Below are 41,587 nucleotides of genomic sequence, written 5' to 3' on the forward strand. Positions count from 1 at the left end.
GAGCGCAAAAAGCTTGAAAAAGGGGCAGAAAAAAATGCGGAGTAAAAAAAATAGAAGAAGTAAAAAGAAAAAACACGAAGAACATATCGATGAAACTTGGCTAATCCCTTATTCTGATATGTTAACGTTGTTGTTTGCATTGTTCATCGTTTTATTCGCAATGAGCAGTATAGATGCTGCTAAGTTTAAACAGATGGCTGTTGCTTTTCGAAGTGAATTAGCTGGTGGAACAGGTAACAAAGAATTTTTAAGTGATCAGAAGCCAAATGATGAAAAGGAATTATCAGCAAGTAGTTTAGAGTCTGAGAAGATTAAAAAGAATGCTGAAGCTGAAGTAAAGCAACAAGAAATGAACGAATTAAAAGCGGTACAAAAAGGTATTGATAAGTATATTGAGGAAAATCGATTATCTTCTTCTTTTAAAACTGATTTAACAGAAAAGGGATTGAAGGTAACGATATTAGAAAATGTACTATTTGATTCTGGGAAAGCGGACGTAAAATTAGAATCGTTAAGTATTGCGAAAGAAATGTCTAATTTACTTGTTTCAGCATCACCTCGTGAAATCACAGTATCTGGACATACAGATAATGTTCCTATTGCAAATGCGCAATTTGCATCGAACTGGGAATTAAGTACGCAGCGGGCAGTTAATTTTATGCAAGTATTACTGCAAAATAAAGAATTACAACCAGGAAAATTTAGTGCAGTTGGTTACGGAGAATACCGGTCAATTGCTCCAAATGATACGCAAGAAGGAAAAGCGAAAAATAGACGTGTAGAAGTGTTTATTTTACCTTTAACGAGAAATTTGCAATAAAAGAGGATGGCACATGCCATCCTCTTTTATTTTGCATCAAATGATTTTAAGTTGTCATGGCGGATTTTATCTTTTTCTGCATCTGATTTTTTGAAATCATAATCATATAAAGCGCCTTCCCAATCGCCATACATTGGATTTGGGAAAATAATAAATTTCTCCCCAAATTGTGCTTTTGAATCTGAGACTGCTTGGTTTCGGTCCTTTACAGACTTTCCATCAAAACCAGTGAAGTCAGATAAGTTATCACCAAAGAATAAAACGATATCATGTGTTTGAGAAACGAGTTCACGGCGTTTTTCTTTTCCTTTTTCTTTCGGGTCTTGTAGTAATATATGTTCTTTCGTTGCTTGAGGAGCGCCTACACGCTCAAGGTTTTTAATTGTTGCATCTAGTTGGTTTGTTTTACGATTTGAGATGTAGTAAATATCTACACCTTTAGACTCTGTATATTTTAAGAAATCAATTGCACCTGGAAGGGCCTCAGCTTCAGCCTTATTAATCCAATCATCCCATTTATACGGATAGCCTTTTCCTGTTTTTACGCTCATTGCTTGATGAGGACTGTTATCTAAAACAGTTTCATCTAAATCAAGTACGATAGCGGGTTTTTTCTCGGTTCCTTTTGCAAGAGCTGCATCAAGCTTCAATTGACCGATATTGTATCCTTGGTAGTACAATGCTTTCGTTTCACCGGCTGTTTGATACCATAAATCAGCCATTAATTGCTGGTCTGTTAATTTTACTTTCTCTTCTTTCGCCACTGTTTTCTCTTGCGTTCCTGAACATGCTACAAGCGATGTAGATAGAACCGCTACAGATAATAAAGTGGTAATGCCCCTCTTCATCTTCATATGTATCCTCCTTGATGTTAAAAAATCATCTTATATTATATATTAAAATATAAAATTTTTTTATGAACATTTGCATATTGTCTTTTGTATATGTAGTAGTATGTCCTATATTAGAAAGATGAGAAAAAATGATGGGAATTATTTTGACAAGTTTAATTGTCGAAATGACAATAATAATTGACAAATCGTACGATAATATTTACAATTTTAACTAAATAGAACAAATGATGGATTAAGGCGGTGTTACATATTAAGAGGATAAAGTGTAGTGCTATATTTTATCTTGTATAAACATAGTCTTTGAAAGAGAGTATGAATGATAGTAAAGGGGAGGCTTTATACTTTGAGTTTACAAATTCAAAACTTAACGAAACAATTTGGGGAATCAAAAGCAGTTAACGGCTTGCAAATTTCATTACCAAAAGGTGAAGTGTTAGGATTGCTTGGACGAAACGGTGCAGGAAAAACAACGACAATCAAAATGCTTCTCGGATTATTAACGCCTAATGAAGGGTCTATTACATGGGATGGAAAATCATTTGGGACTAGTGGAGTAACGATAGGGTACTTACCAGAAGAAAGAGGCTTATATACAAAAAGTAGAGTAGTAGACCAGTTGCGATATTTTGGCAGATTAGAAGGCATGACGAAAAAAGAAGTAGATCTTGCTATTGATCACTGGTTAGATCGATTAGCAATACCGGAATATAAATTTAAAACGGCAGGAGAGCTTTCAAAAGGGAACCAGCAAAAAATCCAATTAATTGCTGCTCTTCTTCATAACCCTGAACTTCTCATTTTAGATGAGCCATTTAGCGGACTGGATCCAGTGAATGCGGGGATGTTAGCTAGCATTATTGAAGAACAAGTACAGAACGGAAAGACAATTATTTTATCTAGTCATCGCATGGAACAAGTGGAGGCTTTTTGCCAACATGTATGTATTTTGAAAAAAGGTGAAGCAGTCGTAAAAGGTCAATTAAGTGATATTAAAAAAGAATATGGTTTCCGTAATTTAACGATTGAAGATACAGAAGAGAATGAGAAGGGATTAAAAGCTATTCATGTATCGTATGAAAAACAACAAGGCCTTCTTTATGTGAAAGTACAAGACGATGCAGAAGCTCTAAACATTTTACAACAATTACAAGAACAAGGTATTACCTTACGACAATTTAAAATGTTAGAGCCGACGTTAAACGAAATCTTTGTAGAGAGGGCGAAATAACGATGCGTAAATTTTCACATGTATTTTCATTTTATTTTAGAGAAGCGTTTTTATCTAAAAAATCATTAATTACGAGTGCGATTTTGTTTTTAGTTGTGTTTGGGCTTTTCGCATTTAATCATTTCACAGCTGATAACGATAAAGGAAAAGATAAATTTGCTGTAGTAACAGAAAGCGATACGTATAAAGTGCAAGAAAGTGATATAACAAAGTTACTTCCGTCTGCTAAAGTAACGGTAGAAAACAAGGATAAGTTTAATAAACTACGTAAGCAAGTAGAAGATGGGGATTTAGACGGTTTATTCCGTATTACAGAAAAGAATGGTATCCCAGAAGTGACGTATATGTATAGTGGTTTTCCGAGTCAATCAACGGCTACACTTATGGCAAGTTATTTGAAGGAACAGTATACAGCGGTAATGATTGAAAAAAATAACGTATCTGCCGAAGTAGCAAAACAGTTACAGATGGAAATTCCGTTAAAGCAAGAGGCGGTAAAAGATCATGCATCTTCCTTTGGAATTGGCTATGTTTTCTCGTTTGCTTTATATATGTTTATTATTGTGTTTGGAACTGCAATTGGGACGACGATAGCATCCGAAAAATCATCCCGTGTTATGGAGTTAATGCTTCCGAAAGTAAAACCATTAACAATGCTACATGCTAAAATTTTAGCAATTGTTTCTAGTGCTTTACTATTACTTATTACTGCTTCTCTCGGTTTTCTTGTACCGTATTTATTAGGTTGGGTAGACCTAGAAAATGCATCTTTAGTAGGACTTGTACTAGACTTTTCCAAGTTGGATGCTGTAGTAATTAGTATGTTCGTTGTATATTTTGTTACAGGCTACTTACTATATGCAATGTTATATGCAGCGGTTGGTGCTGTTGTATCAAAAATTGAGGATGTGCAATCTCTTTCGTTCCCAATTACAATGTTAGGTATAGCAGCATTTTTCATTAGTATTAAATCACTATTTGATCCTAATAGTACATTAGCTGTAGTTAGTTCGTATATTCCATTCTTTACACCTATGGTTACATTTTCAAGGCTTGTAGCGGGTGAAGCAGGAACTGTAGAGATTATTGTGACTTTAGTCATTTTATTGGTGACTATTGCTATCGTCAATATGCTTGCAAGTCGCATTTACGTAAATGGTGTAATGAATTACTCAGACAAAGTAAAATTTAAAGATTTAGCGAAATTTATAAAGCGTCAATAATGAGAGAAAAGCATGATTTCCTGTTGAAATCATGCTTTTTCTTTATGTATAAATTAAAAATAGTATATAATAATAAGAGTCGTCTTTTAATAGAATGAATAAAAAGGAGGGTGTGCAGATGGGAATTAGTAGTCGTTTTACAGTAGGTGTTCATATGTTGACATTACTTGCGATAGATCGAAACTCTCGCTGTACCTCTGAATGGATTGCCGGTAGTGTGAATACAAATCCAGTTGTGATTCGTCGCATTACAGGGATGTTGAAGAGAGCAGGACTTGTTGATGTACAAGCTGGTAAAGGTGGTACGACACTTGCTCGTGATTTAGAAGAAATTACATTACTTGATGTATATAAAGCAGTGGAAGTTGTAGAAGAAGGACAGCTATTTTCCTTCCATGAAAATCCCAACATTGAATGTCCAGTAGGAGCTAATATTCAATCAGTATTAGAAATTATTTTAATGCAAGCGCAAGAAGCGATGGAAAATGTACTTGCAAATGTAACAGTAGATCAATTAGTTACAAATTTAAAGTCTAAAATGAAAGAGTAAAAAAGCGAGCATCCTCATAATGAGGGCTCGCCTTTTTTATTTAGAAATATTGAAAATTTTATTTTTCAGTATTTAAAATGAATTTACCTACGATAGCTGCTACGATACCACCAACAATTGGTGCAACGATGAATACCCATAGTTGAGAAAGTGCCTCTCCGCCAGCGAATAAAGCTGGTGCGATACTACGAGCTGGGTTAACAGAAGTTCCAGTTAACGGAATACCTAATAAGTGAACTAAAACTAATGTGAAACCAATTACTAATCCTGCTAGAGAAGAACTTCCTTTTTTACCTGTTACAGCAACGATTACTAAAATGAATACGAAAGTTAAAATAAATTCAACTAGAAATGCTCCAGATAAACCAAGAGTTCCAAAACCGTTTTGACCTAAATTATCTAAAGGTGTTTTAGCAGATTTTAAAATTGTTACTAACGTTGCAGTTCCTAATAAACCACCTAAAATTTGAGCTAATACATAATAACAAAGTTCCATAGCGTTCATTCTTTTATTGATGAACATAGCTACTGATACTGCTGGGTTAATGTGACATCCAGAAATTGTTCCGATGCTATATGCCATAGCCACAATAGATAGACCGAAAGCCATAGCGATTCCTAATGTTCCAATTCCTTCAATTCCGCCGCCAATGACAGCTACTCCAGTTCCGAATAATACTAGTACAAATGTACCAATAAATTCAGCGATTGCTTTTTTTAACATAATTTACCTCCTATTGTTGCGCATGAACCGTATTATAACATAGGTTTTAGTATAAACCGTTAATGAAATACTATTCTGATAAGGCGCAATAGGGGGACAATAAAAAAAGAGTATGGTTCTTTGTCACAGAACCATACTCTTTTTTTATGCTGTTTTTTTCTGTTTAACGACTGGAACAGAGCGGTTTAAAATGCTATTTGCAACCATTCCTAACATAATAATAATCATTCCAAGTAGGGAAAGCCCGCCAGGAAATGAACCATTTAAGAAAACAATTTCGCCAAGCACGGTAAAGACCATCGTTCCAGCTTGCGTTGCTTCAACAGCTCCAAGTAGAGCGAGATTATCTTTGGCTAAGTCAGTAGCAAAGAAAAATGTCATTGTCGCTATAACGCCAGAACATAATGCTAACAAAAATCCTTGCAGCATTTGGCTTGATGTTGGAATACCCGTAGTAGAAAATCCGTATATACCAAGTAAAATTGTTATAGGAAGACTGCCTATTGCCATTCCTAATACACGTTGGAATGTATCAAGACGCCCGCCAACAAGTTCCATCATTTTTCGGTTACCGAATGGATATAAGAAAGCAGCTAACACGACAGGTAAAAATCCTGAAATGAACTGAGTCATTGTAATGTGACCTGCTGCAGTTGCTTGCATACAAATTACACCAAGTAAAATAAATAATGCGACATATAAACTACGAAGTGGAATTTTTCCGCGTACAAGTTTCGTACCTGATTTTGTTTCTATTTTAACGAAAAATAATGGCGAGAGTAGTAAACCTGCTAATATAGTAACTTGCCAAGTTCCAGCAACGAGCCAAGCGGGAGAAAAGACAGCTGCAAAACTTAATAAAGAATAGAAACCAATACCAGCAACAGACCCCCACCCGATCCAAGCCAATGGATGTTTCTTTAATTCTTCCCATAACCCCCTTAAGTTTTTGCGAAATAAAACGATAAGGAATAAAATAGGGAGAGCAAATAAAAAACGGAAGGAAGCTGTCCAAGCCCAGCTCGTTCCAGATACATTCATCGCTCGATTAATAATAAAGGTTGCGGAAAAAAAGGCTGATGATAAAAGACCTAATAAAATTGCGCGCATGAAGTATAGCACTCCTTTCGAAATTCGAAGAATATGTATAGTATAATATACTTTATTTTTATAAAAGTAAACTATTTTATATTTTAAGGTGGTTTTATAGATGAAAGAACATGAAGATATGCAAACGAAAGAAGTCATTCAGCAAGTAGGTCAGTTATTAAGACAAATTCGAAATGAGCAAAAATTAAGTTTAGAAGAATTAGCTCAAAAAACAGGAGTTAGTAAATTAACGTTAGGAAAGATTGAAAGAGGCGAAACGAATCCGACGTTAGCCGTCATTTGGAAAATAACGAAAGGATTATCAATTCCTTTATCGAGATTGATGGTTGTTGGAGAACCTGTAGCTGTTGCGCGCTGCGGAGAAGGATTTGCAGTAGATGTAGGACAAGCATGGCATTTAGAAACAATGTTCCGTTATACGAAAGAAACGGGGATGGAAATGCACCGTGCTTGTTTACGATCGAATAGTATATATGAACCAGAAGCGCATCATGAAGGTGCTATTGAGCTTGTAACGGTAATGAAAGGGAAAGTATCGATTCAAGTAGAAAGCGATGTATACGAATTAAATGAGTTCGACTCGATTCAATTTGAAGCGAATAAGAAACATAGTTATAAGAATGAAGAAGATGAAGTAGCCGTATTACATTTGACGATGAAATATTCTTCATGAAAAAAATCCCCTATAGAAAATCTATAGGGGATTTTTTATACGCTATGCTCAAATATATGAAAGAAAGTTATTAGTAAGAGCGTGGCATAAGTAATAAACAAATAAAATAAACTAAAAACCCTGTCCCAAAACATAAAACAGCAATGACCCAAAGTATGCGAATGAGAGTAGAGCTAATATCAAAATATTCTCCTAAACCACCGCATATACCAAATAGCATTTTATCAGTTTCGGATTTACATAACCTTTTTGACATCTTCCAATCCACTCCTTTTTATGACAAGCTATATACTTCTATTCTATATGGAAATTTATGAGAAGACTATGAGGTTGTATTACATTTTTTTTAGAAAACAGTCGTATTAATTGTCTTAATTTTCAGCAGATATTAAAATTATATCATGAGGTGAGTTTCAATAAAGGGTGGGAGGGATAGAGATGACAGTATATTGGCTGACTAATGTAATGCTTGAATCAGGGTATACATATGAAGAGGGTAGAATTTCTCAAACAGAAACAGAGTTATGTAGTTTACTCATTGAAGATGGAAGAATTAAAAAAATGATAGCAGGGGCTATTCAAGAGGAAGGGGTATCAATTTTTGATGCCAATCGTTTATTAATTTTGCCTGCTTTCGAAGAGATGCATATTCATATTGATAAAACATATTATAGTGGTCCTTGGAAAGCTTGTATGCCAGCAGAAAGTATTTTTACACGTTTTCATGAAGAAGAGGAAATTTTACCGAAGCAATTAGCAACTGCTCAAGATAGGGCGGAAAATATGCTAGCGTTATTGCTTCAAAATGGTGCAACGAATATAAGAACGCATTGTAATGTTGATCCGATTATTGGACTTGGTAATTTGGAGGCGACGTTAGCGGCGTTGGAAACATATAAAAAACAGGTTTTTGGTAGAATTGTTGCTTTTCCGCAACATGGATTATTGCGCAGTAATTCTGTGCAACTTGTGAAAGATGCGATGCGTATGGGTGCGCATCTAGTCGGTGGAGTGGATCCAGCTACAGTGGATAATGATATTGAAAAATCATTACATACCATTATGGATATCGCAGTAGAATTTAATGCGGACGTTGATATTCATCTGCATGATGCGAATAATCTTGGGACGTTTACGATGAAGAGATTGGCAAGTTTAACAGAAGAAGCGGGATGGCAAGGTCGCGTAACGATTAGTCATGCGCTTGGACTTGGTGGTGTTACAGATAAAGAAGCTGAAGAAGTGGCGGAAAGACTAGCAGCTTTACACATTGATATTACTTCAACAGTACCAATTGGGAAACAAGTAATCCCAATTCCATTATTAGATAAAAAAGGTGTGAAAGTTTCATTAGGAAATGATAGTATTACAGATCATTGGTCACCGTTTGGAACAGGTGATATGTTGCAAAAGGCAAATCGATTAGCGGAACGTTTTGGATGGAGTGATGAAAGATCGTTAGGAAAAGCACTTCGCTTTATTACGGGAGGAAAAGAAACGTTAAACAGTGAAGGGAAGCGAGCTTGGCCGAATGTAGGAGATGAAGCGAGTTTTGTTTTGACGAATGCAACATGCGTCGCTGAAGCAGTAGCGCGTCAAACAGAGAAGCATTTAGTCGTGCATAAAGGAAATATTGTTGTTGGAAGTTTAAGTGAGGTTAAATTTAATAATCTTGTGTAAAAGAATCGTTTAAATGTTTTGAGGAGGGTTCTAATTGTGAGTATAGAACTCTTCTTTTTTATGTTTGAAATATATTTCTTATAGGTTACTAGGAAGGATGAAAAATTTGGACAATCAACATAATCAAAATCATATTATGGGAACTTTGCAATGGTTTATATTTTTATTAGCGAATTCAATCGCATTACCAATTGTCGTTGGCGGATTATTTCATCTTACGACGGAAGACATATTTTATTTAATGCAGCGTACATTTTTTGTAGTTGGTATATCATCTTTTTTACAAGGGTGGGTTGGGCATAGGCTGCCAATTGCGGATGGGCCAGCTGGATCTTGGGTTGGAGTATTTACCGTACTTGCTTACGCAACGGCCGGACAAGATCAATTACATAGTACATTGCAAATTTTAGAATTAGGAATGATAATTTCCGGTGTTATTTTAATAGGGTTAGGGGTAACTGGTTTTATAGGACGTATTTTATTTTTGTTTACGCCGCTTGTGACAGGGACGTTTTTACTTTTATTATGCTTACAATTAAGCGGTGTATTTTTAAAAGGAATGCTAGGAATTACTGCTACTGTTTCTCAAATCGACGGATTTACAGCAATGATCGCTTTTAGTATATTTCTGTTCGTTATTATACTATCTAATTTTGGAAAAGGTTTTGTCAAAAGTTATGCAGTTTTAATAGGATTAATTAGTGGATGGATTCTTTTTCTCATTGCAGGAAAAGTGACGATTCCAGCTCAAGTAACTCATTTTGTGCAACTTCCGCAAATATTTGCTTGGGGACTTCCAAAATGGAATACAGGTATGGCTGTATCGAGTTTCGTTATGGTATGTATTTTAGTTTCAAATACAGTGGCAGCTATTATAGCGATTAATCAAGCAACTATTCATAAAGCGACTATTGAACAAAAACAGTTGAAAGATGGAACATGGGTTGGAGGGATTTCACATATCATCTCTTCCGTATTTTCAACTGTAGGTGTCGTGCCGTTACCAGCAACGGCAGGATTTATACGTTTAACGAAACAAAAATATATACGATCGTTCTTACTAGCATGTATGTTACTAGTCGTAATGTCGATGTTCCCAAGTATTATTCGTTATTTAGCATCTTTACCATCCGCTGTCGCTTCTGCGGTTTTAATGGCTTCATTCGTACAGCTAATTGGAATTGGATTCAATAATATAAAACAAGTGGAGCTTAATGAAAGGAATATAACAATTTTAGGCGTTGCAGTATTATTTGGCAGCGGCGTTATGTTTCTACCGTCTGGAGCGCTCCAGTCCTTACCGTCTGTTATACAATATATATTTGGAAATGGTTTGTTCGTAGGTACCGTTGTTAGCATTTTACTAGAACAAATATGGCGTACTGAAAAGTGAGTGGATGCAAGGAGTGTCTGCACTGTATAAAAGTCTAAAATAACATGTGAAATAAAGCCCATTTTCATTCACCACCCGCACATTTCGTTCATACAATATCTTGACTAAATAAACACCCAACTTACACATACACAGCTCTGGCTTAAGCAAGGAGGGTTATACCAGTTGAAGGAAAAAGCGTATCAATCTAAACCTTTACTCACAAAGAGAGAGAGAGAAGTATTTGAATTACTGGTTCAAGATAAAACAACGAAGGAAATTGCAGGTGAACTTTTTATCAGTGAAAAGACAGTTCGTAACCACATCTCAAACGCAATGCAAAAGCTAGGGGTTAAAGGACGTTCACAAGCAGTTGTTGAGCTTCTTCGCATGGGAGAGCTCGAGTTATAAAAAGAAAGCCGACTTTTAAATGAAGAGTCGGCTATTTTTCTGTCTGTTTCTTGTTCTATATGAATGATAAGAACACTCCATACATAAATAGGTAGTAAGGAGGGGATATGTTGAAAAGGATATTGTTAGTTTCAACAAGCGCTCATGATATGAATGGACACCCGACTGGTTTGTGGCTGGAAGAGCTCGCAGCTCCTTATAATTTGTTTAAAAAAGCTAAGTTCGATGTTGATATTGTGTCGATACAGGGCGGTAGAGTGCCGATTGATAGAGTTTCTATTCCGAACGGGATACCTCGTGAATTTAAGCATGTCGCTTCTTTATTGCAAAATACGAAGTCGATCTCAACGGTTCATTTTTCGGATTATGATGCAGTTTTATTTGGTGGTGGACACGGGGCGATTGTAGATTTTCCAGGTAATCCATATGTTGCAAATTTAATTGTGAATATGTACAACAACAACCGAATTGTAGCGGCTGTGTGTCACGGAGTAAGTTCTTTAGTCGGTGTGAAAAATAAGGACGGCTCGTTTTTTAGTGCGGGTAAGCATATAACAGGTTATACAAATGATGAGGAAAAAGCTGTACATTTAGAAAAGCGAGTGCCGTTTTTGTTAGAAAGTAAATTGAAAGAAGAAGGGGCTTTGTTTTATGTTGCTCCAAATTTTACGCCGCACGTCGTAGTAGATGGGCGTTTAATTACAGGGCAAAATCCGCAGTCTAGTATGGAAATAGGGAAAGCTATAAGAAGAGTTATAAATAAAGTATAGAAAAAGTGCTCGTTACTCATAAAGGTAGCGGGCATTTTTTCTATAGCATAAATGACTCTTTAAACTAAAAAGATGTATTGAGTATAGTGACTTCATTTATAATTAATCGTGAATTTGCTATACTATTTTGTATGGACAAAAGGGGAGGCTCTTTTAATGAGAAAAGTTGCGTGTGCAAATACTTATATTAATAAAATAAAGCCCGTTATTAGAAAAACGAGTTTTAGTCAATTGAAAATAGATGAAATTGCGAAGTATATGGATATTAGTAAAGCTACTTTATATAAACGTTTTTCTTCAAAAGATGAGATTATTGAAGCTGTGGTAGAAGATTTTATGAACTACCTTCTTGAAGGGGATGCGGATAATCAAGATGAAAGTATGTCTTTTGCAGAACGTTTCCAAAAGACGTTTATTCACTCTTTAAAATGTGTGACATACATTTCTGATGTCTTTTTACAAGATTTGAAAGAGGCATATCCGCACTTATCTGATCAGTTAGTCGCTGCACAACAAAATCGTAATCATAATTTGCAAATGTTTTTTGAAGCTGGTATGGAACAAGGCTACTTTAATAAGATGAACGCACAATTATTTATGGTGCAAGATGATGTGATGTTAAGACGTATTATAGATCATTCTTTTTGTATTCAGTACGATATTACGTTAAAGAAAGCGATACTTGATTTTTATCAACTAAAGAAGTATCAACTGTTTAAACCGGAGTATATAGAAGCGATTGATGATTCTGAAATTGAAAAAGAAGTTATGGCTATTTTACAAATGATTTCGTAAAAAAGCAGATTTTCCTATATGAATGGAAAATCTGCTTTTTTTATTACATGTTCTTTTTTAAGTGTTGTAATACTAATTCAGCTACTGGACCACCTGAAGCTGGGTTTTGACCAGTGATAACACGGTTATCTTCTACGGCGAAAGCTTCCCAAGGCTGTGTAGCTTTTTCGTAAAGCCCTCCATTTTTAATAAGTTCATCTTCTGTTAAAAATGGAACGAATTGATCTAATTCAGCTAGTTTTTCCTCTTCATTTGAGAATCCTGTTACTTTTTTACCGCTAATTAAACGTTCCCCATTACTTAATGTAATATGAAATAAACCAGCAGCTCCGTGACAAACAGAGGAAACAATTCCGCCATTTTCATAAATGCTACGGCTAATCATTTGGAGTTCTTTATTTTCAGGGAAGTCCCAAATCACACCGTGACCACCTGCGTAATAAATAACAGCATAGTCTTCTGGATTCACCTCACTTGGTTTCAGTGTAGAACCGAGGTGATTCATAAATTCTTTCTTTTGATACCATTCCCAATCGATGCTCTCCGCCATTGCTAAACTATGCGGATCAATCGGTGTATAACCACCTTGTGGGCTAATATAATCTACTTCGTAACCAGCTTCTTCAACTTTTTTAACGAAATGAACAGCTTCACCAAGCCAAAGGCCAGTAGCTCGATTTAAATTTGGATATTTTTCAACGCTCGTTAATACAACTAACATTTTTTTCTTCATCATAATCCTCCTATAATGTTTCTTCTATATATAAGTTCATTATTTTATTAAGTTAAAAATTGCAAATCTGAATAACCATGTCAGTCCTCCTTATATCGGATTCGAAATTAGTGTATAACAATTTTCGAACAAAGTAAACTAAAAACACTAAATTAGTTTACTTTGTATATTTTTTCGTTGACAAACTATAATGCTGAAACTATGATAGTTCCATGAATATCGAACAACGTACATGTTTCGTTTCAAATTCAATTTGTCGCGCGATAAATGTATACATTTGATGAAGTTGTCTAGTGATAATAGAAGAGCTAAACAACTTCATTTTTCGTTTTCAATTACTACAATCAGGAGAGGTGTTACACATGGGGGAAGATATAAGTAATCATTCAAAATGGTTTGTTTTCACATTATGTTTTATCGTTTTATTAGGACCGATGAATGCGGTTTTATTTAATGTTGCGTTAGAGGATATTGCTCATGATTTATCTATTAGTCAATCGAAAGTAAGTTGGGTTGTAGTAGGTTATTCTTTAGTTGTCGGTATTGGTTCAATGATATATGGGAAGCTTGCTGATCGTTACAGTGTAAAAAAACTATTAATTATTTCGATTATCATATTTGTATTGGGTTCTATTATTGGATTTATGAATCAATCTTATGTGATTACCATTCTTGCAAGATTAGTGCAAGCGAGCGGGGGTGCAGCGTTTATTGCGCTTAGTATGATTGCAGTGGCCAAATTAGTTGTTCCTCATAAGAAGCCTGGTGCGTTAGCGATGATTAGTTCTTCTATTGCATTAGCAGTAGGTATTGGCCCTTTAGTTGGCGGGGCTATTACAAATACACTAGGGTGGCCATATTTATTTTTATTTATGGTTATTTCAGTAGTGGGGATTTTCTTGCTTATAAAATTTATGCCAGAAGAAGCACGGCACACGGATGAAGCGTTTCATTTTGATTACATTGGAGCGGCGTTACTATTTGCATTCATTACGACTGTTTTATTAGGTGTCAATATGAATAGTTGGCTATTTGTGTTATCGATAATTTCTTTATTTTTATTCACGGTTCGTATGAAGAAAGCGGAGCATCCATTTATCGATATTGAGTTGTTTTCGAACAAAGCATTTCTTCGTTTAATAACAGTCGGATTTATAATTAATGTGGCGTTATGTGCTAATTTATTATTGTTGCCATTACTGTTAGGAAGAGAGCACGGATTGTCTCCGTTTGTTATCGGAATTGTATTATTTGTTGCATCACTCTTTGGTATTGTGTCTAGTTTTATTACGGGGAAAATTGTTCCTTCGTTTGGAAATGTGAATATGATTTATGTAGCGTCTGTCATTATGATTGTTGGCTTTTTAATTTTAGGGTTTATTCCGAATGGAAGTATAGTCGTTATTGTATTGGCGATTATTTTGACATTTATGAGTTATTCTGCCATTCAAGTATCATTGAACACATTTATACCGAAAACATTACATGCAGCTAAAGTTGGAGTCGGTCTTGGCTTATATAATTTAATTAACTTTTTCGGTATGGCATTTGGACCAGCTGTTGCGAGCAAAATTATGGAATCTACAAATAGTTATCGTTTCAATTTTATTTTAATCGTCATGTTAATTTCTGCCCATTTCTTTTTATTAATAGGAATGTCTTCTTTCCAAAAAAAGATGGAGCATTAAAGATGTACTTTATTATAGAAGAAACCGACTTTCATATAGAAGGTCGGTTATTTTTCTGTCTTGCAAATTATGAAAAAAAGGAGCAAAATAAAAAAGGTCCTAGTCTATACAGGTACAAATGAAAATTTTCATATAGAAGCAGTTTAAGTGAGCGAACTTAAAGTGTGAAAAATATAATGATAAAATAAGATGATGAATGAGAAAACGGGTGATGAAGTTGAATAGAGCAATCGGTGTTATCGATTCAGGAGTTGGCGGTTTAACAGTGGCGAAGGAATTAATTCGTCAGTTGCCGAAAGAGCGCATTATATATTTAGGGGATACAGCACGTTGCCCTTATGGTCCACGTTCTCGAGAAGAAGTGCGTCAATTTACGTGGGAAATGACGGAGCATTTACTAGATTTAAATATCAAAATGTTAGTTATTGCATGTAATACAGCAACTGCAGTTGTATTAGAAGAGATGCAGAAACAATTACCAATTCCAGTGGTAGGAGTTATTCACCCAGGATCACGTACAGCTTTAAAAATGACAAACACGTATCATGTTGGGATTATTGGAACGATTGGAACGGTGAAAAGTGGTGCATACGAGGAAGCGTTAAAGTCTATTAATAATCGTGTTATGGTAGAAAGTTTAGCGTGTCCACCTTTTGTTGAGCTTGTAGAGAGCGGTAATTTCGAAAGTGAAATGGCGTATGAAGTTGTAAGAGAAACGTTGCAACCGCTGAAAAACACTGATATTGATACGCTTATTTTAGGTTGTACACATTATCCAATTTTAGGTCCTGTTATTAAACAAGTAATGGGAGATAAAGTGCAACTCATTAGTTCTGGTGATGAAACGGCGCGTGAAGTAAGTACCATTTTATACCATAGTAAAATGTTGAATGAGGGAGAGGAACAAAGTGATCATCTCTTCTTAACAACAGGGAAAATAGGTCTATTTAAAGAAATTGCATCAAAATGGTTCGGTCAACCGATTGAAAATGTGAAACATATTTATTTAGAAAAAGAATAATAATAGAATTCATATAAGTGAACTCCTGAGAAATCAGGAGTTTTTTTGTTTATAGGGAGCACAGCTTGTTCTAAAACATGAAACAGCTCGTATACATAATAGTACAAACTTAGATTTTAGGGGGGAATGGCATGCCTAAATCCACTTTTAAATGGGTTGTTGGTGCTACTGTGAGCGCTGTTTTACTAACAGGGTGTGGCTTTATAAATCAAGAGAAAGCAACGGAGCAAATTGATCCGCCAAAACAAGTTACGTATACAGAGGGTGGAAAGAAAGAAGTATCTAAGAAAGATAAGCAAGGACAAACGGTGAATAGAGAACTATACCTTGTTGATAAAAATGGCTATGTTGTACCGCAAACGTTAGCTATACCTACTCCGAAAGCAAATGAGGTTATTCAGCAAACGTTAGAGTACCTTGTGAAAGATGGACCGGTAACGAATTTGTTACCGAATGGGTTCCGTGCAGTCATTCCGGCGAATACATCGATGACCCTAAACTTGAAAAAAGATGGGACGGCAGTCATTGATTTTTCTAAAGAAATGAAAAACTATGCAAAAGAGGAAGAACGTCAAATCGTTGAATCTATTGCATGGACGTTGACGCAATTTAAAGAAATAAAACAAGTGCAGTTCCAAATAAATGGTGAAAAATTAGCGAAGATGCCTGTTGGTGGTACACCGCTTGGTGAAGGGGTGAGCCGTGCGAACGGTATTAACTTCGATGATGAGCAAGTAGCGGATGTAACAAATACAAAACCAGTAACACTTTATTTTATGGCACAAAATAATAATAAACAGCAATACTACGTACCAGTAACACGCCGCGTTGTAGAAGGAAAAGAAAATGATTATGCAGCAATTGTAGATGAACTTGTAAAAGGACCGATTCATCAATCTCTTCTGAACGATTTCAATCCAGGAGTTAAGCTCATTACGAATCCGAAATTACAAGATGGAAATCTTACATTAAACTTTAATGAAAATATATTTATAAACCCAGATAAAAATATGATTTCAAATTACGTATTGAAGTCATTAGTTTTATCTTTAACAGAAAAGAAAGGCGTGAAAAGCGTTTCTATTGAAGTAAATGGTAAAGCGAATCTTATAGATGAAAAGGGCGGAAAGTTAATAAAACCTGTAGATCGTCCAGAAAACGTGAATACAGGTAGTTTTTAATCGCCAATAATTTGATATACTTAAGTAAGAAAGGGGAATTGCTTTTTGGGTTCCCCTTCTTTTATTGTATACATATCATACATTTAAATTTGGCTATACTAACAAGTAGTTATGAGGAGGTTATTGTTATGCGAGTAGATGGTAGAGAGAAAACAGAATTACGCCATATACATATTCATACGAATTACTTAAAACATCCAGAAGGATCAGTATTAATTGAGGTTGGGGATACTAAGGTAATTTGCTCAGCGACAATTGAAGAGCGTGTCCCGCCTTTTATGCGTGGAGAAGGAAAGGGCTGGGTAACAGCTGAATACGCGATGATTCCACGTGCGACAGAACAACGTACAATTAGGGAGTCAAGTAAAGGGAAAGTAACAGGACGTACAATGGAAATCCAGCGCTTAATTGGACGAGCATTACGTGCGGTAGTTGACTTAGAAGCGCTTGGTGAGAGAACGGTTTGGATTGATTGTGATGTTATTCAAGCGGATGGTGGAACGAGAACAGCTTCTATTACAGGTGCATATGTAGCAATGGTATTAGCGTTTGAGAAATTACTACAAGCAGAAAAAGTATCTAAAATTCCAGTAAAAGATTATTTAGCAGCAACGTCAGTAGGAATTGTTGAAGAACAAGGTGTTGTTTTAGATTTAAACTATGCAGAAGATTCTAAAGCAGACGTTGATATGAACGTAATTATGACTGGAAAAGGTCAGTTCGTTGAAGTGCAAGGAACTGGAGAAGAAGCGACGTTTAGTAGAGCGCAGTTAAATGAATTACTTGATGCTGCAGAACAAGGCATTTTCCAACTGATTGACATGCAAAAAGAAGCGTTAGGTGACATCGTATCTCATATAGAGTAGAGGTGGAAAGTATGAAACAAGTTGTTGTAGCGACAAAAAATATGGGGAAAGTACGTGAATTTGCTGAGTTATTTGAGCGATTTGATTTAGAAGTGAAATCATTACACGATTTTCCTCATATTGAAGAAGTCGAAGAAACTGGTGAAACATTTGAAGAAAATGCAATCTTAAAAGCGGACAGTTTGAGTAGACAATTGAATGCAATTGTAATTGCGGATGATTCAGGTCTTATTGTAGATGCTTTAAACGGGAAACCAGGTGTGTATTCAGCACGTTTTGCTGGAGAGCCGAAAGATGATCAAGCAAATATTGATAAAGTTTTACAAGAATTAAATGACGTAGCGTTTGAAAAGCGTAAAGCTCGTTTCTACTGTGCATTAGCAGTGGCTTTCCCAGAAGGGGATAAAAAGCCTGTCATTGTAAATGGGACGTGCGAAGGGTTTATTTTAGAACAACGCCGCGGGGAAAACGGCTTCGGATATGATCCGATTTTTTATGTGGAAGAATATAAAAAAGCGATGGCCGAACTAAGTTCAGATGAGAAAAATGCTATTAGTCACCGCGGACGTGCTCTACGTAAGCTAGAAGAAAAAATCCCTGAATGGTTTTTAGGAGAATAAGGGAGAGAGATTGATGAAAGCTTTAATCGTAAGCGATAGTCATAGCTCTGTGAAGGAATTACAGCAGTTAAAAGAGAAGTATGAAGGGAAAGTAGATATCATGATTCATTGTGGTGATTCAGAGCTAACGCCTGCTCATGAAGAGCTGCAAGGTTTCCATGTTGTAAAAGGGAATTGTGATTATGCTAACTTTCAAGACGAAATTGTAACGGATGTATATGGTGTTCGTTTCATAGTTGTGCACGGACATCGTCATAACGTGAAAATGACGTTACAAACATTAGCATACCGTGCTGAAGAGGTAGGGGCGCAAGTTGCATGCTTCGGACACTCTCACGTATTAGGTGCGGAATTAATCGACGGCGTTTTATTTATTAATCCAGGCAGTATTTTATTACCGCGTCAGCGTGTAGAAAAGACATTTGCTTTATTAGAAATGGATGAAAATCAAATGGAAGTTCGTTTTGAAACACTAGACGGACAGCTAGTTGAACAAGCAGTTTTTAAAAGAGGATAAGAAAAATTATCCTCTTTTAAAAAAGGTGTTGACTTTATGTATGGTTATACATATAATAAATATTGTCGATAGGGCAACGGCGCTAACGAAGAAAATAAAATAACATATGCGGGTGTAGTTTAGTGGTAAAACAAGAGCCTTCCAAGCTCTGGTCGAGAGTTCGATTCTCTTCACCCGCTCCATGTCCCAGTAGCTCAGCAGGATAGAGCAACGGCCTTCAAGAAAAATAGGAGCCTTTATAGGGAAACAAGAACCTATAAAGTGGACGACACTATATCGGTGAAGCCTTAACAGTTCGGCTGATGGTAATACCGAGGAAACTTACGATCTTGAAAAAGATTAAGGAGTTTTGAATGATTAAGTGAAACTTAATGGTAAAGACTCTGAAGTATGATGAAAATCATCGTGAGGTTCCGTAGAGACTACACGTGTCGCACCTGAAATGGTGAAGATATAGTCCAGACTACAAACAGTAATTGCTGGTAGCGAAAGCTATGGTGGTAAGCTAAGCCGTCGGTCGGGAGTTCGAATCTCTCCTGGGACGCTAACAATCGGGTAGTAAACCCCGTCAAATAAGCCTTCTAATTCGTAAGTTGAAACGTACAGTGTGCGGTCAACATCGAGTTAGGGGGCTTATTTTTTTATGTCAAAAAGACGTGATTCTTTAACGATTAGCGAAGATTTAACGAATGTTTTTATGGAAGATAGCATTTCATAATTCCATTTCCTAAAAATTTGAATAGTAATGAGATAGGAAAAAATAATTACACTACTTATGATTTGAAGGGAAATTAAAACCTTAAGAATAATATTAAACTTCTTGTTTTTATGCAGAGAAAACAAAAACAGAAAATATAGTACAACTAATAGAATAACATTAATAATTAAAGTTCCTCCGATGTACCAAACTTTTTCGCTGTTACTCCAAGTTTTATTAAGGTTATCATATACTCCAAAGTTAAAAAACACAGTAGCAAATAGATATAAAATAGCACTTAACAGTGTAAATAAAATTATATTCCAAAATTTAATTTTACTTGTGTGGCTTTATTTAAATGCAATTTGTCAATTTCCTTAGTTGTTGCCGCTATTACAAGTTGATTAACACTATATAATACAGCTGGTATAAGTAAGGTGGCTATAATTGTAGTGAAAGCAGGTGGAATTTTGCTTATTGTCTCTAATGATAATCCATCAAACATTTTTGTAGTTCAACCCTTTCGTTAAAGTTAGATAAAAAAGAACGCCACCCTAAGAGTAGGTAAGCGTCCTGCGTCTTTAATAAATCAACCTGTATCACCATCAGCTAAACTTTGTATAATATTAATAGCTGCTTGAGTGTTAACTGAAGTATGCGTGCCTATCGTTACAAGTGTAATCAATAGCATTCCTAATAATACTTTCTTCACTTTAACGCCTCCTTATTAAAAATTTCTTTCTTAGCTTCATAACTTAAGTAGAAATATTTACTTCCTTGTTCAAAGTTTCCTTCGCTATGAAATTGGACCGCTAATGCTTCCATGTATTCTTGAACATATTCCCATAATCTTTCGTTTCTAAAGTAGTCCATTCCTGCCAGTACTGCTTTTTCTAATTTGTCAGCAGCAGCTTTTTTATTTAGTTCTCTCAGAATTGCAAAACGGTATTGATATTCTTGATTCCCTAATTCATTGCAGATAGTTAAACCTTTTTCAATGAGTTGACATGCAATTTCTTTTTCACCTAGCTTAACATGTTCCTTTGCTTTAACAAAAATAGCTTTATAATGATGAGGTTTCTTTTCAACTACTTCTGAAAGGTATCGAATTGCCGAACTAGAAAGATTTTGACTCGCATACATTAAGCCTAAATTATGACGAACTAGTAAGATTGCTTTCTCATTTTTTTGTTTTTGGAATGTGTTCATTGCAGTAACAAAGTATTCTTCAGCTAGTTCAAATTCTTTTAAATGCGTACAAGCTAATCCTAATAAATTATCACAATAAGCTGTTTTTAATTCATAGCTTTCATGTTTAGAAAATATGTCCCTAGCTTTTGTACCATGCTTAATGGCTAAAAGTGCTTGATAAATATGATAATGATATGTTGCTAAGTTGTAATGAAATTCCGCCTTTTCAAGTTCATCAGGAATGTGTTTAAGTAAAAGTTCTGCTTTATCATACTGTTCTTTAGCAAGGTTATAATTACCGACTGCGTTAGAATGAATAGCCTTATAAAAATGGTAGTAGTAAGATAAAAAGTTATCTGTGGGAATATCAAAGGATTCAATTTTATCAAAGCTATTTTTTGAAATACTTAAATTATCCACTAAATATTTATAGCCGAAATCTAACAGGTGATAGTAGAGTAACAAGTTTGAGTCTGCTTCGTTATTGTGAATGATAGAATTAATTTCTTCTTTTAAACAATGGGCATTATCTATATTACGTGAACGTATTTCTTTGTACCATTCGTTAAGTAGTTTTGAAATTTGTGCATTCCCCTTTATTAGAACGTCCATAAAATTCCCTCCCTTTTTGAATATTCTTATAAATAATGATAGCAAGAATAGAATTTGATGGAAATTGAATTTCAATATTTCTCAACATTTGTGTAACGATTTTATTTTCAATTATGTAACTAATTGCATTCATTCTCCCTGTTAGTAATTTCAAATGGTGGTTTGTTCCTACTTTTAACTATTGCACCTGATTCTGCAATTTCAGGGAAGGCTTTTTTCTGATTTTTAGTAAGAGGTGCAGTAGGTGAAGAGTTTAACTCTACTAAGTCAATCTTACCATTTGCGTCCTTGCCTCCTATATCTATACGAGTGCGTACGCCGATTTTGTTTGTACGGTTATTTGTTCATTCAATTCAGATTTAGGTTTTTGTTGTTTTATAACCTCGAACATTTTTGTTTCGTATTCTTTACCTGCTAAGCTATTAGCTTTTAAAGTTTTCCGTTGTTTTTCTAGTGTGGCTGCTGCATCTATTACATTGGAAACTTTTTTTGCACCTTTGACTACTTTTATTCCCTTACCAACAGGTGTAAGTCCCGCGAAAAACATGACACCAGCACCAGTGCGTTCCCACCATGAAAGTTTTTCGCCAGTATCGGGATCAACACCTTCTATAACACGTCGTACATCGTATTCTCCTAACTGTTCACTTACAATATTATAAAACTTTTTACCACTCTTGTACGATTGAGCAACCGTTATCGAAACTTATCCCCGTTAGTGTGTTACAATGAATAGAAGCGGAAAACGAGAATCTCCAATTGACTAGACCTGTGATTGGTTAGACAGTTTAAGAAGGTTGTATAAAAAAGGGAGATGGCGCAAAGATGGCGAGATCAAATGAGAACGATTTAACGGAGAAATTGGCAGAAGGTCACCGAAAATATGGTGATGGCAACTTTACAGTACAGAACATCGGTGATGAAACTAACCCAGATTGGACTATCGTAAAAAATGTGAGGAAAGGATCGGCAGGTATTCGAGAAGAGGAAGATATATTAAGACTGCGATCAAAATATATAAAATAGTACGGAAATGGGCGGAGTGGGAGCTCGAAATTCTCCTGGGACGCTGAAAAAACCTTGTTATCTTTTGATAACAAGGTTTTCTGTTTAGTTATTAATAAACTTCTCAAATACAAAACCATAATCTTTCACATTATATTGTTTCTTCGTATCAACGAGCCAGTTAAAGGCGATTTCGTTCATTTCTTTAAATTGCTCTGCTAAATTTACTTGTGCATTTGAAATACGGCTAAAAGCGTTAGATGCCATATCTAAACTTTTATGTGCATACTGCAATGTAATATCGTTGTCGTATGAAATTTCTTCGATTTTAAGTAAAGCTTTATATAAATCTTTTAATTCCTCGATATGTTTTTTATGAACATCAATTGAATAATGTTCATCTCCCATTTGAAATTTAATTTCTACATCTAAATCAATCGTTCCCGCAGTTTCAAGCGCTACGTTTTTAATTTGATATTTACTATAGCTAAAGCGGCGTAGTGTACGTTTTTTGCTTGTCGCACTTGTACCATCTAGGTGAAGTAATCCTTTGTTTGTGAAGCAATATTCATCTGATTTCGATTTAATTAGAAAATAAATTTTCTCTCCATCTTCATGCATTACGTAATCATCAGCATCGACCTTGTCATAATCTTTCGGTGTAATGACAGAACCTACATCACTTAACCCTAAAACATCAGCAGCTACTTTTTTGAACATATATAATCCCCCTTGTAAATTAAATTCTTAATTATACAAAAATATATTAACATGGTTTTAACAAAGAGTTTTCTTTTAATGAGAAAATGTTGGGAGGTAAGTTAAGAAAAGGAACGAATATTATTTTGAAAATATGTAAAAAGGTGCTGAGAAAAAGTGTACCATCATACAAAAACAAAAGGAGATTTAGCTGTTTTAAAGGCACAAGTTGATTTGTATGAAAAAGGATATATGATTTTAATACCACAAACAGAGCATTCGCCCTTTGATCTTGTAGTGTATAAAGGCGGGGTATTTAAAAGGGTGCAAGTGAAATATAGAGAGTTGAATGCAAGAGGGATACTGGAAGTAAGATTCCGATCTAGTTATTCTACAGCAAGCGGAGTCGCTACAAAAGAAGTGAATAAAGAAGAAATAGATGTGTATTGTGTATATTGTCCTCAAACGGATTGTTGTTATTATTTCAACCCAAAATTATTTAGTAAATCTATTAGTTTAAGAGTGGATTCTCCGAAAAATAACCAAGAGAAAAAAGTTAATTTTGCAAGTGATTATAGAGAAATTCCGTGAAAGCACCTCAAGCGATATGAGGTGTTTTTTCAATCTCTCTTTGAAATCTTACAATTCTGTAAGGTAACTGTAAGGTAGTTCGATGGTAACAAATTGCTAATCCTCTATAATGAAGATAACAACGATAAAACGAGGAGGAAGAAATAATGAAGGGATTAATCGTAACGGGTTTAACAGTTGCTTTTGGATTTGTAGCGTATGAGAAATTAACGTATGTAGTTGATGTTGTAAAACATTTAATCGCGTAGAGGAAACTACCATGAGAGGGAAAGGGAATGAGTGAATGAATGGAATGGTTATTTGGAATTATAGGTACTTGTAGTGTTGTGTTATTGTTCTTTGTCCCAAGTGGTATACTTAGTTCGACAACGAGTTTGTTCTTCTTAAGTTTGTTTGCTTGTACGATGCTCATCATTATGTTTTTAATGAAACGAAGTAAACCAATCTTCTACTTTAGCATGATTGTTATGGCAATTATTGTTCTCCAAATTATTACCCTTGTTATATACCCCACTATTATAAAAGCTTTCCATTAATGATGAATCCTCTGCTTGAATTGCTGAGGGTTTTTATTTGCATATTTTTAATTTTGAGTAGGAATTCACTTGTATTGAAATGTAAAAATTAAATATTTCTATATTTCAAACAAAGGGTTTCGGGATGTTGTGTTCTCATTACTCATTTGATATATTTACTTTAAAGATAATTAAAATCTAGAAAAAGAGGCGGACGTATGGATAAAAAAGAAAATACGGTCGTATTGTTTCCGCAACTATCAGAGCGCTATATTGATGAAGGTTTTTTAGCGCTGAAAGAGCGGAAATTCGAAGATGCATTGCGCTGCTTTGAAATATTACGTCAGTATAATGCAGAAACGGAACAAACGGAACTAGCTTCGGTTATTTGTTTGTTAGAATTAAAACATATGGAAGAAGCGAAAGAGAAATGTGAACAGTTACTGGAAACAGGAGCGGTCTTATTTGGTGATATTCTTGAAACGTATGTGACAATTTTAGTTCAAACAAATGATTATGAAGGTGTTATTGAAACTGTTGAAAAAGTTTTGCAAACGAAAGATATAATGCCTGAACAAAAGGAAAAGTTAGCGCAGCTCGCTTTATTTGCAGAAGGTATGTTAAATGAAGTAGATACATCACGAGTTGATTCGAATTTTGAGTTAGATGAATTTACTAATGAAATATTTGGAGAAAACTTTGGGCAAAAGCTAAGAGCGATTCAGCAACTTTCGTTAAAAGATTTGGATCTTGCATTACCTATTTTAAAGAAATTTTTAATAGACGAAAAACAGCACCCTTATTTGAAAACTTCTATTTTATATAAAATGATAGAAAATCAAATAGAAGAAGAGATAGAGGTAGAAAAGTTTGGGAATACGATCAAGGTAATTCCAGCATTTACAGGTCATAATGAGGAGCAATCCGATAACATTATACATAGATTATCAAGTCGATTAGAGCAAAATTATCCTGATATATTTGATGCGATGGTTACATATTGGAAAGAATTGCAAATTAGCATTTTCCCATTCGCTCTATTAATGGATAAAGTGGAGATTTGGGCTGCTGTTTTAGAGAGAATTGGTAGAAAGCGTTTCGGGTTGACTATTGATGAAGAAGAGCTTATGACAGCGTATAATATTGAATTAGAAGAGTTTCATATTGCCTATCAATGGTTATTACGTGTTGAAAGAGAAGGATATTTGCCCGTATAATTATGAAAAAGAATCGTTCGGTTCTTGAAACGAGCATATTCTATGTTATAATGTAAGGGTTGCAAAAGGCAGAAATCTGCCTGTTTGTAAGAGAAGAGAAGTGCAATTCTCTTACTTAATATGTTTCATATTATTCTCGAACAAAATATACCGTAGTTGTCTTTTAGGCAATTAGTAGATTGGAACATTATATCTGAAAGCTTTTGCTAGAGGATTATTTGTACTTTTGTTATTTCAAAAAAGAGATAATGAAGATCTTAATCTATAGAGGTATGTGCATACATTATTATAGTTGGAGGGAAAGAATAAATGGCTGCAAAATGGGAAAAATTAGAAGGTAACGTAGGCGTTTTAACAATCGAAGTTGATGCTAAAGAAGTAAACAACTCTATCGACGCTGCGTTCAAAAAAGTAGTAAAAACAATCAACGTACCAGGTTTCCGTAAAGGAAAAATGCCTCGTCCGTTATTCGAACAACGCTTTGGTGTTGAATCTTTATACCAAGATGCTTTAGATATCATCTTACCAAAAGCATACGGTGAAGCAATCGATGAAGCTGGTATCTTCCCAGTTGCTCATCCTGAAATCGACATCGAGAAGTTCGAAAAAAATGCTAACCTTATCTTCACTGCAAAAGTTACAGTGAAACCTGAAGTTAAATTAGGTGAGTACAAAGGTTTAGCAGTAGAAAAAGTTGAAACAACTGTAACTGACGAAGATGTAGAGAACGAATTAAAATCTTTACAAGAGCGTCAAGCTGAGCTAGTTGTTAAAGAAGAAGGAACTGTTGAAAACGGTGATACAGCTGTAATCGACTTCGAAGGTTTCGTTGATGGCGAAGCATTTGAAGGCGGAAAAGGCGAAAACTACTCTCTAGCAATCGGTTCTGGTACATTCATCCCAGGTTTCGAAGAGCAAGTAATTGGTCTTAAATCTGGTGAGTCTAAAGACGTTGAAGTATCATTCCCAGAAGAGTACCATGCTGCTGAATTAGCTGGCAAACCAGCAACATTCAAAGTAACAGTTCATGAAATCAAAACAAAAGAACTTCCTGAGTTAAACGACGAGTTCGCTAAAGAAGCTGACGAAGCGGTTGCAACTCTTGATGAATTAAAAGCAAAACTTCGCACAAACTTAGAAGAAAGCAAAAAGCACGAAGCTGAGCACAAAGTACGTGACGAAGTAGTAGAATTAGCTGCTGCTAACGCTGAAATCGACATTCCAGAAGCTATGATCGACACTGAGTTAGATCGTATGGTTCGTGAATTCGAGCAACGTTTAAGCCAACAAGGTATGAACCTTGAGCTTTACTACCAATTCACAGGTACTGATGCTGACAAGTTAAAAGAGCAAATGAAAGAAGACGCTCAAAAACGCGTAAGAATCAACCTTGTTCTTGAAGCTATCATTGAAGCTGAAAACATCGAAGTTACTGAAGAAGAAGTAACTGCAGAAGTTGAAAAAATGGCTGAAATGTACGGTATGCCAGTAGACGCTATCAAGCAAGCTCTTGGAAGCGTAGACGCTTTAGCTGAAGATCTTAAAGTTCGTAAAGCTGTAGACTTCTTAGTAGAAAACGCTGCATAATAAAATAACAAGGCGCGATTTTAATCGTGCCTTGTTTTATAAATATAGAAATATATTTATAAAACTTTTCGATGAAGAAGGAAAACTTCCTTAATGAGTCGAATATACATATTTCAAAAGTTTTAAAAACTTTTTATTTGTACATAACTAGTCATATTATTTGTATTTCTCGCCACGTAGTGACATAATATGTATTTACATACGATACATTTATCGTGTACATACGAAGGCAAGAGGTTAGCACTTTGTAAGGGGTGTGAAAATATGTTTAAATTTAATGATGAAAAAGGGCAATTAAAATGTTCTTTCTGTGGTAAAACACAAACGCAAGTTCGAAAGTTAGTTGCAGGTCCAGGTGTTTACATTTGTGACGAGTGTATCGAACTTTGTACTGAAATTGTACAAGAGGAGCTTGCGAAAGACGAAGAAGTAGAATTCAAAGATGTACCGAAACCGGTAGAAATTCGTGAAATCTTAGATGAGTATGTCATCGGACAAGATAACGCGAAAAAAGCACTAGCGGTAGCGGTATATAACCATTACAAACGCATTAATTCTAACAGCAAAATTGATGATGTAGAATTAGCGAAGAGTAATATCGCACTTATCGGGCCAACAGGTAGTGGTAAAACATTACTGGCACAAACGTTAGCGCGTATTTTAAATGTTCCATTTGCGATCGCGGACGCAACATCTTTAACTGAAGCTGGGTACGTTGGGGAAGATGTAGAAAACATCTTACTTAAATTAATCCAAGCAGCTGATTATGATGTAGAGAAAGCGGAAAAAGGAATCATTTATATTGATGAGATTGATAAAGTGGCACGTAAGTCCGAAAATCCATCAATTACACGTGATGTATCTGGTGAAGGTGTGCAGCAGGCACTTCTGAAAATTTTAGAAGGTACTGTAGCAAGCGTTCCACCTCAAGGTGGCCGTAAGCATCCGCATCAAGAGTTTATTCAAATTGATACAACGAATATCTTATTCATCTGTGGTGGAGCGTTTGATGGCATCGAGCCAATTATTAAACGTCGTCTTGGTGAAAAAGTAATTGGATTTGGTTCTGAGAAGAAAAATGCTGATGTAAATGAGAAGCATGTTTTATCTCACGTATTACCAGAGGACCTTTTAAGATTTGGTTTAATTCCAGAGTTTATCGGTCGTCTTCCAGTTATTGCGAACCTAGAGCCGCTTGATGAAGATGCTCTTGTTGATATTTTAACGAAACCGAAAAATGCACTTGTTAAGCAATTCCAAAAACTATTGGAGCTTGACGATGTTGAGTTAGAGTTTGAAGAAGGCGCACTAATTGAGATTGCGAAAAAAGCAATTGAACGTAAAACAGGTGCTCGTGGACTTCGTTCTATTATTGAAGGCTTAATGCTTGAGGTAATGTTCGAGCTACCATCTCGCAAAGATATCGAGAAGTGTATTCTTACAAAAGAAACAGTAGCTGATAACGCAGCGCCAAAATTGGTGTTACAAGACGGTACTGTACTTGATACAAAAACATCTGCATAATGCGAAGGAGAAACAGCAATTTTTATAATTGCTGTTTTTCTTTATGTTTAGCTATGTTCCTCCGCGGAAATACTAAGAGATAAAACATTGCGGGAGGAAATAAATGATGAGCTGGACAAATATATTTTTACTTGTTCAACTTGTTTTTGGTGTAATTGTCGGATTGTATTTTTGGCATTTACTTCGAAATCAGCGAACACAAAAAGTTTCAATTGATCGAGAATCAAAAAAAGAATTAGAACAGCTTCGTAAAATGCGCGAGATTTCTTTAACAGAGCCGCTTGCGGAAAAGGTGCGTCCTACATCCTTTTTAGATATTGTGGGGCAAGAGGACGGGATTAAGTCGTTAAAAGCGGCTCTTTGTGGTCCAAACCCGCAACATGTGATTATATATGGTTCGCCAGGTGTCGGAAAGACAGCGGCAGCGCGTCTTGTATTAGAAGAAGCAAAACGAAATCCAAAATCTCCATTTCGCACAAATGCAACATTTATTGAACTGGATGCGACGACAGCTCGGTTTGATGAACGTGGTATTGCAGACCCTTTAATTGGTTCGGTGCATGATCCAATTTATCAAGGTGCTGGTGCGATGGGGCAAGCAGGTATTCCGCAACCGAAAAAAGGTGCGGTAACAGATGCTCACGGTGGTATTTTGTTTATTGATGAGATAGGTGAACTACATCCGATTCAAATGAACAAAATGTTAAAGGTGCTAGAAGATCGAAAAGTGTTTTTGGAAAGTGCATACTATAGTGAAGAAAATACGATGATTCCAACGTATATACATGATATTTTTCAAAAAGGTTTACCAGCCGATTTTCGCTTAGTTGGGGCGACGACACGTTCGCCAGATGAGATACCTCCTGCTATTCGGTCGCGCTGTTTAGAAGTGTTCTTCCGTGAGTTAGATACAGAAGAAATTCAAAAAGTAGCGAAGAATGCGGCTGACAAAGTGGAAATGCAAATCGGTGAAAATGGTATTGAAATGATTGGGATGTATGCGAGAAATGGGCGAGAAGCGATTAATCTTGTACAAATTTCTGCTGGAATGGCAATAAATGAAGAACGTCCTTTCATTAAAGATGAAGATATAGAGTGGGTTGTTCACTCTAGTCAGCTCACACCGAAGTATGAAAAACGCATTTACCCTATTCCGAGAATCGGTCTTGTAAATGGACTTGCTGTATACGGACCAAATACAGGCGCGTTATTAGAAATTGAAGTAACAGCAATCAAGGCGAAAGATACAGGATCGGTAAATGTTACCGGAATTGTTGAAGAGGAAAGTATTGGTAGTCAAACGAAATCCATTCGTCGTAAAAGTATGGCGAAAGGTTCTGTAGATAATGTATTAACAGTACTTCGATCTCTAGATGTGTTGCCAGAAGGGTACGATATACATATTAATTTTCCAGGTGGTATCCCGATTGATGGGCCTTCGGCGGGAATTGCTATGGCAACAGGCGTGTATTCAGCAGTGCATCATACGTATGTGAATAATGAAGTAGCGATGACTGGTGAGATAAGTATACACGGGGAAGTGAAACCTATTGGTGGTGTGTACGCAAAAATAAAAGCTGCGAAAAAGGCAGGAGCTAAGAAAGTTATCATTCCTGCTGAAAACATGCAACCATTTTTGTATACAATAAAAGGAATTGAAATTATTCCTGTTCGGAAGTTGAAGGAAGTATTTGAGCTAACGTTTATACAGGAAAATATACATCGAGAGCTTGATGTACATACTACGATAGACGAAACAGATGCACAATCAATGTGAGAATGAACGATAATAGTATTTGCCAGACTTCGTTTAAGTTTGTATGCTTAAGCGGAGTCTTTTTTCTTTTATAAGGGAGAAAAAACGAGGGATTTACAGTTGCGGAGAATCTCTGCAATTGCATCTAGATGTATTGTAATATAAAATAGTTGAACAGGAGTTTAATTTATTATGGAGGTGCTATGTCTAGTATGAATACGAATGAAAGAATCGTGCCCCTCCTACCATTAAGAGGCGTTCTCGTATATCCAACGATGGTTCTGCATCTTGATGTAGGACGTGATAAATCGATACAAGCACTAGAGCAGGCGGCAATGGATGAAAATATCATCTTTTTAGCAATGCAAAAAGAAATGAATATCGATGATCCGAAAGAAGATGACATATATAGTGTAGGTACAGTGGCGAAAGTGAAGCAAATGTTAAAATTGCCTAACGGTACGCTTCGTGTCCTTGTAGAAGGTTTACATAGAGCAGAAGTAGTAGAGTTTATCGAAGAAGAAAATGTAGTGCAAGTTTCTATTAAAACGATAACGGAAGAAGTGGAAGCTGATTTAGAAGAGAAAGCCCTTATGCGTACATTACTGGAGCATTTTGAACAATATATTAAAGTTTCGAAAAAAGTTTCAAATGAAACATTTGCAACGGTAGCTGATGTAGAAGAGCCAGGAAGATTAGCTGATTTAACTGCTTCTCACTTGCCAATTAAAACGAAGCAGAAACAAGAGATTTTAGAGATTATATCTGTGAAAGAACGATTACATACACTTATTTCAATTATTCAAGATGAACAAGAATTACTTAGTTTAGAAAAGAAAATTGGACAAAAAGTGAAACGTTCAATGGAGCGCACGCAAAAAGAATATTTCTTACGTGAGCAAATGAAGGCGATTCAAACTGAACTTGGCGATAAAGAAGGTAAGGGCGGGGAAGTTGAAGAACTTCGTGAGAAAATTGAACAGTCAGGAATGCCTGAAGAAACAATGAAGGCTGCGCTGAAAGAATTAGATCGTTATGAAAAGTTACCAGCAAGTTCTGCGGAGAGCGGTGTAATTCGAAATTATATCGATTGGTTATTAGCGCTTCCGTGGACAGAAGCAACAGAGGATATGATTGATCTTGCTCATTCTGAAGAGATTTTAAACAAAGATCATTACGGTCTTGAGAAAGTGAAAGAGCGCGTACTTGAATATTTAGCGGTACAGAAGTTAACAAATTCATTAAAAGGACCTATCCTTTGTTTAGTAGGACCTCCTGGGGTCGGAAAAACTTCGTTAGCGCGTTCCATTGCAACATCATTAAATCGTAATTTTGTCCGTGTATCCCTTGGTGGTGTACGTGATGAATCTGAAATTCGTGGTCACCGCCGTACGTACGTTGGAGCAATGCCAGGACGCATTATTCAAGGTATGAAAAAGGCGAAATCAGTTAATCCAGTCTTTTTATTAGATGAGATTGATAAAATGTCTAACGATTTCCGTGGAGATCCATCAGCCGCATTACTTGAAGTGTTAGATCCAGAACAAAACCATAACTTCAGTGATCATTACATTGAAGAACCATATGATTTATCCAAGGTTATGTTTGTAGCAACTGCAAATACACTTTCCAGTATTCCAGGCCCATTACTTGATCGTATGGAAATTATTTCGATTGCTGGCTATACAGAACTTGAAAAAGTTCATATTGCTCGTGAACATTTATTGCCGAAACAATTAAAAGAGCATGGTTTACGAAAAGGTAATTTACAAGTACGTGATGAAGCGCTTCTTGAAATGATTCGCTATTATACACGTGAGGCTGGTGTTCGTACACTAGAGCGCCAAATTGCAAAAGTTTGTCGTAAAGCAGCAAAGATTATCGTTACAGCAGAACGCAAGCGTATTGTAGTAACAGAGAAAAATGTTGTTGATTTACTTGGTAAGCGCATATTCCGTTATGGGCAAGCTGAAAAAACAGACCAAGTTGGTATGGCGACAGGTTTAGCGTATACAGCAGCAGGTGGCGATACACTGGCGATCGAAGTGTCCGTAGCGCCAGGTAAAGGGAAATTAATTTTAACAGGGAAACTTGGGGATGTTATGAAAGAATCCGCACAAGCAGCGTTTAGCTATATTCGTTCTCGTGCAGAAGAGCTTCAGATTGATCCTGATTTCCATGAGAAAAATGATATTCATATTCATGTTCCAGAAGGAGCAGTTCCAAAGGATGGACCGTCAGCAGGTATTACGATGGCAACAGCACTTATTTCTGCACTAACAGGTATTCCTGTAAGTAAAGAAGTGGGGATGACAGGTGAAATTACACTTCGTGGTCGTGTATTACCGATTGGTGGTTTAAAAGAAAAAACATTAAGTGCTCACCGCGCAGGTTTAACAAAGATTATTTTACCGGCGGAAAATGAGAAAGATTTAGATGATATTCCAGAGAGCGTAAAAGAAAACCTTACGTTTGTGCTTGCATCTCATTTAGATGAAGTATTGGAGCACGCATTAGTAGGAGTGAAACAATGAAAGTAACAAAAGCAGACATTGTAATTAGTGCTGTTAAACCAGAACAATATCCAGACGGTGACTTACCAGAAATCGCATTAGCGGGTCGTTCCAATGTCGGGAAGTCTTCATTTATTAATAAAATTTTAAATCGTAAAAAGTTAGTGCGTATTTCTTCTAAACCAGGGAAAACACAAACATTAAACTTCTTCTTAATTAATGAGATGATGCACTTTGTGGATGTTCCAGGTTACGGATATGCGAAAGTATCTAAAACGGAGCGCGCAGCTTGGGGTAAAATGATTGAGACGTACTTTACAACACGTGAGCAATTAGACGCAGCTGTACTAGTAGTGGATTTACGTCACAAACCAACAAATGATGATGTAATGATGTATGATTTCTTAAAGCATTATGACATCCCAACAATTATTATTGCAACGAAAGCCGATAAAATTCCGAAAGGGAAATGGCAAAAGCATTTAAAAGTTGTTAAAGAAACGCTTGATATTGAAAGTGGCGATGAAGTCGTTCTATTCTCTTCTGAAACAGGACTTGGAAAAGAAGAAGCATGGAAAGCAATTCATAAATTTACAAAAACAAAAAACGCGTGACGAATGTCGCGCGTTTTTTTTATTTATTAATTTTTTTAGCGTACGTTTAATGTAACCTCAATATTTCCTCGTGTTGCTTTAGAGTAAGGACATACACCGTGAGCGGCTTCTACAAGTTCTTGTGCTTCGCTATGTGAGACGCCGGCAACATGTACATCAAGTACAGCGGATAGGCCGAAACCACCGTCTGTATCTTTTCCGATAGAAACGTGAGCAGTTACTTCTGTACTTTCTACTTTTACACGTTTTGTACGAATGACAAGTTGTAATGCACTATCAAAACAAGCAGCATAACCAGCAGCAAATAGTTGTTCTGGATTTGTTGCCTCTCCGCCTGCACCGCCTAGTGCTTTCGGCATTTTTACATCAAGATTTAATATGCCGTCATCTGAAACTACTTTTCCGTTTCTTCCACCTGTAGCAGTTACTGAAGCAGTATATAATTTATCCATGTTTATTCCCCTTTTCTATCATTAATTGTTTTCATTGTTTCAATTAGTTTATTTAATTGAATTAATAAAGAACGATATTCTTGTTCTGTAATTCCTAAATTTGTAGCCATTGTTGTCGGTAATGAACAAGCCTTATCTTGTAAATCTTTACCTTGTTCTGTTAATTCAATACATACTTTTCGCTCATCTTCTTTGGAACGAACGCGTTTTACAAGGTTTAATGATTCCATTCGTTTTAGCATAGGTGTTAACGTACCTGAATCTAAAAATAGACGTTCTCCAATTTCTTTTACTGTTAGTCCATCTTGCTCCCATAGTACGAGTAAAGTAATGTACTGTGGATACGTAATGCCCATTTCTTCTAAATACGGTCGGTAAAAGCGTGTAACCTCTCTAGAACAGGCGTAAATAGAAAAACAAAGTTGGTTATCTAGATGTAAAGGATTATTTACCATACATAACTCCTTTCTTATTAAGTTGTGCACAATTTAATTTTGTAAAACCAATATAACGGAAAAGAAATACAATGTCAAATACATTGTATTGAGAAAGTTTGTGCTACAATTTGGAACAATCATACATATTTTCCTTCATGATGAAAGAAGATAGGAAAGATGATGTTATAATTCATATGGAATAGTTTCCATCACTTGATTATGAGGACTTTTTTTGGTAACGTACAAATAGAGTTATTATTTTATAATCATTATAAAGTAGAAAGTTTTTATTCATTTTACTGAATCTCCTTTCTTACATATGGAGAATAAATAAAAAAATAATCGGTTGTTCACACGATTGTCAGATTCATAAGAGGAAAGTTGTATTATGATAGTAGATAAAGTGATAAAACGGGTGAAGGGGGACATGCTGCGTGCATATTCTTGTTGTTAGTGTAAATTATCGAACAGCCCCTGTAGAATTTCGTGAGAAACTCACATTTCAGGCAACAGAACTAGAGCAAGCAATGACGACATTACAAAAGCAAAAGAGCGTGTTAGAGAATGTCATTGTATCAACTTGTAATCGCACTGAGATTTACGCTGTTGTCGATCAATTACACACGGGACGGTATTATATTAAGAAGTTTTTAGCTGATTGGTTTCAGCTTGAAATAGAAGAAGTCGCACCATATTTAACTATTTTTGAACAAGATGGTGCAATCGATCATTTATTCCGCGTAACGTGCGGTTTAGATTCTATGGTAGTTGGAGAGACGCAAATTTTAGGTCAAATAAAAGATAGCTTTTTAGAAGCGCAGCAAGTAAAAGCAACAGGGACAATTTTTAATGAATTGTTTAAGCAAGTCATTACATTAGCGAAACGTGCTCACTCAGAAACGACAATTGGTGAAAGTGCGATGTCTGTTAGTTATGCTGCTGTTGAGCTTGGGAAAAAAATATTCGGCGAGTTAACAGATTGTCACGTGCTTATTCTCGGTGCTGGTAAAATGGGTGAACTTGCACTGCAAAACTTATATGGAAGTGGTGCTCGTAAAGTAACAGTCATGAATAGAACGTTTTCAAAAGCAGAAATAATGGCTGAGAAATATATGGGACACGCAAAACCTTTAAGTGAATTACAATGTGCATTATTAGAAGCTGATATTTTAATTAGTTCAACTGGTGCATCGGATTATGTCATTACGAAAGAGATGATGACAAAGGTAGAGAAAATGCGCTCTGGTCGTCCATTATTTATGGTTGATATTGCAGTGCCGCGTGATATTGATCCAGCAATTGATGAGCTAGAAGGTTCTTTCTTGTATGACATTGATGATTTGCAAGGAGTAGTAGAAGCGAACCGTGCTGAGCGTTTGAAAGAAGCAGAGAAAATTCAATTTATGATTGAAGAGGAAATTGTTTTATTTAAAACGTGGTTAAGTACACTTGGTGTCGTTCCGTTAATATCAGCTCTTCGTGATAAGGCACTTGCTATTCAAAGTGAAACGATGGAAAGTCTGGAACGAAAAATACCAACTCTTAGTGATCGTGAGAGAAAAGTAATTAGTAAGCATACGAAAAGTATTATTAATCAATTATTAAAAGACCCAATTTTAGTAGCGAAAGAAATAGCTGCTGAAGAGGGAGCAGACGAAAAATTAGCGTTATTTGCAAAGATTTTCGATTTAGAAATGGAAGACGTAGAGAGTCGTGCGGAAGAAGTAGAACATAAAAGAGCGTGGACACCATCCGTTCCATCTTTATAATTTGGAAGGATGATCGGATGAGTTTTTTAAATAACAGTATTATTTATCATATTGCAATTATTTTATATGCTTGTAGCATTAGTTTATATTTTATAGATTATTTCCAAAGTAACCGAAAGGCGAACCGATTTGCTTTTTGGTTACTTTCGATTGTATGGGTTCTGCATTCTATTTTTATGTTGCTTAGAGCTACAGATTCAGAAACGAATCCTCTTTTAACCTTATTATCAGGCATTTATTTTTATGTTTGGCTATTGATTACGATGTCGTTAGTCATTAATCGATTTATGAGAATCGATTTTTTAGTCTTTTTTACAAATGTTGTTGCATTTGGCGTAAGCGCTTTTTCTATTTTTACGCCGCTTGGAAAGATGTCGCCGGTACTTGCAGAGCAATTAGTTTCGGAGCTTGTATATGTACATGTCGGTATGGCTATTATTTCTTATGCAACTTTTACTGTATCGTTCATTTTTTCTATTATGTATTTATTGCAATATCGCCTATTAAAAAAGAAAAAATGGAATGCGAGATTAAGAAGGTTAGGGAATTTACCGAAGCTAGAATCGATGTCTTACGGATTAAATTTATTTTCTGTTCCATTTTTCTTACTAGCTATTTTATTAGGATGCATATGGGGATATACAAAATTGGACAATTTCCATTGGTATGATACGAAAGTAATCGGGTCTTTTGTCGTTCTATTTGTATATTGTGCTGGCCTATATTTACGAGCGGCAGATGTGTTGCAAGGGAAGAAAATCGTGCAGTGGAACATCGGAGCATTTCTCGTAATGCTAATTAATATTTTTCTATTAAGCAGTTTATCCAACTTCCACTTTTGGTATTTATGAGGAGAGAAAATTATGCGCAAAATTATTGTAGGGTCACGAAAGAGTAAATTAGCATTAACGCAAACAAATTGGTTTATTGATCAGTTAAAAGCGCTAGGTTTACCATATGAATTTGAAGTGAAAGAAATCGTCACAAAAGGCGATGTTATTTTAGATGTTACTCTTTCAAAAGTAGGTGGCAAAGGCTTGTTTGTGAAAGAGATTGAACATGCGCTACTTACGAAAGAAATTGATATGGCTGTACATAGTATGAAAGATATGCCGGCCGTACTTCCAGAGGGATTAATGATTGGTTGTACACCAAAGCGTGTTGACCCTCGTGATGCTTTTATCTCAAAAAACGGAGCGTCGTTTAAAGAGTTAGCAGAAGGCGCTATTTTAGGTACGAGTAGTTTAAGACGTAGTGCACAGCTACTCGCTGCGAGACCAGACTTACAAGTGAAGTGGATTCGCGGAAATATCGATACACGTTTACGCAAATTAAAAGAAGAAGATTACGATGCAATTATTTTAGCGACAGCGGGATTACAAAGAATGGGCTGGGATAATGAAGTTATTACAGAACATTTAGATGAGACGTTATGTGTACCTGCTGTAGGACAAGGTGCATTAGCGATTGAGTGTCGTGAGGATGATAAAGATTTACTGCAGTTGTTAGCTCATATGAATGATGGAGTAACAGAAAAAACAGTGGCAGCAGAACGCGTATTTCTTCATAAACTTGAAGGTGGATGCCAAGTGCCGATCGCAGGATATGCAACTCTTACAGAAAACGATGCAATCGAATTAACAGCTCTTGTCGGGTCTATGGACGGTTCTGTTTTATTGAAAGAGACAGTAGTAGGAACTGATCCAGAGAAAGTAGGATTAGAGGCTGCGGACCGTTTAATAAAACAAGGTGCAAAAGAACTTATTCTTGCTGCAAATAAGGGGCAACAATAAGTATGAATGCTCTCGCTGGCAAAACGGTATTGGTTACGCGTGCCCAGCATCAAGCAAAACAAATGAGTGTAGCGGTGAAAGAAAAGAGCGGAATTCCATTGGAAATTCCGCTTTTGCGTATGGAAGGTATGTCTCATAGGCAAATTCAACATATAGCAGGGCAGTTACATTCGTATGACTGGGTTATTTTTACGAGTAAAAATGGGGTAGCTTTTTTTCTAAATCGTTTGAGACAGAAGCTACCTGTAACGACTAAAATTGCTGCAGTAGGCGTGAAAACAAAGTTAGAGTTAGAAAAGCGAGGCTATGAAGTGGACTTCGTTCCAACTTCATTTATTGCAGAAGTATTTGCAGAAGAGTTTGTAAAAAGATTAAGTGGAAACGAACGTATTTTATTTCCGAAAGGGAATTTAGCAAGAGACGTAATTCCAGTTGCGCTTCGTGAAATGGGTGTTTCTCTAGATGAGCTAATCGTGTATGGTACGAAAGAAAATGTAGAGAAAAAGCAAGAGCTTATAGAAGCGTTAGAAGTAGGGAAAGTAGACATTATTACATTTACGAGCCCTTCCACTGTTACTAGTTTTGTTCGTTTACTTGAGGGTACAAACTGGAGAGAATGGACAAAAAAATGTACAATTGCTTGTATAGGGCCTATTACGGAAAAAGAGGCGAGCCTTTATTTTCCGCATATTATTATGCCGAAAGAGTACACTGTAGAAGCATTACTACAATGTGTTTGTGAATCTATAAAATAAAAGAATGGGGATAGAAATCTATGAACTCTTTACAATTTAATCGTCATCGTCGCTTAAGACAAAGCGGGGGCATGCGTGCGCTTGTGCGTGAAACGTTTTTACATACGGAAGATTTTATTTACCCTATTTTTGTATTAGAAGGAGAAAATGTTCGTAATGAAGTGCCTTCTATGCCAGGCGTATATCAAATATCTTTAGATTTATTGCAAGCTGAAATGCAAGAAGTTGTTGATTTAGGTATTCGTTCTGTTATTGTATTTGGTTTACCTGCTGAAAAAGATGAAGTTGGATCATCAGCATATTGTGATCATGGAATTGTGCAACGTGCGATTCAGCAAATTAAAGGTGAGTTCCCTGATCTAGTAGTAGTTGCGGATACATGTTTATGTCAATTCACAAGCCATGGTCATTGCGGTGTAATTGAAGATGGTATTATTTTAAATGACGAGTCTCTTACAGTTCTTGCAAAAACAGCTGTAAGTCAAGCGAAAGCAGGAGCGGACATTATTGCGCCATCAAACATGATGGACGGATTCGTAACAGCAATTCGCCACGCATTAGATGAAAATGGTTTTGGACATGTACCAGTTATGTCATACGCTGTGAAATATTCATCAGCATTTTACGGACCATTCCGTGATGCTGCGCACGGTGCACCGCAATTTGGTGATCGTAAAACATATCAAATGGACCCAGCGAACCGCATGGAAGCATTCCGTGAAGCAGAATCAGATGTAATGGAAGGGGCAGATTTCTTAATTGTAAAGCCAGCTCTTTCTTACTTAGATATCGTTCGTGATGTGAAAAATAACTTTAACTTACCAGTCGTTGCTTATAACGTAAGCGGTGAATATTCAATGATTAAAGCGGCAGCGCAAAATGGGTGGATTAATGAAAAAGAAGTTGTACTTGAAAAATTAATTAGTATGAAACGCGCAGGAGCAGATTTAATTATTACGTATCATGCGAAAGATGCAGCAAGATGGTTACAAGAAGGAGGCGCTAAATAATGAAAAAGTTTGATAAGTCGATTGCAGCGTTTGAAGAGGCTCAAGATTTAATGCCTGGTGGCGTAAATAGCCCAGTTCGTGCCTTTAAGTCTGTCGGTATGAATCCGTTGTTTATGGAGCGTGGAAAAGGCTCTAAAGTATATGATATCGATGGAAATGAATACATCGATTACGTATTATCATGGGGTCCATTAATTCATGGTCATGCAAATGATCGTGTTGTTGAGGCTTTAAAAGCTGTTGCTGAAAAAGGTACGAGCTTCGGTGCTCCAACGGAAATTGAAAATAAATTAGCAAAACTTGTTATTGAGCGTGTTCCATCAATTGAGATTGTGCGTATGGTTAACTCTGGAACAGAAGCGACAATGAGTGCGCTACGTTTAGCTCGTGGTTATACAGGCCGTAACAAAATTTTGAAATTTATCGGTTGTTATCACGGTCATGGTGACTCGTTATTAATTAAAGCGGGTTCTGGTGTAGCAACGCTAGGTTTACCAGATAGCCCTGGTGTACCAGAAGGTGTAGCGAAAAATACGATTACAGTAGCGTATAACGATTTAGAAAGTGTGAAATACGCTTTCGAACAATTCGGTGATGATATTGCCTGTGTCATTGTAGAACCAGTAGCAGGGAATATGGGTGTTGTTCCTCCGCAACCAGGATTTTTAGAAGGTCTTCGTGAAGTAACAGAGCAAAATGGTGCATTGCTTATTTTTGATGAAGTAATGACAGGATTCCGTGTTGCTTATAATTGTGGACAAGGTTATTACGGTGTAACACCTGATTTAACTTGTTTAGGTAAAGTAATCGGTGGTGGATTACCGGTAGGAGCATACGGTGGTAAAGCAGAAATTATGCGCCAAGTTGCACCGAGCGGACCGATTTATCAAGCAGGTACTTTATCAGGTAACCCACTAGCAATGGCAGCAGGTTATGAAACGTTAGTACAGTTAACGCCAGAATCGTATGTAGAATTTGAGCGTAAAGCTGAAATGTTAGAAGCTGGCTTACGTAAAGCGGCTGAAAAACATGGCATTCCGCATCATATCAATCGTGCGGGTTCTATGATTGGTATCTTCTTTACAGATGAACCAGTTATTAATTACGATGCAGCAAAATCTTCAAACTTAGAGTTCTTTGCGGCTTACTATCGTGAAATGGTAGAACAAGGTGTATTTTTACCGCCATCCCAATTTGAAGGTTTATTCTTATCGACAGCACATAGTGATGCAGATATTGAGGCGACAATTGCAGCGGCTGAAATTGCAATGTCAAAATTAAAAGCTTAATTGAATAAAGAAAATCGCTCTCCGTAAGGGGAGCGATTTTTTTTATTCATAAAGTCAGCTTTCCGTACATAAATCTGTAATGACATATAGTTTGGGAGGGGGAAAAGAAGTGGCAACAGATCATTCATTACGTTTTTCATTAAAAGAATCTGTTTGGTTCCAAAAAGGACAGGAAGTCGAAGAACTTTTGTCAATTTCGTTAGATCCAGACGTTGAGATAGAAGAGCTTGATCATGAGGTAATTGTGAGAGGGCAATTAGATTTAACGGGAGAGTATGTTGCACGAAAAGATGATTCAGCTTATTCATTAAGAGATCTATCGCCAGCGAAGTCCATTGATTATGTAGAAACAAGAGAAGATGGGGTTAATGAACTTGTTCATTCCTTCCCGCTTGAAATATCAATCCCAAGAAACCGTGTGAAAGTAATTGAAGAACTATATGTATCTATCGAGGAATTTGATTATGAACTAAAGGAAAATGGTTGCTTACAATTATTAGCGGATATATCTATTACAGGTTTATGTGATGAAGAAAGAATTGAGGATGAAGAGGAAGAAACGGCGTATGCTGAGTTAGAGGATGATTCTGCGCAAGAGCATGAAACTAGACCAACGCCACAAGTCGAAGAGCCAGCCTATAAGGAATCAGATGAGTGGGAAGATTACGCATTTGAACCGTTCCAACTAGAAGAAAGAAAAGAGCAGGAAGTAGAAGAAGAGGAAA

At 36.2% G+C, this 41,587-nt stretch carries 43 protein-coding genes, 1 tRNA gene and 1 pseudogene; 33 read left to right on the forward strand and 12 right to left on the reverse strand.

From position 1 onward, the window contains the following. Window positions 1-34: 34 nt before the first annotated feature. Window positions 35-820: a flagellar motor protein MotB gene (gene motB / locus MR083_RS16285; protein ID WP_001256752.1), complete on the forward strand. Its 786-nt coding sequence runs from the start codon at window positions 35-37 to the stop codon at window positions 818-820. 26 nt (window positions 821-846) lie between these two features. Here the strand turns inward: motB and MR083_RS16290 are convergent, their stop codons facing one another. Continuing rightward, a complete protein-coding gene (locus tag MR083_RS16290; RefSeq protein ID WP_000782777.1) occupies window positions 847-1,674 on the reverse strand; it encodes a 5'-nucleotidase, lipoprotein e(P4) family in 828 nt (275 codons plus the stop codon). A 343-nt stretch (window positions 1,675-2,017) separates the two neighbouring features. On the opposite strand from MR083_RS16290, the gene MR083_RS16295 reads away from it, so the two are divergent. The 3 genes from MR083_RS16295 (at window position 2,018) to MR083_RS16305 (ending at window position 4,675) form a co-directional block, all read left to right on the forward strand. After that, on the forward strand, window positions 2,018-2,902 hold the full coding sequence (locus MR083_RS16295; RefSeq protein WP_000058127.1) for an ABC transporter ATP-binding protein: 885 nt from the start codon (window positions 2,018-2,020) through the stop codon (window positions 2,900-2,902). A gap of 2 nt (window positions 2,903-2,904) precedes the next feature. Next, window positions 2,905-4,125, forward strand: coding sequence for an ABC transporter permease (locus tag MR083_RS16300; RefSeq protein ID WP_001224998.1), 1,221 nt, complete (start codon window positions 2,905-2,907; stop codon window positions 4,123-4,125). 118 nt (window positions 4,126-4,243) lie between these two features. Further along, window positions 4,244-4,675, forward strand: coding sequence for an Rrf2 family transcriptional regulator (locus MR083_RS16305; RefSeq protein WP_000512998.1), 432 nt, complete (start codon window positions 4,244-4,246; stop codon window positions 4,673-4,675). A 58-nt stretch (window positions 4,676-4,733) separates the two neighbouring features. Here the strand turns inward: MR083_RS16305 and MR083_RS16310 are convergent, their stop codons facing one another. Together MR083_RS16310 and MR083_RS16315 are read right to left on the reverse strand one after the other, a co-directional pair. Then, a complete protein-coding gene (locus tag MR083_RS16310; RefSeq protein WP_000913200.1) occupies window positions 4,734-5,399 on the reverse strand; it encodes an MIP/aquaporin family protein in 666 nt (221 codons plus the stop codon). Between the two features lie 144 nt (window positions 5,400-5,543). Then, window positions 5,544-6,509 carry a DMT family transporter gene (locus MR083_RS16315; RefSeq protein ID WP_014893494.1) on the reverse strand — a complete coding sequence of 322 codons (966 nt, stop codon included), beginning with the start codon at window positions 6,507-6,509 and terminating at the stop codon, window positions 5,544-5,546. 100 nt (window positions 6,510-6,609) lie between these two features. On the opposite strand from MR083_RS16315, the gene MR083_RS16320 reads away from it, so the two are divergent. Further along, the gene (locus tag MR083_RS16320; protein ID WP_000658051.1) at window positions 6,610-7,182 is read left to right on the forward strand and encodes a helix-turn-helix domain-containing protein; all 573 of its coding nucleotides are present in this window, start codon (window positions 6,610-6,612) and stop codon (window positions 7,180-7,182) included. Between the two features lie 70 nt (window positions 7,183-7,252). On the opposite strand, the gene MR083_RS16325 is transcribed toward MR083_RS16320, so the two are convergent. After that, on the reverse strand, window positions 7,253-7,438 hold the full coding sequence (locus MR083_RS16325) for a PspC domain-containing protein (protein WP_000044337.1): 186 nt from the start codon (window positions 7,436-7,438) through the stop codon (window positions 7,253-7,255). Between the two features lie 182 nt (window positions 7,439-7,620). On the opposite strand from MR083_RS16325, the gene MR083_RS16330 reads away from it, so the two are divergent. The 5 genes from MR083_RS16330 to MR083_RS16350 all read left to right on the forward strand — a co-directional run bounded on the left by MR083_RS16330 (window position 7,621) and on the right by MR083_RS16350 (window position 12,210). Next, a complete protein-coding gene (locus MR083_RS16330) occupies window positions 7,621-8,862 on the forward strand; it encodes an amidohydrolase family protein (RefSeq protein WP_242269588.1) in 1,242 nt (413 codons plus the stop codon). Window positions 8,863-8,959: 97 nt separating this feature from the next. After that, the gene (locus tag MR083_RS16335) at window positions 8,960-10,255 is read left to right on the forward strand and encodes a purine/pyrimidine permease (protein ID WP_041184706.1); all 1,296 of its coding nucleotides are present in this window, start codon (window positions 8,960-8,962) and stop codon (window positions 10,253-10,255) included. Window positions 10,256-10,420: 165 nt separating this feature from the next. Further along, entirely contained in the window at window positions 10,421-10,645 is a 225-nt protein-coding gene (gene gerE, locus MR083_RS16340; protein WP_000659484.1) for a spore germination transcription factor GerE, read from the forward strand. Window positions 10,646-10,752: 107 nt separating this feature from the next. After that, window positions 10,753-11,415 carry a type 1 glutamine amidotransferase domain-containing protein gene (locus MR083_RS16345; protein ID WP_000919615.1) on the forward strand — a complete coding sequence of 221 codons (663 nt, stop codon included), beginning with the start codon at window positions 10,753-10,755 and terminating at the stop codon, window positions 11,413-11,415. 156 nt (window positions 11,416-11,571) lie between these two features. After that, window positions 11,572-12,210: a TetR/AcrR family transcriptional regulator gene (locus MR083_RS16350; protein ID WP_001233021.1), complete on the forward strand. Its 639-nt coding sequence runs from the start codon at window positions 11,572-11,574 to the stop codon at window positions 12,208-12,210. 43 nt (window positions 12,211-12,253) lie between these two features. Here the strand turns inward: MR083_RS16350 and MR083_RS16355 are convergent, their stop codons facing one another. Beyond that, window positions 12,254-12,943 carry a type 1 glutamine amidotransferase domain-containing protein gene (locus MR083_RS16355; RefSeq protein ID WP_242269589.1) on the reverse strand — a complete coding sequence of 230 codons (690 nt, stop codon included), beginning with the start codon at window positions 12,941-12,943 and terminating at the stop codon, window positions 12,254-12,256. 362 nt (window positions 12,944-13,305) lie between these two features. Here MR083_RS16355 and MR083_RS16360 point away from each other — a divergent pair, with 362 nt between their 5' ends. The 7 genes from MR083_RS16360 to MR083_RS16390 all read left to right on the forward strand — a co-directional run bounded on the left by MR083_RS16360 (window position 13,306) and on the right by MR083_RS16390 (window position 19,018). Continuing rightward, a complete protein-coding gene (locus MR083_RS16360) occupies window positions 13,306-14,631 on the forward strand; it encodes an MFS transporter (RefSeq protein WP_000503387.1) in 1,326 nt (441 codons plus the stop codon). 211 nt (window positions 14,632-14,842) lie between these two features. Then, on the forward strand, window positions 14,843-15,652 hold the full coding sequence (gene racE, locus MR083_RS16365; protein WP_000773996.1) for a glutamate racemase: 810 nt from the start codon (window positions 14,843-14,845) through the stop codon (window positions 15,650-15,652). A gap of 131 nt (window positions 15,653-15,783) precedes the next feature. Next, window positions 15,784-16,833, forward strand: coding sequence for a spore germination protein GerM (gene gerM, locus MR083_RS16370; protein WP_001126762.1), 1,050 nt, complete (start codon window positions 15,784-15,786; stop codon window positions 16,831-16,833). 128 nt (window positions 16,834-16,961) lie between these two features. Continuing rightward, window positions 16,962-17,699 (forward strand): ribonuclease PH, encoded by a 738-nt coding sequence (gene rph, locus MR083_RS16375; RefSeq protein WP_001261765.1) that lies wholly within the window; start codon window positions 16,962-16,964, stop codon window positions 17,697-17,699. Between the two features lie 11 nt (window positions 17,700-17,710). Continuing rightward, complete coding sequence (locus MR083_RS16380; protein ID WP_000815935.1) at window positions 17,711-18,319, forward strand: XTP/dITP diphosphatase; 609 nt, start codon at window positions 17,711-17,713, stop codon at window positions 18,317-18,319. A gap of 13 nt (window positions 18,320-18,332) precedes the next feature. Then, the gene (locus tag MR083_RS16385; protein WP_242269590.1) at window positions 18,333-18,836 is read left to right on the forward strand and encodes a metallophosphoesterase; all 504 of its coding nucleotides are present in this window, start codon (window positions 18,333-18,335) and stop codon (window positions 18,834-18,836) included. Window positions 18,837-18,944: 108 nt separating this feature from the next. Beyond that, window positions 18,945-19,018: transfer RNA gene (locus MR083_RS16390), tRNA-Gly, on the forward strand. Window positions 19,019-19,849: 831 nt separating this feature from the next. Here MR083_RS16390 and MR083_RS16395 read toward each other — a convergent pair. The 4 genes and pseudogenes from MR083_RS16395 to MR083_RS16405 all read right to left on the reverse strand — a co-directional run. Continuing rightward, complete coding sequence (locus MR083_RS16395) at window positions 19,850-20,038, reverse strand: hypothetical protein (RefSeq protein WP_016718611.1); 189 nt, start codon at window positions 20,036-20,038, stop codon at window positions 19,850-19,852. A gap of 84 nt (window positions 20,039-20,122) precedes the next feature. Further along, window positions 20,123-20,245 (reverse strand): hypothetical protein, encoded by a 123-nt coding sequence (locus MR083_RS27840; RefSeq protein ID WP_261794038.1) that lies wholly within the window; start codon window positions 20,243-20,245, stop codon window positions 20,123-20,125. Next, complete coding sequence (locus MR083_RS16400; protein ID WP_016718609.1) at window positions 20,242-21,336, reverse strand: response regulator aspartate phosphatase; 1,095 nt, start codon at window positions 21,334-21,336, stop codon at window positions 20,242-20,244. The genes MR083_RS27840 and MR083_RS16400 overlap by 4 nt, the downstream gene beginning before the upstream one ends. A gap of 119 nt (window positions 21,337-21,455) precedes the next feature. Further along, a pseudogene (locus MR083_RS16405) lies at window positions 21,456-21,982 on the reverse strand (pre-toxin TG domain-containing protein); the annotation flags it as partial. A 179-nt stretch (window positions 21,983-22,161) separates the two neighbouring features. On the opposite strand from MR083_RS16405, the gene MR083_RS16410 reads away from it, so the two are divergent. After that, on the forward strand, window positions 22,162-22,362 hold the full coding sequence (locus MR083_RS16410) for a hypothetical protein (protein WP_000124456.1): 201 nt from the start codon (window positions 22,162-22,164) through the stop codon (window positions 22,360-22,362). A gap of 84 nt (window positions 22,363-22,446) precedes the next feature. Here MR083_RS16410 and MR083_RS16415 read toward each other — a convergent pair whose 3' ends face one another. Then, on the reverse strand, window positions 22,447-23,061 hold the full coding sequence (locus MR083_RS16415) for a PH domain-containing protein (protein ID WP_000475206.1): 615 nt from the start codon (window positions 23,059-23,061) through the stop codon (window positions 22,447-22,449). Between the two features lie 156 nt (window positions 23,062-23,217). Between MR083_RS16415 and MR083_RS16420 the strand changes: the two genes are divergently transcribed. The 8 genes from MR083_RS16420 to ysxC all read left to right on the forward strand — a co-directional run bounded on the left by MR083_RS16420 (window position 23,218) and on the right by ysxC (window position 33,357). Next, window positions 23,218-23,631, forward strand: coding sequence for a group I intron-associated PD-(D/E)XK endonuclease (locus MR083_RS16420; protein ID WP_100634973.1), 414 nt, complete (start codon window positions 23,218-23,220; stop codon window positions 23,629-23,631). A gap of 287 nt (window positions 23,632-23,918) precedes the next feature. Next, a complete protein-coding gene (locus MR083_RS16425) occupies window positions 23,919-24,167 on the forward strand; it encodes a hypothetical protein (RefSeq protein ID WP_001983650.1) in 249 nt (82 codons plus the stop codon). 197 nt (window positions 24,168-24,364) lie between these two features. Then, complete coding sequence (locus tag MR083_RS16430; protein WP_044791184.1) at window positions 24,365-25,363, forward strand: hypothetical protein; 999 nt, start codon at window positions 24,365-24,367, stop codon at window positions 25,361-25,363. 309 nt (window positions 25,364-25,672) lie between these two features. Continuing rightward, window positions 25,673-26,950 (forward strand): trigger factor, encoded by a 1,278-nt coding sequence (tig, locus tag MR083_RS16435; RefSeq protein WP_016718608.1) that lies wholly within the window; start codon window positions 25,673-25,675, stop codon window positions 26,948-26,950. Between the two features lie 264 nt (window positions 26,951-27,214). Beyond that, window positions 27,215-28,474, forward strand: coding sequence for an ATP-dependent protease ATP-binding subunit ClpX (gene clpX / locus MR083_RS16440; RefSeq protein ID WP_000472282.1), 1,260 nt, complete (start codon window positions 27,215-27,217; stop codon window positions 28,472-28,474). Between the two features lie 106 nt (window positions 28,475-28,580). Beyond that, entirely contained in the window at window positions 28,581-30,251 is a 1,671-nt protein-coding gene (gene lonB, locus MR083_RS16445) for an ATP-dependent protease LonB (protein WP_242269596.1), read from the forward strand. A gap of 182 nt (window positions 30,252-30,433) precedes the next feature. Continuing rightward, window positions 30,434-32,764, forward strand: a complete 2,331-nt coding sequence (lon, locus tag MR083_RS16450) for an endopeptidase La (protein ID WP_242269591.1) — start codon at window positions 30,434-30,436, stop codon at window positions 32,762-32,764. Further along, window positions 32,761-33,357, forward strand: coding sequence for a ribosome biogenesis GTP-binding protein YsxC (ysxC, locus tag MR083_RS16455; RefSeq protein ID WP_000869113.1), 597 nt, complete (start codon window positions 32,761-32,763; stop codon window positions 33,355-33,357). Before lon ends, ysxC begins: the two co-directional genes overlap by 4 nt. A 35-nt stretch (window positions 33,358-33,392) precedes the next feature. On the opposite strand, the gene MR083_RS16460 is transcribed toward ysxC, so the two are convergent. Both MR083_RS16460 and MR083_RS16465 read right to left on the reverse strand, forming a co-directional pair. Beyond that, window positions 33,393-33,809: an organic hydroperoxide resistance protein gene (locus MR083_RS16460; RefSeq protein ID WP_000359781.1), complete on the reverse strand. Its 417-nt coding sequence runs from the start codon at window positions 33,807-33,809 to the stop codon at window positions 33,393-33,395. Between the two features lie 2 nt (window positions 33,810-33,811). Next, window positions 33,812-34,264, reverse strand: coding sequence for a MarR family winged helix-turn-helix transcriptional regulator (locus tag MR083_RS16465; RefSeq protein WP_242269592.1), 453 nt, complete (start codon window positions 34,262-34,264; stop codon window positions 33,812-33,814). A 416-nt stretch (window positions 34,265-34,680) separates the two neighbouring features. Here MR083_RS16465 and hemA point away from each other — a divergent pair, with 416 nt between their 5' ends. From hemA to spoVID, 7 genes are all read left to right on the forward strand, one after another. Further along, window positions 34,681-36,015, forward strand: coding sequence for a glutamyl-tRNA reductase (gene hemA, locus MR083_RS16470; protein WP_242269593.1), 1,335 nt, complete (start codon window positions 34,681-34,683; stop codon window positions 36,013-36,015). A 17-nt stretch (window positions 36,016-36,032) separates the two neighbouring features. Continuing rightward, window positions 36,033-36,866: a cytochrome C assembly family protein gene (locus MR083_RS16475; protein ID WP_000008996.1), complete on the forward strand. Its 834-nt coding sequence runs from the start codon at window positions 36,033-36,035 to the stop codon at window positions 36,864-36,866. Between the two features lie 12 nt (window positions 36,867-36,878). Then, a complete protein-coding gene (gene hemC / locus MR083_RS16480) occupies window positions 36,879-37,808 on the forward strand; it encodes a hydroxymethylbilane synthase (protein ID WP_001226411.1) in 930 nt (309 codons plus the stop codon). A 2-nt stretch (window positions 37,809-37,810) separates the two neighbouring features. Beyond that, the gene (hemD, locus tag MR083_RS16485; protein WP_242269594.1) at window positions 37,811-38,563 is read left to right on the forward strand and encodes a uroporphyrinogen-III synthase; all 753 of its coding nucleotides are present in this window, start codon (window positions 37,811-37,813) and stop codon (window positions 38,561-38,563) included. A 20-nt stretch (window positions 38,564-38,583) separates the two neighbouring features. Continuing rightward, window positions 38,584-39,573, forward strand: coding sequence for a porphobilinogen synthase (gene hemB, locus MR083_RS16490; RefSeq protein ID WP_001087060.1), 990 nt, complete (start codon window positions 38,584-38,586; stop codon window positions 39,571-39,573). Next, window positions 39,573-40,862: a glutamate-1-semialdehyde 2,1-aminomutase gene (gene hemL / locus MR083_RS16495; RefSeq protein WP_000712926.1), complete on the forward strand. Its 1,290-nt coding sequence runs from the start codon at window positions 39,573-39,575 to the stop codon at window positions 40,860-40,862. The genes hemB and hemL overlap by 1 nt, the downstream gene beginning before the upstream one ends. A gap of 79 nt (window positions 40,863-40,941) precedes the next feature. Next, a partial coding sequence (gene spoVID, locus MR083_RS16500; protein ID WP_242269595.1) for a stage VI sporulation protein D occupies window positions 40,942-41,587 on the forward strand: 646 nt, incomplete at its 3' end.

It is taken from the genome of Bacillus cereus group sp. BfR-BA-01408 (assembly GCF_022663305.1).
Taxonomy (GTDB): Bacteria; Bacillota; Bacilli; order Bacillales; family Bacillaceae_G; genus Bacillus_A; species Bacillus_A pacificus.

Bases quoted from the DNA above. Each gene is read 5' to 3' on its own strand.
- motB (WP_001256752.1), top strand. From the start codon at position 35: ATGCGGAGTAAAAAAAATAGAAGAAGTAAAAAGAAAAAACACGAAGAA.
- MR083_RS16290 (WP_000782777.1), bottom strand. From the start codon at position 1,674: ATGAAGATGAAGAGGGGCATTACCACTTTATTATCTGTAGCGGTTCTA.
- MR083_RS16300 (WP_001224998.1), top strand. From the start codon at position 2,905: ATGCGTAAATTTTCACATGTATTTTCATTTTATTTTAGAGAAGCGTTT.
- MR083_RS16305 (WP_000512998.1), top strand. From the start codon at position 4,244: ATGGGAATTAGTAGTCGTTTTACAGTAGGTGTTCATATGTTGACATTA.
- MR083_RS16310 (WP_000913200.1), bottom strand. From the start codon at position 5,399: ATGTTAAAAAAAGCAATCGCTGAATTTATTGGTACATTTGTACTAGTA.
- MR083_RS16315 (WP_014893494.1), bottom strand. From the start codon at position 6,509: ATGCGCGCAATTTTATTAGGTCTTTTATCATCAGCCTTTTTTTCCGCA.
- MR083_RS16320 (WP_000658051.1), top strand. From the start codon at position 6,610: ATGAAAGAACATGAAGATATGCAAACGAAAGAAGTCATTCAGCAAGTA.
- MR083_RS16325 (WP_000044337.1), bottom strand. From the start codon at position 7,438: ATGTCAAAAAGGTTATGTAAATCCGAAACTGATAAAATGCTATTTGGT.
- MR083_RS16330 (WP_242269588.1), top strand. From the start codon at position 7,621: ATGACAGTATATTGGCTGACTAATGTAATGCTTGAATCAGGGTATACA.
- MR083_RS16335 (WP_041184706.1), top strand. From the start codon at position 8,960: ATGAAAAATTTGGACAATCAACATAATCAAAATCATATTATGGGAACT.
- MR083_RS16345 (WP_000919615.1), top strand. From the start codon at position 10,753: ATGTTGAAAAGGATATTGTTAGTTTCAACAAGCGCTCATGATATGAAT.
- MR083_RS16350 (WP_001233021.1), top strand. From the start codon at position 11,572: ATGAGAAAAGTTGCGTGTGCAAATACTTATATTAATAAAATAAAGCCC.
- MR083_RS16355 (WP_242269589.1), bottom strand. From the start codon at position 12,943: ATGAAGAAAAAAATGTTAGTTGTATTAACGAGCGTTGAAAAATATCCA.
- MR083_RS16360 (WP_000503387.1), top strand. From the start codon at position 13,306: ATGGGGGAAGATATAAGTAATCATTCAAAATGGTTTGTTTTCACATTA.
- racE (WP_000773996.1), top strand. From the start codon at position 14,843: ATGAAGTTGAATAGAGCAATCGGTGTTATCGATTCAGGAGTTGGCGGT.
- gerM (WP_001126762.1), top strand. From the start codon at position 15,784: ATGCCTAAATCCACTTTTAAATGGGTTGTTGGTGCTACTGTGAGCGCT.
- rph (WP_001261765.1), top strand. From the start codon at position 16,962: ATGCGAGTAGATGGTAGAGAGAAAACAGAATTACGCCATATACATATT.
- MR083_RS16380 (WP_000815935.1), top strand. From the start codon at position 17,711: ATGAAACAAGTTGTTGTAGCGACAAAAAATATGGGGAAAGTACGTGAA.
- MR083_RS16385 (WP_242269590.1), top strand. From the start codon at position 18,333: ATGAAAGCTTTAATCGTAAGCGATAGTCATAGCTCTGTGAAGGAATTA.
- MR083_RS16395 (WP_016718611.1), bottom strand. From the start codon at position 20,038: ATGTTTGATGGATTATCATTAGAGACAATAAGCAAAATTCCACCTGCT.
- MR083_RS16400 (WP_016718609.1), bottom strand. From the start codon at position 21,336: ATGGACGTTCTAATAAAGGGGAATGCACAAATTTCAAAACTACTTAAC.
- MR083_RS16410 (WP_000124456.1), top strand. From the start codon at position 22,162: ATGGCGAGATCAAATGAGAACGATTTAACGGAGAAATTGGCAGAAGGT.
- MR083_RS16415 (WP_000475206.1), bottom strand. From the start codon at position 23,061: ATGTTCAAAAAAGTAGCTGCTGATGTTTTAGGGTTAAGTGATGTAGGT.
- MR083_RS16425 (WP_001983650.1), top strand. From the start codon at position 23,919: ATGGAATGGTTATTTGGAATTATAGGTACTTGTAGTGTTGTGTTATTG.
- MR083_RS16430 (WP_044791184.1), top strand. From the start codon at position 24,365: ATGGATAAAAAAGAAAATACGGTCGTATTGTTTCCGCAACTATCAGAG.
- tig (WP_016718608.1), top strand. From the start codon at position 25,673: ATGGCTGCAAAATGGGAAAAATTAGAAGGTAACGTAGGCGTTTTAACA.
- clpX (WP_000472282.1), top strand. From the start codon at position 27,215: ATGTTTAAATTTAATGATGAAAAAGGGCAATTAAAATGTTCTTTCTGT.
- lonB (WP_242269596.1), top strand. From the start codon at position 28,581: ATGAGCTGGACAAATATATTTTTACTTGTTCAACTTGTTTTTGGTGTA.
- lon (WP_242269591.1), top strand. From the start codon at position 30,434: ATGTCTAGTATGAATACGAATGAAAGAATCGTGCCCCTCCTACCATTA.
- ysxC (WP_000869113.1), top strand. From the start codon at position 32,761: ATGAAAGTAACAAAAGCAGACATTGTAATTAGTGCTGTTAAACCAGAA.
- MR083_RS16460 (WP_000359781.1), bottom strand. From the start codon at position 33,809: ATGGATAAATTATATACTGCTTCAGTAACTGCTACAGGTGGAAGAAAC.
- MR083_RS16465 (WP_242269592.1), bottom strand. From the start codon at position 34,264: ATGGTAAATAATCCTTTACATCTAGATAACCAACTTTGTTTTTCTATT.
- MR083_RS16475 (WP_000008996.1), top strand. From the start codon at position 36,033: ATGAGTTTTTTAAATAACAGTATTATTTATCATATTGCAATTATTTTA.
- hemC (WP_001226411.1), top strand. From the start codon at position 36,879: ATGCGCAAAATTATTGTAGGGTCACGAAAGAGTAAATTAGCATTAACG.
- hemD (WP_242269594.1), top strand. From the start codon at position 37,811: ATGAATGCTCTCGCTGGCAAAACGGTATTGGTTACGCGTGCCCAGCAT.
- hemB (WP_001087060.1), top strand. From the start codon at position 38,584: ATGAACTCTTTACAATTTAATCGTCATCGTCGCTTAAGACAAAGCGGG.
- hemL (WP_000712926.1), top strand. From the start codon at position 39,573: ATGAAAAAGTTTGATAAGTCGATTGCAGCGTTTGAAGAGGCTCAAGAT.